Here is a 57482-nt window from a genome sequence, read left to right on the forward strand (position 1 = left end):
GCAATATGCTCGGACAGGCTCAGCAACAGCAGGAAGAACAGCGCGAGCGACAGGCCGACCAGCGTGTACTGGATCGGGTGAATGCGCAGCCGCTTCACGAGCTCGTACATGAAGAAGCTCGCGAACGTGAGCATCACGAACAGCGCGCCGTATTTCGTCGCGCGTTCAGCCTGCAGATAGACGTTCACGGGTTCGATCACCGACACCGACGCCATCTCGATCTCGCCGCCGCCGTTGCCGGACGCCACTTGCTCGCGCGCCTTCGTGTTGAACGACGTCACGTGCCAGTTGCTGGAGAAGCCGCGCGCATCGATCGTGCGTTCGGCCGGCAGGAACTCGCCGCCGAAACTCGGATGCGGCCACGTCGATTTCAGCGAGAAGTCGTTCTGGTCGCCCACCGGCGCGAACGCGACCGATTCCGCGCCGGCCAGCGGCAGGCCGATGCTGAACGGCACGACCGTCGCCCCCGCGTTTGCCTCCGCCAGCGCCGCGAGATCGACGTTCGCATGCACGCCCTGGCGCAGGCTGTCGAGCCGCGTGCCCTGCTCCACGTCGATCCGCTTGCCGCCGATGCGCAGGTCGGGCTGCGCCTTCAGCCCGCGAAGGTCGCCGATGCCGAGCACGATATACGTGCCGTCGATCTTGAAGCTCACGTGGCCGTCGGCCTGCGGCAGCTTCTTCAGGTCCGGCAGCGGCAGCGTGCCCGTCATCCGGCTGTCGAGCCCGTACACGAGCGCCTTGTGAATGCCGCGATAGCGCTCGCTGACCGACAGCGTGCCGTCGACGTTCAGCGTCTTCGGGAACACGAGCAGCCGTTTCGTCTCGCTTTTCAGGGTGGTTTTCGCCTTGCCGCCGGCGCGCACGTCATCGCTCACGCGCGTGACTTCCGTGTAATGGACGACGAGCACCGGCCCCGTCACCGTCTGCGGCCCCGCATAGCTCGCCCAGATGCTCTGCAGCGCACTTTGCCGATAGTCGGCGCGTTCCCGCACGATGCTCTGGACCATCTGTAGCGGGATCAGGATCGCCAGCGCGAGAAACGCGGTGATCATGGACTTGAACAACAGGACTCGATTCATTGCTGGCTGGTACCGGAGTGGAAGGTACGGTCAGCATGAGCGGCCCCGGTGAAGGGCGATTGAAGCCGGCGTGAAGCGAATGTGTGGCGAACGTGAAGCGTGCGGTCAGCCCGCCGACGGCAGCGTGAGCGTCGCGCACGCGCCGCCTTCCGCGCGATTCGCGAGCGCGACCTGGCCGCGGTGCAGCATCGCGACTTCGCGGACGAAGCACAGCCCGAGGCCCGTGCTGCGATCCTGCCCGTCGGGGCGCGGCAGCGAATAGAAACGCTCGAACACGCGCGACAGCGCATAGTCGGGCACGCCGGGGCCGTCGTCCACGACGCGCACGATCGCAACGTGCGCCCTGCCCGCCGGCTGCCGCTCGAGCGCGATCCGGATCGTGCTGCCCTGCGGCGCGAAATCCAGCGCGTTGTCGAGCAGGTTGCCGAGCGCCTGCCGCAGCAGGAACGGATCGCCGTCGACGATCGCCGGATCGGCCCCATCGTTCGCCTCGTTCGCGTCGATCCGCAGGCTCACGCCGCGCTGCCGCGCGCGCGGCTCGAGATCGTCGACGAGCTGTTCGAGCACCGGCCGCAGCGCGACCGGCTCGTGCACCGACAAGCGCTGCTTCTGCTCGACCTCGGCCAGCGCGAGCAGCTTGCGGATCATCTGTTCGAGGCGGCCGGCCTGACGGCGGATGTTCTCGGTGAAGCGCCGGCGGTTCGCGACCGGCATGTCTTCCTGCAACAGCTCGGCCGCGCCGCTGATCGCGGCCAGCGGGCTTTTCATCTCATGCGTGAGCGTGTGGATGTAGGTTTCAACGTACTGCCGGTCTTCCAGCCGCTGATGCATGCTTTCCACCGCACGCCCGAGCTCGGCCAGCTCGTTCGCGCCCTGCAGCGGCATCGACGCGCGTTCGCCGGCCGCGATCGCGCGCGCATAGCGCTGCAGGCGCCGCAGCCCGAGCACCAGCCACCACGTGCACGCGGCGCCGATCAGGATCGCGCCGCCCATCAGCAACGCGCCGTACAGCATGATCTTGCGCTGGCTGCGCGCGATGAACGGCGCGACCGTCTGGTTCGGCTTCGCGATCGTCAGCACGCCGATGATCTCGTTGCCGCGCCGGATCGGCGCCGCCACGTGCATCACGGTGCTGCTGTCGTCGTTCGGATCGCTGCGCGTGCTGCGCGCGCCGTATTCGCCGCGCAGCGTCCGGTACACGTCGTTCCAGCGCGAATAGTCCTGCCCGACCGCGCTGCCGGACGAGTCGTAGCGCACGATGCCGTGCGCGTCGGTGATGTAGAGGCGGTAGCCGATCGCGTTCTTCTGGATACCCCACACGTTCGCGCTGACCGGGCGCTCGTGCAGTTTCCCGAGCTGCCGCGCGAACGTGCCGTCCGCGATATGCCCGTTCGCCATGTCGTCGGCGGCCAGCGTCGCCAGCACCTGCGCGGTATCGACGAGCGTGTCCTCCATCGCTTCGCGCACGCCGGGCTTCACTTCCTGCACGAACACGCGCAGCGTGATCAGCGCGGCCAGGCCGACGATCAGGAAAAAACCGAAGAAGATGCGCAGGCCGATATGCATGGGCGGTGCCGGTCGTTACGGTTGCAGCGAATAACCCATCCCGCGATGCGTGCGGATCGGGTCGCGCTCGGGATCGATCGCGCGCAGCTTGGCGCGCAGCGTCTTGATGTGCGTGTCAACCGTGCGGTCGGCCGAATCGAGCGCCTCGTGCCATACGAGGTCCATCAATTGCTCGCGCGAGTAGATGCGCCCCGGATGCCGGACCAGCAGCGCCAGCAGCCCGAATTCGTAGCGCGTGAGGTCCAGCGCGTGACCGAGCCACGACACGCGCGCGCCGTCGGCGTCGAGCGTGAAGCCGGAGGCGACCGGCGCAGGCGCGCCGGCGGGTGCGGGCGCCTCGGCAGGTGCGAGTGCGGGCGCCGGTTCCGGCGCGGCCGTCCGGTGGAAGCGGCGCAGGATCACGCGCACCCGCGCGGCCAGTTCGCGCGGCGAAAACGGCTTGACGACGTAATCGTCGGCGCCGATCTCGAGCCCGACGATCCGGTCGATCTCGTCGTGCCGCGCGGTCAGGAAAATCACCGGAATATCGGTGAACGTGCGCAGCCGCCGACATACCTCGAAGCCGCCGAGGTCCGGCAGGCCGACGTCGAGCACCACGAGATCGACACGCGTGTCGCGCAGGCGGTCGAGCGCCGCCTGCCCGAGCGTGCAGTGGACGGTCTGCATGCCGTCGGTGCCGAGGGCATAGACGATCGTGTCCGCGATCGCCTGTTCATCTTCGACGATCAGGATGGTGGGCTGGGTCATGGTCTCGGGTTCGGGTCGCGCAATCCGGTGCGACATTGTACGCACGGCCGGCCCCGGCGAGCCCTCCCCCGGCGCACTACGCCACGCGGCCGCTCACCGGAATCGACGCACCGGTGATCGCCTGCGCGTCGGCCGACAGCAGGAATCCGATCGTCGCCGCGAGCTGTTCGGGCCGCACCCAGCGCGAGAAGTCGGCGTCGGGCATGTCCTTGCGGTTCGGCGGCGTGTCGATGATGCTCGGCAGCAGCGCGTTCACGGTCACGCCGCGATCGAGCAGTTCCGCCGCCAGCGCCTCGGTGAGCCGCGCGACCCCCGCCTTCGCGGCCGCATACGCGCCCATTCCCGCGCCGGCCTTGAACGCCGCGCCCGCGCCGATGTTGACGATGCGGCCGGCCTGGCTCGCCACCAGGTACGGCAGCGCGGCCTTCGACGCGTTCAGCGCCGTCTTCACGTTCAGTTCGTACATGCGGTCCCACGTGGCGGCATCGCCGTCGGCGATCGTCTGCCACACGAATGCGCCGGCAATGTTCAGCAGCGCGTCGACCCGGCCGAATTCGCGGTTGACCGTTTCGAGCGCCTGCGCGGCGGCCTGCGGGTCGACGAGATCGATGCCGCCGATGCGCAGCGCATCGGCCGGCACGCCGGGCAGCGCCTGCGCCGCCGGGGCCGCGCCGCGGCCGATCAGCGCGACGCGTGCGCCGCGCGCGCCGAGCCACGCGGCCGTCGCGACGCCCAGATGACCGAAGCCGCCGGTGATCGCGACTGCCTTGCCTTTCAGGTCGTGTTCCATCGATGTGTTCTCCTGGATCGAGGGGTGATTGGATGAAATGCCGACAGCGTAGCGCCGTTCACGGGTTCGTGCGCACGGCGATGAGGGTGCTGGCGCAGCCTCCCTGTCGTTTCGCTGTGGCCATCGGGCGCAAGCGCGGCTGGCACCGTCGCGAGACGCATCGCGATCCATGCGCCGCAGGATGTCACGACGTTGCGGGCGCGGCTCGACAAGCGCGCAGTCGGACGGCCGGGCATAATGCGCGATGCCCGCCACGCGTGGCGTGCGGCGCGACAGCGGGGCCGGCCTGCCCGACGGCACGCGCCAGCGCCGCCTCGCATCCCGAACCTCAACCCGTCAATCCCATGCAAGTACTCGTCATCGGAACCGGCAAGCTCGCCAACGAGTTGCTCGGCTCGCACAAGCTCGACCCGGCCACCTGTCGCGTGATGCCGTGGTCGGACAGCACGCGAACCGACGCCCAGTCGATCGCCGTCCATGCCGGTTCCGGCCGCGAACTCGCCGCGGCGATCGCGTTCTGCCAGGCCACCGCGTCGCCGCTCGTCGAATTGTCGACCGGCTCCGACCTCGAAACCGGGACGTACGGCTTTCCGGTCGTGCTGTGTCCGAACACGAACATCCTGATGCTCAAGTTCATGAGCATGCTGGAAACCAGCGGCCACCTGTTTCGCGACTGCGAGATCAGCGTGACCGAGTCGCATCAGGCCGGCAAGACGTCCGTTCCCGGCACGGCCGTCGGCATCGCCCAGTCGCTCGGCGTGCAGCCGGCAGACATCCGCTCCGTGCGCGACCCGGCCGTGCAACGCAGCGAATTCGGCATCCCCGACGATCAGCTCGGCCGCCATGCGGTTCACCGGATCCGCATCGACGACGGCGCATGCAGCCTGCAGTTCGAATCGCGCGTATCCGGCGCGACGCCCTATGCGGATGGCGTATCGCGCATCGTCGAGGCCGTCCGGCAGCACGATCTCGAGCATCGTCGCTATTCGATCGTCGAATTCATCCGCAACGGCTGGCTGTAGTCGCGGCGGCGGCGTGCGGCTCGGCCCCGCATGGCGCGGGCCGCACGCCTATGCCGGCACGGCCTCGCCGCAACCACCGCCCTCGCGGGCTCACCGCTACCCGTCCCCCAGCACCGCCCCGCTCTCCGGCAAGGTCGCCCCGCCGTCGACGACGATCGTCTGCCCGGTGATGTACGCGGCGTCGGCCGATGCGAGAAACAGCATCGCGTTCGCGATGTCCTCCGGCTCGCCCATCCGTGCCAGCGGAATGTCGCGCGCGATCTGCGCCGCGACCGACGCGTCGCCGAGATTGCCGGCCGCCGGCGTGCGGATCATCCCCGGTTCGACGCCGTTGACCGTCACGTTGCGCCGCGCCAGCTCCAGCGCCGCCGCCCGAATGAAGCCGTTCACGCCGGCCTTCGACGCCGCGTAATGCGCCAGCCCCGGATAGGCGACGCGCGGCCCCGTCACCGACGACGTGACGAGCAGCCGCCCGGCCCCCGCGCGCCCGAATGCCGGCAACGCGGCCTGCGCCAGCCAGAACAGCGCCGACAGGTTGACCGACAGCGTGCGGTCGAGCGTCGGCTCGTCGATCTGCATGAACGGCGTCAGCGGAAAATACGCGGCATTGTGGACGACGACATCGAGCCGGCCGCCGTCGCGCTCGACGGCCGCAACGAGCGCACCCAGTTCATCCCGGCTCGCGGCATCGACCTGATACGCGCGTGCTTGGCCGCCCGCGCTAACCAGCGCGTCGGCCTGCGCGGCTGCCGCGTCGCCGTTCAGGTCGGCGACCGCGACGAACGCGTCGGATTCCGCGAAACGGCGCGCGATCGCCGCGCCGATCCCTTGCGCGGCGCCCGTGACGAGCACGACCCGCCCGCTAAAATCCGCACGCAGGCGGCCGCTGCCCCGCACGGCAGTCATCGCTGCGCCTCGCCGCCGAGCGGGTGCACGGTTTCGTTCAGCACCTGCGCGTAAGCGCCGATCTGGAAATTCGATAGCGTGCCGAAATCGGCGCCCTGATAGCCGAAGATCTTGCCGTCGGTCTTGCGCTGCGCGAGGTCGATCAGCACGACGCCGAGCGTCGGCACCACCTTTTCGCGCCACACGAACAGATACAGTTCGTCTGCGATCCTGAAATAGTGACAGCGGTCGACGTCGGCCAGCCCGCCTTCGACGCCCTGCAGGCATTGCCACGCGTAGAAATTCTCGTTCAGGTAGATGTGCTCGTAGCATTCGGTCGGGCTGTAGCGGTACATCGTCCGCTTGCCGATCAGTTCGCGCGTGGGCGCATGCAGCGCCCCCGGCTGCACATGGCCGCCGAGCGTGCCGTGCCGGAATTGCGCATCGACGGCCGTCAGCGGCAGCCCGCGCGCGACGCGTGTGAATGCATCGATACGCGTGTCGGCTTCCGTCGGCAACGTACCGACGACCGACGTCCACACGCCGGTGTCGAGATCGATCACGAGGCTCACCGATGTCGCCCGAGCGGTGGCATCGATGTAGTCGACGAAGTACAGGCCGTCGCGCAGCCGCGTCACGCGGCACGGCGCGCGGCCGTGCGTATCGGCGGCCGCATCGCGCCACTGCAGCGCGCCCGGTTCGAACGTATAGACGCGCCACGCGCCCGATGCGTCGCCGAGCGCCAGCGTCCGCCCGACGAACGCGTCGACGGGTGCGAGGACGTTCGCCTCCGGCGCGAAGCCGTCCGCGAGCGCGCCCACCTGAATGAATACCGGATCCTGTCGTTCCACCTGCCGTCTCCCGCGCAGCTTCAGGCCCGGCGGGCCGTGTACGCTGCTCATGTGCACATGGTGCGGGCTGCGCGCGCCGCGCGGTATCCGCCAAAAGGATGAAGGGCGCGTGGCGCCGGAACGCGCTAAAGTGCACGTGATCCGCGCCGCAACCGGCGCGAGGAGCGCACATGCACCGTGTCACCCACTACCGACGCACCGGCGAAGGCATCGAGGCAATCAGCCTCGAATCCGATCGCGCGTTTCCGCGACACGCGCACGACGAATTCGGGGTCGGCGTGATCGTCAGCGGTGCGCACCGGTCGTGGAGCGGCCGCGGGCAGGTCGACGCGCTGGCCGGCGACGCGATCATGGTCAACCCCGGCGAGATGCACGACGGCTCGCCGCTCGAGGCCGGCACCGGCCGGCGCTGGCGGATGCTGTACCTCGCCCCCGCGCTGGTCGCGGGCGTCGCAGCGGAAGAAGGCCTCGGCGGCGTCGAGCTTGCGCATCCGGCCGTGCGCGACACGCGGCTCGCGGCCGCCGTCGGCCGGCTGCATGCACGCATCGTCGCAGGCGAAACCCAGCCGCTGGCCCGCGACGAAGCGCTCGTGATGCTCGTCGCAGGGTTGCTCGCCCGGCACGCGAACCGCACGCTGCCGGCGGCGGGCGTCACGCCGACGGTCCGCGTCGCCCGCGAGCGGCTCGACGCAGCGCCGGCCGCACCCGTGTCACTCGCCGAGCTGGCCGACCTGAGCGGCATCAGCCGCTTCCAGTTGCTGCGCGGCTTCGCGCGCGAGCTCGGCATCACGCCGCATGCCTACCTGGTTCAGTCGCGCACGCGGCTGGCGCGCGCGCTGCTGGCCAGCGGCCTGCCGATCGCCGATGCCGCGGCTGAAGCCGGCTTCGCCGATCAGAGCCATCTGACGCGCGCGTTCGCGCGCCAGTTCGGGATCACGCCGGGGCGGTTCACGCAGACGGGTTAAGTAACGCTGTCGCCCGCGCAGCGCGAGGCCGCACTGCATTCGAAATGCGGTTGCCACCTCGACGGCAGCCGCGACCTATTGCGTCCGTACATGTCGACGGCGCACCGCATTCAACGTCTCCCTCTGCTGCAATTTCGTTCAAGACGCACCCCGCCGCCGTACGCGACGATGCGGCGCATGAAGACACGACTGATTGGCTATCTCTATCTCGCCGCCGCGATGGCGGGCGTCGGCAGCACCGTCATCGCGAGCCGTCTCGCGGCCGGCGGCCTGCCGCCGTTCGCAGCCACCGCGCTGCGCTTCCTGATCGCGACCCCGCTGCTGTTCGCGCTGATGCGCGCGCAGCGCATGCGCTGGCCGCGTATTTCCGCACGCGACGCCGTGCTGCTGGTCATCCAGGCGGCGGCGGGCGGCGTCGGCTATACGGTGCTGCTGATCAGCGGCACGAAGCTGTCGTCGCCGCTCGATGCGGGCGTGATGCTCGGCACGCTGCCGGCCATGTCGACGCTGATCGCGGCCGTCGTGCTGCGCGAGCGGCAGACGCCGCGCGACTGGCTGGCCGCCGCGCTCGCCACGGCCGGCGTGCTGTTCGTCACGTTCGCGCCGGGCCACGCGCCACCGTCGCTCCAGACGCTTGCCGGCGATGCGCTGGTGCTGGCGGCCGTCGCATGCGAAGCGGTCTTCATCCTGCTCAACCGGCGGCTTGCCGCACCGTTGCCGCCGCTTGCGCTTTCCACCGCGATGTCGGGCTTGGGCTTCGTGCTCGCACTCGTGCCGGCCGCGTTCGAATGGCGTGCGGTGGCGAGCGGCTGGACCGTCGGCGCCGTGTCGGCGATCGTGTACTACGCGCTGATTCCGACCGTGCTCGGCTACCTGTGCTGGTATGCGGGTTCGGCGCGCACGAGCGGCACCGAGGCGGCCCTGTTCACGGCGGTCGCGCCGGTTTCGGCCGTGCTGTTCGCGGTCGCGCTGTTCGGCGAAACGCTGACCGGCACGCGTGTCGCCGGCATCGCGCTCGTCGTCGCCGGCATGCTTGTCGGCGCGACGCGGCGGCGCAGGCCGCCCGTCGAATCACGCACTACGCTCGCCGCGCAGACCGCCAGCGACTGACTCGCGTTCATCTCGTCCCGGCGGAAACGGTGGCGGCTCCCCTGCCGTCGCATCGCCTGCCTTCCCCGCAACGCAGCCGACGACTGTAGGAATGTGTCCGCGCACCGCAAAACCGTTGCGCACAGCTGCGCAAGATGCAATATTCGCGTGGCCGAACCCTTTGACAACCATCGAACAACAATCCGCCAGGCAATGAACAGGAAGGAAGCCAAAACAAGAATCGCGGTGCTGCTATCCACGGGAACGAGGAAGGCCGACGCACTGGCCGAACTGTCCGGACAGGGGCTGAAGGATCGCGTGCTCGCGCACCTGATCGCGTCGCGCCCGGACCCCGAACGCTGCCGCAAGAACAAGGTGCACATCCGGGTCCTGATCGCGCTCGGCATCGCGCAGTTGGTCATCAGCCTGATGCTTGCGTACTACTTCTTCGCATCCGGCGCCGGCGGCGTCCTCGTCGCCGTCTTCCTTGCGTTGACCGTGCCGCTGTCGCTGCTGTTCATCTGGGGCTTTGCGACCAATCGTGTCGGCGCGTATCACGCGTTCATCCTGCTGTCGCTGCTGCAGGTGCCGAAGACCGTCGCCGATCTCGGGCGCGACCCGGCGGCCGCGCTGCCGAGCCTCGCGATCACGGTCGTGCTGGTCGGTTACGTGTGGTTCGTCCGCAACCGGTTGTTCCCCGACTACGGCTGGTTCACGCCGCGCAAGGTCGAAGGCCGCTACGCGTTCGTGGAACGCGCCTGACGCCGCCCGCATCGACTCAGGCGCAAAAAAAGGCGCCGGGCCGCCCCGCAATTGCGAGGCGGCCCGGCGCCTTCTGCATTCCGGAACCGGTCGGCTTACTTGGCCTTTTCAGCCGAATCGCTGATCGCCTGGCCACCCTTCGAAATGTCCTGGCCCACGCCGGCGACCGTATTGCAACCGGCGAGCGCGGCGGTCACCACCAGCAACATTGCAGCAATCGTACGCGTCATTCTCATTCTCCTTCGAATCAACAAGCCCGACCGGGCGAATCGTTTGTGGCGTGGCGCCCGGCACGCTGCCGGACACGGGGCCTGACCTGATTATACGGAGACGCACGCCGCGCGCCAGTACGGCCCCGCCGAGTGTCATGCGCGCCACACCACCCGTGCGCGCAGATTTTTCTTGACTTCACTGCGCCAGGAACTAATATACGCACCGCGTATATTTTCCGCCAGGAGCCGCCGATGACCGTTCCCCAGCAAGCCTTCCTCCGCGACGCGATGCGCCGCCTCAACATGACCCGCGAGGCATTCGCGAATCGCATCGGTGTCAGCCGGCGCGCGCTGGATACCTGGCTGCTTCCGGACGATTCGCAGGAATCGCGCGGGATGCCCGAGATCGTCGAGCGCTTCGTGTCGGAAATCGTCGAACGCTCGGCACCGGACGGCGAGAACTATACGCAAAGCGTAGAAAAACAAGGGCTCTCGAAGCAGTTCCTGTTCGAAGGCAAGCCGCAATTGATCTCGGTCGACCAGTTCTCGCGGGATTCGGTCGAGGCGCTGTTCCGCGTGGCCGATGTCATGCAGCCGATCGCGCGACGCCACAAGATTTCGCGCGTGCTCGAAGGCGCCGTGCTCGGCAACCTGTTCTTCGAGGCCAGCACGCGCACGCGCGTGTCGTTCGGCGCGGCCTTCTGCCGGCTCGGCGGCTCGGTGTGCGACACGACGGGCTTCACGTTCTCGTCGATGGCCAAGGGCGAATCGATCTACGACACGAGCCGCGTGATGGCCGGCTACGTCGACGCGCTCGTGATCCGCCATCCGGAAAAAGGCTCGGTGGCCGAATTCGCGCGCGCGACCAACCTGCCGGTGATCAACGGCGGCGACGGCCCCGGCGAGCACCCAAGCCAGGCGCTGCTCGACCTCTACACGATCCAGCGCGAGTTTTCGCGGCTCGGCAAGATCGTCGACGGCGCGCACATCGCGCTGGTCGGCGACCTGAAGTACGGCCGCACCGTGCACTCGCTCGTCAAGCTGCTCGCGCTGTACCGCGGGCTGAAGTTCACGCTCGTGTCGCCGCCCACGCTCGAGATGCCGACGTACATCGTCGACCAGATCGCGACGAACGGCCATGTGGTCGAGCAGACGACCGACCTCGCGGCCGGGCTGCGCGGCGCGGATGTCGTCTACGCGACGCGGATCCAGAAGGAGCGCTTCACCGACGAGTCGTTCGAAGGCTACACGCCGGATTTCCAGATCAACCAGGCGCTCGTCGACTCGGTGTGCAAGCCCGACACGCTGATCATGCACCCGCTGCCGCGCGACAGCCGGCCCGGCGCGAACGACCTGTCGGTCGACCTGAACCGCGACCCGCGTCTCGCGATCTTCCGGCAGACCGACAACGGCATTCCGGTGCGGATGGCGATCTTCGCGGTGCTGCTCGGTGTCGAGAATCTCGTCCAGCATTCGATGCGCGACGCGACGTGGCGCCCGCCGGCATACCTCGGGCCGGAGGATGCGGTGTTTCACGGAATCGACTGACGCCGCACCGGAAGTCTCGCGCCCGCCATCGCCTCCGGGAGCGGGCACGCTTGCTCGATTCGAAACGCGCGGTGTTGCACGGCGCGTTTTTCATTTCGGCGCGGTGAAAGAACCGACGATCGCGGACTACTCACCCCATGGGTCGATGACGCGCAGGCCCAACGCCTGGAACGGCGCGACGTCGCGCGTGGCCACGATCAGGCCGTTCGCCTCGGCCGTGGCGGCGATAAAACAATCGACATCCGCGATCGTGTTACCTGCAACACGGGCCCGCGCCCGAAAGCTCGCGTATGCTTTACTCGCCGCATCGTCGAACGGCAGAATCCGGCCTCGAAACAGCGACAACACGCGCTGCTCGATGCCCTGATGCAGCCTGTCTCGCCGTCGCCCTTCCGGCAACGCCGCAATGCCGAATCGAATTTCGGCGAGACTGATCGCGGCAAGAAACAACGTCTCGACGTTCTGCGCATCGAGCCACTCGATCACCGCCGCGTTCGGCTCGCGCCGGAGCGGCTCGGTCATGACATTCGTATCAACAAGGATCATTCGAAGCTCATCGGATGGGTTGGCGTGTTGTCGCGCTCGACGTCGAAATCGACGCCTCCGGCTCCCCGCCCGACTTCTATCAGCAACGTGCCGAGCTTCGGTCGTCCGTCTGGCAGAGCGGCCTGCTCGAGGATGGCGCGCACCTCGGCTTCGGTACTGCGCCCATGCCGGGCTGCACGAATCCGAAGCGCGCGATGCACCTCATCAGGCAAATTTCGAACAGTCATGACGGGCACGTTTCAATCCTTCAAAATACTTTCGATGCATTCATCTTAGCATTTTGCAGTCACTCGGCGGCACGCGACGCAACCACTCTAATCCCACCGCCACACCCTTCATACTCGGCCAATTGGCCATCCTTCCGCGCCCGACAAGCCTTCGCCCTCCGCAACATTCGTCAACAATTCCCTTACAAACGAGAACAAGAACGCTTCTCATTCAACAGAAAATTACATAGAATGCGGCCTGAAAACAAATCGTAATAATTCCCGGCGGCATGCACATTTCCGCAGTACCCCGGGGCCACACCGCGAGGTCGAAGCGCACCATGAAGTCCCGTCCCGACGAGCTGAAGCTCGGTAAATTCACCACCCTGTGCAGCGTGCTCGCCGCGAGCCCCGCCTTCGCCGACGGCACGCCGCCCGCGGCGCCCGCCAGCACCGAAGGCCACCTCGCGCCGATCGAGATCCAGGGCAAGACCGAGCACAGCTACAAGGCCGACTTTTCCGCTTCGGCGAAATTCACCGCGCCGCTCGTCGATACGCCGAAATCCGTCACCGTGATCCCGCAGGAACTGATCCAGAGCAGCGGTGCGGCGACGCTGACCGAAGCGCTGCGCACCGTGCCCGGCATCACGTTCGGCGCCGGCGAAGGCGGCAACCCGCTCGGCGACCGTCCATTCATCCGCGGCTACGACACGCAGGGCAGCATGTTCGTCGACGGCATGCGCGACACGGGCGCCACCACGCGCGAGATCTTCAACACCGAGCGCGTCGAGATCACCAAGGGTTCCGACGGCGCGTACGGCGGCCGCGGCGGCGCCGGCGGCAGCATCAACCTGATCACGAAGGCCCCGCACCTCGGCACGACGGCCGCCGCGAGCGCGGGCCTCGGCACCGACCGCTATCGCCGCTTCACCGCCGACGGCAACTGGCAGTTCGCCGATCACGCCGCGTTCCGCCTGAACCTGATGAGCCACAACAACGACGTCGCCGGCCGCGACGCCGTCAACAACGAGCGCTGGGGCGTCGCGCCGTCGATCGCGTTCGGCCTCGGCACGCCGACGCGCGTGACCGCGAGCTACTACCACTTGCAGACGGACGACATGCCCGACGGCGGCATTCCGTACTTCTACACGACGTCGAACAAGCCCGCGAACGTCGGCACGATCTATCCGGCGCCCGTCGATCGCCACAACTTCTACGGCCTGATCGACCGCGACTTCCGCAAGACCACGTCGGACATCAGCACGATCAAGATCGAGCACGACATCACGCCGAACCTCACGGTGCGCAACACCACGCGCTACACGGAATCGACGCAGGACTACATCTGGACCCAGCCCGACGACAGCCAGGGCAACGTGGTGAACGGCAAGGTCTGGCGCCGCAACAACAACCGCGACAGCTCGATCAACAGCCTCGCGAACCTGACCGAATTGTTCGGCGAATTCCGCACCGGCCCGTTCAAGCACAGCTTCACGACCGGTATCGAGCTGTCGCGCGAATGGGGCAAGCGCGATTCGTACACGGTCGCGACCGACACCGGCAAGATCTGCCAGAAAGGCATCGGCGCGCCATCGGGCTACAACTGCACGAGCCTCTGGTCGCCGAACCCGAACGATCCGTGGGCCGGATCGGTCACGCGCAACAACGACTACGCGCATGCGCGCACCACGACGAAGTCGATCTACGGCTTCGACACGATCGAGCTCACGCCGCGCTGGCAGGTGAACGCCGGCGTGCGCGTCGACGACTACTCGACCCGCTTCACCGACACCAAGGCGAACGGCGGCAAAACCTATACGCGCGACGACACGCTGTTCAACTGGCAGGCCGGCCTCGTATTCAAGCCCGCGCAGAACGGCAGCATCTATGCGTCGTATGCGACGTCGTCGACGCCGGCCGGCATGCTGCTCGGCGAAGGCAGCGAGACGCAGTCGCTCACGCCGGGCCGCGGCGGCGTCGGCCCGAACGCCGACCAGATGGCGCCCGAGAAGAACCGCAGCATCGAGCTCGGCACGAAGTGGAACGTGCTGAACGACAAGCTGTCGCTGACGGCCGCGCTGTTCCAGATCGACACGACGAACGCACGCGTGACGCTGCCGAACAACCAGTACGCGATGGTCGGCAACAAGCGCGTGCAGGGTCTCGAGCTCGGCGTCGCCGGGCAGATCACCAAGCAGTGGCAGGTGTTCGGCGGCTATACGTACATGAAGAGCGCGCTGCGCGACAACGGCAAGGACGCCGCGAACAACGGCAACCGCTTCCCGAACACGCCGAAGCACAGCCTCACGATGTGGTCGAATTACGACGTCACGCCGAAGTTCACCGTCGGCGGCGGTGCGTTCTATATGTCGGAAGTGTTCGGCGATCCCCAGAACCTGCGTGCCGTGCCGTCGTACTGGCGCTTCGATGCGATGGCGCAGTACCGGATCAACAAGAAGCTCGACCTGCAGCTGAACGTGAACAACCTGTTCAACCGGACGTACTTCGATCAAGCGTATCCGGCGCACTACGCGTCGATCGCGCCGGGCCGCTCGGCGTTCGTCACGCTGAACGCGCGCTACTGATCGATGGAGGCCGTGTCGCTGAAGGCGCTCGCGTCGGTCTCGCCGCGCGAGTTCGCCGACATCCTGGCCGGGCCGCCCGAGCGCGCCGCCGCGTGGGTCGCGGCGGCGGCCGACCACGGCATCGTCGACGCACAGGCCGTCTACGGGCAATACCTGCTCGACGGGCACGGCGTCGCGCGGGATCCGGCCGCCGCGTTCGGCTGGTTCCGGCATGCGGCGCGGGCTGGCCATCCGATGGCGATGAACATGCTCGGCCGCTGCTACGAGTTCGGCTGGGGCACCGCCGCGTGCGCGCCGGTCGCCGTGTACTGGTACCGGCTCGCCGCGCAGGCGGGGCTCGACTGGGGCATGTACAACTACGCGACGGCGCTCGCGCTCGGCAATGGCATCGATGAAGATCGCATCGACGCGCTCGACTGGTTCCGCCGCGCGGCCGCGCTCGGCCATGCGAAATCGATCAATCTGATCGGCGGCTTCTACGAGGACGGCTGGGTCGTATCGGTCGACACCGACGCCGCGTTCGACCACTATCGCCGCGCCGCCGTTGCCGGCGACTTCCGCGGCCAGTTCAACTATGCGCGGCTGCTCGCCGAGCGCGGGCGCGTCGACGAAGCGCTCGCCTGGCTCGCGCGCGTGCCGGCCACCGCGACACCCGCGTTCATCGCGAAGATGCGCGCGTATCTCGTGTCGTCGCCGGTCGACGCTTTTCGTTCGGCGGCCATGCAACTGGCGCCGCACGCAATGGAATCCGCATCATGATGCTTCATATCCCCGGCGTACTGACCCAAGGGCAAGTCGCGCAATGCCGCGACCTGCTCGATGCGGCCGAGTGGGTCGACGGCAACGCAACGTCCGGCGCACAGTCGGCGCTCGCGAAACGCAACCGGCAATTGCCGGAAGGTTCGCCGGCCGCGCGCGCGGTGGGCGATGCGATCCAGGACGCGCTCGCGCGCCATCCGCTGTTCTTTTCGGCGGCACTGCCGCTCAAGGTGTTTCCGCCGCTGTTCAATCGCTATGCAGGCGGCGAAACGTTCGGCACGCACGTCGACAATGCGATCCGACTGCTGCGCGGCACGGATTTCCGCGTGCGCAGCGATTTGTCGGCGACGCTGTTTCTCGCGGAACCCGATGCGTACGACGGCGGCGAGCTGTGCGTCGAGGATACGTACGGCGTGCATCGCGCGAAGCTGCCGGCAGGCGATCTCGTGCTGTATCCGGCGTCGAGCCTGCATCACGTGACGCCTGTGACGCGCGGCGAGCGCGTGGCTTCGTTCTTCTGGATTCAAAGCATGGTGCGCGACGATGGCGACCGCACGCTGCTGTTTCAGCTCGATACGCAGATTCAGGCGCTTTCCGTCGAAAAAGGAGCGAAGGATCCGATGGTCATTTCACTGACCGGGATTTATCACAACCTGTTGAGGAAGTGGGCGGATACCTGAGCCATGTGGCGGGGCCCCGCAACGTCCTGAAACGCGCGCCCCCTTCCGGCCACTGCCCGTCCACCGTCCCACGCAGCCGCCTTATGCCCGCTGCAGGATATCGATCGCCTTGTCTGCATCGTCCACCGAATCGACCGCGAAATAGGCAATGAACTGGGAACCCAGCACCGCGGCCGAGACGCCACGGAGATTGATCGCGCCGTCCGCGAGCATCTGGGTCAGTTGCCCGATGATGCCCATTTGATCCAAACCCATTACGCGGACGGAGTGAACGCTCGGGGTGACGCTGAACCCCACCTGCGTGGCCGCACGAATCACCGCCTCTCCCTGCAGTGGCGCGACAAACACGACGCCCTTGCCCGGCGCCTCCGATGTGCGGCGTGCGACGATGAACTGCAAGTCTGCGCCGGCAGTCCGCAGGGCGCTTAATACTGCCGCGAGGCCGCCCGGCTTGTCCTCGATGGTCGCCGCCCAGACATCGACACGTTCTACGCTCAGTTCCATGGCAGTCCCTCCCACCTGAGAACCCGGATAGAAAAAATCTAGATCACAGCAAGCACGCAAGCAAGGCTGGCAGCGTCTTCCGGCCCCGGCATCGACGCACCCTGTCGCGCTTCGCATGCATCCGGCGACGCTTGACCTTCGAGACTTGCCTCCCTTCGCCGCACCGCCATAAAATGACTATCGTCACATGACCAGGGCCATATCATGATGCCGCACGTTCCCGTTTCGAAATCCGAATTCAAGGCTCGCGCACTCGAATATTTCCGGCTGGTCGAGGCGTCCGGCGAAAGCCTCATCGTCACCGATCACGGCAAGCCGACGCTCGAAATCCGCCCCTATCGCGCACCCGAAGCTCAGCCGTTGGACATATTGCGCGGTTCGGTCTCGCGCTACGACAATCCCATCGATCCGATTGCGGAAGATGATTGGGAGGCGTCGCGGTGATCGTGCTGGATACGCATGCATTGGTGTGGTGGGCCGCTGGCGATCCGGCGCTCAGCAAGAAGGCGCGCAGCGCGATCGACCGCGCGCGCGGCGACAGTGCACTCGTCGCGTCCGCCATCTCCGCATGGGAAATCGCGATGCTTGTGCGTCATGAACGACTCGTGCTGACGATGGACGTCGATGCGTGGCTCGCGACGGTCGCGCAGATCGACGGCATGCGCTTCGTGCCGATCGACGCCGATATCGCCGCGAAATCTGCGTCGCTCCCCGGCACGTTCCACAAGGATCCGGCCGACCGGATGATCGTCGCCACCGCGCGGCGGCTCGGCGCGCCGCTCGTCACCCGCGACGAAAAAATCCGCGCCTACGCGCACGTCAAGACGCTCTGGTAAGCGTTGCCCGCCCGTGGGTCGAACCGCTGCGCACCTTCTGCCGGACTCAGGCATATTGGCGATTCGTCTGACCAAAACGACCGCGGCCGCCGCACTCGATATCGGCTCGTGGCCCGCAACCGTCCTCGCGCCACTCTCCGATCCCGCCGTCCGGTCGATCGCCCTGCAGGAGTCGCACGAAGGGTTCGTTGATCTCGCTACCTTCCATGACCGCATTGCCGTCGACCTGAGCCGCGCTCACGTCGAAAACACGAGCCCGCATTTCCTGAAGGTGCGCCGCGGCGTCGCCGAACGGCTGGCCGCCGCCGCGCACACGCTCCCTGCCGGCCTGCGCCTGTACGTGAAGGAAGGCTATCGCCCGCTGTCGCTGCAACGCGACTATTTCACCGGCCACCTCGCGCACCTGCGCCGGACACTGAATCCGCCGCCGCCCGACGACGCGCTGTACGAACTCGCGAGCCACTATGTCGCGCCACCGGAAGTCGCGGGCCATCCGACCGGCGCTGCCGTCGACCTGACGCTGATGACCGCCGACGGCACCGAACTCGACATGGGGTGCATGCTCGACGCCACCGACCAGGAATCGTCCGGCGCGTGCTACACGCACAACGCGTTCATCAGCCGCGCGGCCGCGGGAAACCGCAAGATCCTGATCGACGCGCTGACCCGCGCCGGCTTCACGAATTACCCGTCCGAATGGTGGCACTGGTCGTTCGGCGATCGCTATTGGGCCGTCATGCAGAACGAATCGCACGCAATTTACGGTCCTGTCGAGGAAAGCATGCTCGACGAAGCATCACGATGACAGTTTTCCCGATCCGACACGCGTGACTCGGTAACATCCTCACTTGCCGATCCCCGTGTGCTCCCGCACAATCGCAGCACCTGTCTCATTCCCCCCGCGCCGATGTCCTATGCGTCACTCGCCACCGGCGTCCTGCTCGCCGGCGGCCTTGGTCAGCGCTTCGACCCAAGCGGTCTGCACAGCAAGCTGCTCGCGCTGCTTCCCGACGGCACGCCGGTGGCAGTCGCCGCCGCCCGTCATCTCGCCGCGGCCACGGCGGACGTGATCGCCGTCGTGCGTCCCGGCGCCGAAAAGCTTGCGATTCTGCTGAACGAAGCCGGCTGCCAGGTCGTCTATGCACCCGACACATTGCGCGGCATGGGCGCGAGCCTCGCGGCCGGCGTCCGCACGACGCCCGACGCGAACGGCTGGCTCGTCGCGCTCGGCGACATGCCGTGGATCGCCGCTTCCACCTACGAATTGATCACACGCGCGCTCGAAGCCGACCACGCGTCGATCGTCGCGCCCGCGCATCGCGGCGTGCGCGGCCATCCGGTCGGTTTCGCCGCGCACCACTTCGATGCGCTCGCCGCCCTCGATGGCGACACGGGCGCCCGCGCGCTGTTCGCCAGCGCGCCGGTGACACTGCTCGACGTCGACGATCCCGGCATCCTGCGCGACGTCGATACACCGGCGGATTTGCGCTGACTTCGATCGAGCGGGCCCGCAAGATCCCGCACGTAAGCCGTCAATGGACGGCTTTCTCCGACGATGGACAACCCGCCGCAAGAATCCCGCTGCAAACGCGCGCCCGATTGCCTATAACGGAGACGAGGCGCCTCCACTGCGCCACCGCCGTCATGCACTGCGCGAGTTCTCCATGAGCGATCACACGACCCCGACGCCCGAGCCACCGGCCGACCCGAACCGCGATCCGGAAGACGATCCGTTCTCGTCGCCGCCCGGTCATCACGACAACCCGCAGCAGCCGGACGGACCGCCGAGCAAGGATCCCGTCTAGCCGCGCGCCGGCCGTTCCGTGAACTCAACCCGCTACTTCGGTGACGGGGTCTAGCGCGCCGTATACCCCCCGTCGATCGGCAACGACACGCCGCTGATCATCGACGCCGCGTCGCTCAGCAAAAACAGGATCGGCTCGACGACTTCGTCCGGCTGCGCGAAACGGCCGAGCGGAATCACGGCCAGCATCGGCGCGCGCTTCTCCGGTTCGCTCCACGCGAACTGCGCCATCGGCGTGAGCGTGACGGTGGGGTTCACACTGTTCACACGAATGCCGTGCGGCCCGAGTTCGATGCACAGCACGCGCGTGATCGCGTCCATCGCCGCCTTCGACGCGCAATAGCTCAGATGCGCGGGCAGGCCGACGAGCGCCGCCTGACTCGACACGTTGACGATGCTGCCGCGCGCACGCGCAGCACCGCGTCCGTCGCGCTCGATCATCTTCCGCGCCACGGCCCGCGCGACGAGCGCCGCGCCGCGCGCATTGACGGCCATCACGCGATCGAAATCCGCGGCGCCGACATCGAGCGCCGGTTCGAGCGACGCGATCCCCGCGCAATTGACGAGGCCGTCGAACGCATCGTATGCAGCGAGTGCGGCATCGATCGCGTGTTCGTCGCCGCCGACATCCATGCGCAACGTATCGCACGCAATCTCGCCGGCGAGCGTGTCGAGCGCGGCCATGTCGCGCCCCGCCGCGACGACGCGCGCGCCCGCGTGCGCCAGCGCGACCGCGCACGCGCGCCCGATGCCGCTCGATGCGCCCGTGACGAGCACCGTTGACCCGCCGAAATCGAATCGTGTGTTCATGATGATGTGCGCAGCCCGTGCATGATCGGCTCGAGTGCCGGATACAGCGCCGTGTAGAGCGAAAAGCGCGCATCGTAGGTTTTCGCGCGATCGGCATCGGGCCGTGCTCGCTCGACGAGCGTGACCCAGCCGCCCTGCGCGTCGTCGCGCGACACGAGCCCTGCCCCGACACCCGCGAGCAGCGCAGCGCCCATCGCGGCTTCGACGTCCTGCTCGATCGTCCACACCGGAAAACCCGTCACGTCCGCGATGATCTGCATCCACAGCGCCGAATGGGCGGCACCGCCGACGACGATCAATCGATCGTCCAGCGCCACCGCGCCACGGCGGCCGGCCTCGATGTTGTGGCGCAACGCGAACGCGACGCCTTCGAGCACCGCACGATAAAGATGCGCACGCGTATGCGCGAGACTCAGCCCGACGAACGCGCCGCTCGCCTTCGCATCCCACACGGGGCTGCGCTCGCCCATCAAATACGGCAGGAACAGCACGCCGTCGGCGCCGGCCGGCACGCGCTCGGCCGCCTCCTCGAGCAGCATGTGCGGATCGCCGTGCGGCAACAGGCGCGCCGCATCGATTTCCGCGTGACAGAACTGGTCGCGAAACCACGCGACCGACGCGCCGGCCGTGATCGCGCCGCCGAACACGTATAGGTCGCGCTGCCCGTCGAACACGTGCGGCATGCTGACGAGGCCATGGCGCGCATCGACGTGCTGATTGACGTAACCCCAGCACATGCTGGTGCCGATCATCGCGACGTGCTGCCCGGTACGCGTCGCGCCGGCCGCGAAGGTCGCCACCGCCGCATCCACGCCGCCCGCGACGACGGGCGTGCCGACCGGTAGCCCGAGTTGCGCAGTCCATTGCGACAGCAGCCCGCCGACGATGTCCGTCGAATCGACCAGCCGTTCAGGCATCATCGTCGCCGGAATGCCGAGCATGTCGAGCGCGTCGTCGGACCACTCGCGGCGCGCGACGTCGTACACGCCGCCGATATTGCCGGCCGAGCTGTGATCGACCGCCACTTCGCCGGTCAGCAGGTAGATCACGTACGCGTTCGGCGGCAGGAAATAGCGCACGTTCGCCCATACGTCCGGCCGCTGGTCGCGCAGCCACAGCATCTTGGTGAACCCGTAGTAGCTGTCGACGCCGTTGCCCGTGATCACGCGCAGCCGCTCGACGTTCACGTGTTCGTTGACCCAGTCGACTTCCGCGGTCGCGCGCCGGTCCATCCAGATCAGGCACGGATGCAGCGGCCGCATGTCGATGTCGACCGGGATGCCCGAGCCGCCGTACAGGCTGCTCACGCACACCGCACGGATCGCATCGGCCGGCACGCCCTGCGCGCGCGCGTCGCTCACGCAGCCCGCGATGCAGTCGAGCACCGCGTCGAACCACACCTGCGGCCACTGCTCGGCCCACAGCGGGCGCGGCGTATCGGGCTGGTAGCCGGCCGAGCGCCGCGCGACGATCGTGCCGTGCCGGTCGACGAGCAGCGCCTTGGTGCTCTGCGTGCCGATGTCGACGCCTATGACGTATTCCATGATGTCTCCGGTGAGGCGCACGCCGGCCATCAGCAGGCCGGCTTCAGCAGCACCTTGATCGATTCGGGCGATTTCGCGACGCGGATCGCGTCGTCCCAGTCCTCGAGCGCGAAACCGTGCGTGACGATGCCCTTCGACGTGACGAGCCCGCGCGCGAGCAGGTCGATCGCGACCGGATAGCAGTATGGCCCGAGATGCGCGCCGCGTACGTCGAGCTCCTTGCGATCGCCGATGATCGACCAGTCGACGGTCGCATCCTCGCCAAACACGCTGAACTCGACGAAGCGGCCGAGCTTGCGGATCAGGTCGAGCCCCTGGTTCACGCCGACCGGCGCGCCGGTCGTCTCGATGTACACGTCGCAGCCGTAGCCGTCGGTCAGCGCGCGGACGATCTCGCGCGCGTCGTCGCGCTGCGGGTTGATCGTCACGTCGGCGCCGTACTGCCGCGCGAGTTCGAGCCGTTCGTCGATCAGGTCGATCACGACGAGTTTCTTCGGCGTCTTCAGGTGCGCGACCTGCGTCATCATCAGCCCGAGCGGGCCCGCGCCGGCGATCACGACGACGTCGTCGAGCTGGACGTCACCGCGGTTCACCGTGTGGATCGCGCACGACAGCGGCTCGATGATCGCCGCATCCTCGAGCGATACGCCGAGCGGGATCTTGTGGACGAGCGCGGTCGGCGGAATGCGCATGTACTCGGCCATCCCGCCGTCGGCGACCTCGCGCTGGAAGCCGAAGATGTTGTGCACCTCGCACATCCAGTACTGGCCCGACTTGCAATAGCGGCACTTGCCGCACGGCACGATCTGCTCGGCGATCACGCGGTCGCCCATCGCCACGCCGAAATGCTCGGCCGCGCCGTCGCCGAGCGCTTCCACGTAGCCGAAGAATTCGTGGCCGGGAATCACCGGCGCCTTCACCCACGGGCTCGGTCCGCCCCAGAACATCTTGGCGCCGGTGTAACACTTGCAGTCACTCGCGCAGATGCCGCACGCGGCGATGCGGATCACGAGCTCGTTCGTACCGGGATGCGGCTTCGCGACCTGTTCGACGCGATAGTCCTCGGGGCCGTGGCAGACGACCGCGGTCATGCGCGGCTGGGTGTCGGGTGTCGTCATGGGTTGTCTCTTTCCTGAGTGATTCGGATGACTGATGAATCTATCGTTACCGCGATCGTTCGCGGCTGATGTAGATCGCGAGCAGGATGATTCCGCCCTTGATCACGTTCTGCACATACGGGTTCACGCCGATCATGTTCAACCCGTTGTTGAGCACACCGAGCAGCAGCGCGCCGACCAGCGTGCCGAGGATCGCGCCGCGCCCGCCGGAGATCGACGTGCCGCCCATCACGACGGCCGCGATCGCGTCGAGCTCGAAGCCCACGCCCGCGTTCGGCTGGCCGCTCATCAGTCGGCCCGTCAGCACGATCGCGGCGAGCGCCGACGTGAGCCCGGCCAGCGTGTAGACGATCAGCTTCACGCGCGCGACCCGCACGCCGGTGAGCCGCGTCGCCTGCTCGTTGCCGCCGATCGCGTACACGTAGCGGCCGAACGGCATCCGGTCGAGCAGCAGCCACGCGATCGCATAGACCACCAGCATGATCAGCACCGGCGCCTGGATGCCGAGCACCTTGCCGCTGCCGAAGAACGCGACCCAGTCGGGCAGCCCGTCGATCGGATAGCCGCCCGTGTAGATCAGCGCGAGGCCGCGCGCGATGCCCATCGTCGCGAGCGTGACGATGATCGGCGGCATCCCCGCGAATGCGACGAACACGCCGTTCAGGAAACCGAAGCCGAGGCCGACCGCGATGCCGATCGCCAGCGCGGCGACCGCGTTGATGCCCGCGACCATCAGCCCGGCCGCGAGCGTGCCCGACAGCGCCATCACCGAGCCGACCGACAGGTCGATCCCGCCCGTCAGGATCACGCAGGTCATGCCGACCGCGATGATCGCGTTGATCGAAACCTGGCGCAGCACGTTTTCGAGGTTCGCGGCGGACAGGAAGCTCGGGCTCGCGATCATCATCGCGATGCACACGACGATGAGGCCGACGAGCGGATAGAACAGCGTCGAGCGGCGCAGTTGCGCCCACATCGCGCGGGCCGGCGGCGCATCGGCGGCCGTGGCCGCGAGCGTCGTGGAAGGCGTGGAAGAAGAATCAGGCAGGTTCATGGGTCGCTCCTCGCGTGCCGGCCGTGGCATAGGTCATGACCGTGTCGGGATCGATCTCGTCGCCTTCGAGCGTCGCCTCGATGCGGCCCTGCCGGAACACGGCGACGCGATCGCACATGCCGACGATTTCCGGCAATTCGGACGAGATCATGATGATGGCGTAGCCGCGCGCGGTGAGTTCGCGCATCAGCCCGTAAATTTCGGCTTTCGCGCCGACGTCGATGCCGCGCGTCGGCTCGTCGAAGATCAGCACCGACGTGTGATGGTTCAGCCAGCGCGCGATCACGACCTTCTGCTGGTTGCCGCCGGACAGCGTCGCGACCTCGGTGTGGATCGACGGCGCCTTCACGCCGACGCGCCGCATCACGTCGTGCGTCGTACGCGCCTCGCCGCGCCGATCGATCAGCCAGCGCATCGACCGGTACTTGCCGAGGTTGTTCAGCGAGATGTTGTCGCGGATCGAGAACGACGTGACGAGCCCTTCCGTCTTGCGGCTTTCCGGCAGGATGCCGATACCGGCGCGCAGCGCGTCGGCCGGATCGGCGAGCTTCGCCGCCGCGCCGCGTACGCGCAGTTCCTTGCGATGCGCGCGCGTCGCGCCGATCACCGCGAGCGCGGTTTCCGTGCGGCCCGAGCCGACCAGCCCCGCGAAGCCGAGGATCTCGCCGGCCCGGAGCGCGAAACGGTTCACCGGGCCGTCGCGCTCGATCTGCAGCGCATCGACTTCGAGCACGGCCGGCGCGTCGGCCGGCAGCGCCGGCTTCGGCGGAAAGCTGCTTTCGATCCGGCGGCCGACCATCATCCGCACCAGTTGCTCGACGTCGGTATGAGCGACGTCGGTCGTCGCGACGTACTGGCCGTCACGCAGCACCGTGATGCGGTCGCACACGGCGAAGATCTCGTCGAGATGATGCGAGATGAAGATCATCGCGACGCCCTGCCGCTTCAGCTCGCGCATGATCGCGAACAGGTGCTCGGCCTCGGCCGGCGTGAGCGTGGCGGTCGGCTCGTCGAGGATCAGGATGCGCGCGTCGAGCGACAGCGCCTTGCCGATCTCGACGAACTGCTGCTGCGCAACTGACAGCGTGCGGATCGGCGCGTCGAGGTCGATCGCCACGCCGAGCCGCGCGAAGATGGCCGCCGCGGCAGCGCGCATCCGCTTGCGGTCTCGCGCGCCCCAGCGGTTGCGCAGCTCGCGGCCGAGGAACAGGTTGTCGACGGCATCGAGATGCGGAATCAGGCTGAATTCCTGGAACACGATGCCGACGCCGGCCGCGACCGCGTCGTGATAATCCGCGAAATGGCGCGCGGTGCCGTCGATCTCGATCGTGCCGGCATCCGGCTGGTGGATGCCGCACAGGATCTTCATCAGCGTCGACTTGCCCGCGCCGTTCTCGCCGAGCAGCGCATGGATCTCGCCGCGCGCGATCTCCAGATGAATGTCGGACAGCGCCTTCACGCCGGGAAAGCTTTTCGTGATGTGGCTGAGCCTGAGTATCGTGTCCATCGGCTTCTCCGTGCGAAGGGCGTCGGCCGCGCCGCCGCCCTTCGCGTCGCGTCGCACGTCGTTCACCAGCTGAAACCCTTCGCGTTGCCGCGATCGACGACCTTCACGTCGACGGGAATCGCCTTCGGTACCGTCGCGCCCCACTTGCGCGCGATCGCGATGCCGAGCGCGATGCGCACCTGGTCGGCCGGGAACTGCGCGGTCGTCTCGATGAACTTCGAGTTCGGCTTCTGGATCGCGGCGATCGCCTCGGGCGCGCCGTCGACGCTCGTCAGCTTGATGTCCTTGCCGGACCCCTCGATCGCGGCGAGCGCGCCCATCGAGCCGCCGTCGTTCACGCTGAAGATGCCCTTCAGGTTCGGATGCGCGGAGATCATGTTTTCGGTCACCGACAGCGCGGTCGCACGCTCCTGCTTGCCGTTCTGCGTGTCGACGAGCTTCACGTTCGGGAATTTCGCGAGCCCGGCCTTGCAACCGCGCACGCGTTCGAGAATCGGCACGACCGGAATGCCGTCGAGGATCGCGACTTCGCCGCTGCCGCCGATCGCCTTCGCGAGGTATTCGCACGACATCACGCCCGCGTCGTAGTTCTTCGAGCCGACGAACGAATCGACCGGGCCGTTCGCGTTCGCATCGACGGCCACGACCACCACGCCGGCCTTCTTCGCCTGCGTGATCGCCGACTGGATGCCGGTCGAATCGGTCGGGTTCACGAGCAGGATGTCGATTTTCTTCTGCAGCATGTCCTCGACGTCGCTCACCTGCTTGCTGACGTCGTGATGTGCATCGGTAACGACGACCTGCGCGCCGATCGACGCGGCCGCGTCGTTCAGCGCCTTCTGCATCGTCACGAAGTACGGATTGTTCAGTTCCTGGAACGTCATGCCGATCCGCAGCGGCGCGGCGTGCGCGGCGGCAGCAGGCAACAGGGCCGCGACGGCGAGCGCGGCAACGGCCGCCACGCGAACGGCGCGGCGGGGGGATGAGGCGGGCGATGCGTGCGTCATGACGGTGTCTCCAGAATTGTGTGCAGCTTTTTCGTGGGTGAATGCGCCCCTCGCGACGTGAGCGACGCGATCGGCTGGGTAAAACGACGGGGAAAACTCGGGCGGGCGGCGGCCCGGCGATCATCCGGGCTGCGGCGCGAGCTCGGGTACACCGGGCGTCAGCACGCGCGGCGGCAGCGGGTTACCGGTGGGCGCCGCATGCAGCGCCAGCTCGCGGCTGCGCGCGTTCAGGCGCTGCAGCGCGCGGAATTCGGATGGCGCCATCCCCTTCACCGCGCGGAACTGGCGGTTGAAGTTCGACACGTTGTTGAAGCCGGCCTGGAAACAGATGTCGGTGATGCTCGCGTCGTCGGCGAGCAGCATCTGGCAGGCGGATTCGATCCGCAGACGATTCACGTACTGGACGAACGGCATGCCCGTGTGGCGATGGAACGCGCGAGAGAACGCGCTGACGCTCTGCCCGGTCAGTTGCGCGAGATCGGATTCGCGCAGCTCGGATGCGAGGTTCTTGCCGATATACGACAGCGCGTGGCTGAGCCGCGTCGGCGTGACGTCGGCCTGATCGTATGCGGGGCTCGCGAGCAGCGTGCGTTCGGCCGCGCCGCACAGCCGCTCGAGGATCGTCATGAACAGCGCGATGCGGCGCATGCCGCGCGCGCTCAACAGTTCGTCGAACAGCGGCGCGATCGCGGCGCTCGTCGCCGCGTCGAAGCCGACCCCGCGCCGCGCATCGTCGAGCAGCGTCTGCGCGTCGCGGCATTCGGGGAATGCGTCCATGCAGCGGCGCACGAACGACGGATCGAACTGGATCACGAGATTGCGCCGCTCGACGGTTTCGCCTTCGGCCATGTCGCTGACCCAGTTGTGCGGCAGGTTCGGGCCGAGCAGCACGAGATGGCCGGGGCCGAACGAGCCGATGTGATCGCCGACGAAATACTTGCCGTGCGTCGCGACGATCAGGTGCAGCTCGAATTCGGGATGGAAATGCCAGCGGATCGTGCGATACGGATAGCCGTGCGACCAGACCTTGAACGACTCGTCGCGTCGCACTTCGACCACTTCGAGATCGGGGTGCATCATGTTGGCGTCTCCATTCCCATGTATCGCTGGCCGGCCTGTTCGGCTCGTTCGCGCGTCCGCCGGCGGTTTCGCACGCCGATGCGGACCGGTCGCATGGGAAGCAATGTAGGTCGATCGCGCGCGCGGCTCCACCAACTTTACGCCTGATTTCCGATACTTTTTTGCCGCCCGTGCGCGGAAATGGCGCCGGACGGCAAAATTGTTGCAGCGCGGAACGGCGCGGCGGCCGCCCGCGCCGGCTTACGCCGCCGCGTGCTCGCGGGCCGTGCGCGCCTCGTATGCCTTCAGATGGTTGTACGCGATCCGCAGCAGCGACAGCGTATCGGCCGCCTGCGGGTCGCGCCGCGCGAGCAGGTCGCCGATCACGTGATCGGCTTCGACGCGCGCATGGTTCTCGACGTCGCGCAGCATCGACGCGGTCAGCGGCGACGGCGTCAGCACCATCCGCTGCATCCGCTCGCTGGCCGACGAGTCGGGCCGGTGGCCGTTGTGTTCGGCGATCGCGCTGCATTCGGCGAGCATCGTTTCGAGCAGGCGGCGGCCGTCCGGCGCGGCGAGAATGTCGCCGATCGAACCGCGAAACAGCGACGTGCTCGCGGCGAGCGTCGCGAGGAACACCCACTTCTCCCACATCCGCGCGGCGATGTCGTCGCTGAGCGTCGCGTCGAAGCCCGCGCCGCCGAGCACGTCGGCCACCGCGCGCACGCGCGGCGATTCGCCGCCGGCAAGCTCGCCGAACGACACGCCGTGCGTGTCGTTCAGATGCACGATGCGCTGCTCGCGATCGAGCGTCGCCGCGATCACGCACAACCCGCCGAGCACATTGGCGGCGCCGAAGCGCTCGCGCAGCACGTCGAGGTGGCGCATCCCGTTGAGCATCGGCAGGATCAGCGTCTGCGGCCCGACGAACGGCGCGAACGACAGAATCGCATCGTCGAGGCTGTACGCCTTGCAGCTCAGCAGCACGAGATCGAACGGCGCGACGCCGGCGCCGGCATCGCCCGCGCGCACGGTCTGCACGTTCGCGAGCGCCAGGTCGCCGCGCGGGCTGCGGATCAGCAACCCGTCGCGCGCGAGCGCGGCCGCGCGGCCGTCGCGCACCAGGAACGTCACGTCGCGCCCCGCCGCGGCCAGCCGGCCGCCGAAGTATCCGCCGACCGCGCCGGCCCCTACCACCAGAATCCGCATCGTTGCCTCCTTTCGGTTTCGTTCGGTGTCGCGCTGCCGCGCGTGCGGGCGCGACGCACACACCATCGCCCGACAGTATAGCGGTCGCTGTTATGCATATGCATAGATGCCCGCGCCCGCATCGCGGGCATCGGGAAATCACCGCGTCTAAGGGATTTCCCGCCTACGGCGATGCGCATCGCGCGCCGTCAAGACACTTACCCCGTCACGCCGTCCCGGCGAGCTTCCTCGACTGACCGACCCCATACCATGCGCAACCTTTCCCTGAATCAGAAACTCGCCTCGATGATCGTCATCCTGTGGCTCGGCCTGCTCGTGATCGCCGGGCTCGGCGCATGGCAGACCCGCGCGTCGATGATCGCGGACCGCCGCGACCAGCTTGCGTCGCTGGTCGCGCAGGCCGCGAGCGTGACCGACCATTACTACAAGCTGTCGCAGCAGAACGCGCTGCCGGAAGCCGATGCAAAGCAGAAGGCGCTCGAGGCGATCGCCGCGATGCGCCACGGCGCCGACGGCTATATCTCGGTCAACGATTCGAAGCCGGTGATCGTGATGCATCCGATCAAGGCCGATCTCAACGGCAAGGACGTGTCGAATTTCACCGATCCGAACGGCAAGCACCTGTTCGTCGAGATCGTGAAGGCCGGCAACGCGGAAGGCGGCAAGGGTTTCGTCGAATATCTGTGGCCGAAGCCGGGCGCGGACAAGCCGCAGGAGAAGACCAGCGCCGTGGAGCGCTTCGCGCCGTGGGACTGGTATCTGGTGACCGGCATGTACATGAACGACGTGCGCTCGGCGGTGCTCGCGAGCATCGGCCGCTGGCTCGCGATGACGGCCGTGCTCGGCGCGATCGCGACGGCCGTGATGGTGATGGTGCTGAAAAGCGTGCGCGCGAGCCTCGGCGGCGAGCTCGAAGCGGCGCTCGACGCCGCGCAGCGCATCGCGCAGGGCGACCTGACCGCGCGCGTGAGCGTGAAGCACGACGATCGCGGCAGCCTGCTGCATGCGCTGCACACGATGCAGGGCGGGCTGATCGACATGGTGTCGCGCGTGCGGATGGGCACCGAAAACATCAACGTCGGCGCGAGCGAGATCGCATCCGGCAACACGGACCTGTCGCAGCGCACCGAGGAACAGGCGGCCGCGCTCGTGCAGACCGCGTCGAGCATGGACGAGATGACCGCGAACGTGAAGCAGAACGCGGACAGCGCCGCGCAGGCCGCGTCGCTCGCCGGCCAGGCCGCGCAGGTGGCGACGCGCGGCAGCGCGGTGGTCGACGACGTCGTGCGCACGATGAACGAGATCACCGACCGCTCGCACAAGATCGGCGACATCATCGGCGTGATCGACGGGATCGCGTTCCAGACCAACATCCTCGCGCTGAACGCGGCCGTCGAAGCGGCACGGGCGGGCGAACAGGGCCGCGGCTTCGCGGTGGTCGCGGCCGAAGTGCGCTCGCTCGCGCAACGCTCGGCGACGGCGGCCAAGGAGATCAAGTCGCTGATCGTGTCGTCGAACGAGACGGTCCAGCACGGCGCGACGCTCGTCACGCACGCGGGCGAGACGATGGCCGAGATCGTGCAGTCGGTGCGGCGCGTCAACGAGATCCTCGACGAAATCAGCCACGCGTCGCGCGAGCAGAGCGCCGGGATCGAGCAGGTCAACCGCGCGGTGGGCGAGATGGACCAGGTCACGCAGCAGAACGCGGCACTCGTCGAACAGGCCGCGGCGGCCGCGCATTCGCTGCGCGATCAGGCCGAGGCGCTGCGCGACGCGGTGACGCGGTTCGCGTTGCCGGCCTGACAGCACGCCCGCCTCGCCCCGCCCTGCACTCACGCCGCGCTGCCCGCCCGCAGCGCGGCCTCGCCGCCACCGAGCCCCAGCCCCGCCGCGCGCTGGATCAGCTCGACGTCGTTGCTCGCGCCGAGCTTCTTCATCGCGCTGATCTTCTGCGCGCTGACCGTCTGCTTGCCCTTGCTCAGGCGCTGCGCGATCGTCTTGATCGGCACGCCCGACAGATACAGGCGAATCACCTCGATCTCGCGCGCCGACAGCTTCACGGGTGCGTCGCCGCGCGTGCCGAGCGCATCGACCGCGCGGCGGACGGACGGCGACACGTAGGCCGCGCCGCTGTAGCTCGAATGGATCGCCGTGACGATATGGCCAACCTCGTCGAGCTTGCTGACGACGCTTACGCCGCCGATCGCGAAGATCGACCGGAAGATCAGCGGGTTCTCGTTCGCGACCAGCGCGACGATCCCGACGTTCGGCCGCGTGCGGCGCAGCCAGTCGAACAGCGCGAGGCCGTCCATCTGCTCGTCGCCGCGAATCGCGTAGTCGACCAGCACGACGTCGCAATCGATGCCGCCGAGCGACGCGACCAGTTCGGCCGCGCTCCGGTAGACCGCGGCGAGCTCGATCGCGCAGGCGCCGCCGGCGATCTGCTCGATACCGACCAGCGTCAACGGCCAGTCGTACGCGAAGACGATGCGAACATTGAATTTCCTCATGCGGAGTTCCTGGTGGTTCACCGGCCGCGCCACGCGGAACGCGCGCGACCAGTTGGGCGTTGAAAGGACATTCAGGCTATTTTTAGCCTGAATGTCGATTCTATGAACGTATGCGCGAGCGCGATATCGGACGGCGTACGAATTGGCTGCCGAAGACGTAATACGGGTTTGATATTTGCACCGGTTCAACGCCCGGCGGCCGGCGGTCGACCGTCGCGGCATCGGCCCGATGGCCGGTGTTGCGCGCCGCACGGCCGGCCAGCAGGTAAAATTGCGCGTTTGCATGCCACCCCGGCCCGCCGGCGGCGAGCGACGCGCCGATGCCGGCCGCGCGCCACCGCCCGTTCGCCGGCTTGCCCGACCTCCCCGCTTTCCTCATGACCGATTCCGACCTGCAATCCGACGACACCTCCATCCATGAAGACGGCCTCTGGCGCGACAACGGCTGGACGGCCCGCATCATCAAGAACGAAGACGACGACGGCTGGGCCGTCGAGATGGTCAAGGACGGCGAGTCCGAACCCGCGCTCGTCGGGCCGTGGACCATGGGCCGCGACAAGAAGAACCCGAAGCCGATGGATGCGAACGCGTTCCGCACGCTCGTGAAGACCGCGACCGAAGTGCTGATGCGGCACGAACAGCAGCGGCGCGCGATGCTGCACAAGGAGGTGACGGTGCAGGACGAAGCCGGACAGGATGTGTCGGTGACGCTCGACATCGTGCCGGACGAGTTCGAGCCGTATGCGCAGCTCAAGGCGTTCGATCCGTATGGCGGGCTGCTGGCCGAAGCGAAGGTGTCGGCCGGGTTCAAGCTCAACAAGGCCAGCGCCGAACGCTGGGCCGCCTCGGGCTTCGACCGGCCGGCATAGGGCCTGTTCACGCGCCGAAGCGCGCGATCAGGCGCCGGCGCCCCGCTCCGCGCGCGCGAGCCGGCGGGCGGCCAGCTTGCGCCGCACGAGGGCCTCGAACTGCGGCGTCGCGACCTCCGGGTCGCGCGCGGCCAGGCCCAGCAGGTTGCGCGCGAGCTGGATCGGCGTCAGCACGATGCCCCACGGCAGCCCCCACCAGCCGAGCGTGGCCGACGCGAGCAGCGCGACCGCCTGCTTCCTGCGGCCGCAACGGCGGCAGCACACGTGGCGCCGCGTCGCCCAGCGCGTGACGAACACGAGCGACACGACGCGATGCGACGCGTGGACGTCGACCGGCTGCCCTTCGCGCAGGCAGATCGGGCATGGCCCGTAGCGCCAGTCGTCGACGTACTGCCGCACCTTCGCGTCGGGCACCCGTTCGGCCTCGACGACGACCGGATGCGCCTGTGCGCACACCGGACTGCAATAGCGGCGGCCGTCGATCGACCGACCGCCGACCAGGAACGTCCTGCCGCACTGACTGCACTCTGCCACGATGACCTCGGATAAGCGTGATGCGCCACGTGCCGGTTGCGCGCACCTCGATGCGCGCGCTCCGGCCGGGCCATTTCATGTTTTAACGGCTGCCGTCGCGAGGTCTTGAGCGGTCGCGCGCCGCGGCGTGTCAGCCATGCAGCCCGTGCGCGGTCATCAGACGGTACAGCGTCGCGCGCGAGACGCCGAGCTCCGCCGCGACGTCCGCATGCTGGTGGCGGTGACGCAGCAGCGTTTCCTCGATCGCGTGCCGCTCGGCCTGCCGGCGCGCCTGCGCGAGCGTCGGCGGCCGCAGTGCCGTGTACGGGCGCAGTTCGAGATCGGCGGCCGAGATCAGCGGGCCGTTCGTCATCACGACCGCGAAGCGGATCCGGTTGATCAGCTCGCGCACGTTGCCGGGCCACGGATAGTTGTGGATCGCCTCGATCGCGCACGGCGTGAAGCCGCGAATCCGGTACGAGCCGTCGCCGCGATAGCGCCGCAGCACGTCATCGGCGAGCAGCATGATGTCGCGGCCGCGCATGCGCAGCGGCGGTTCGTCGATACGCAGCACGCACAGGCGGTAGTACAGGTCGGCGCGGAATCGGCCGGCCTGCATCGCGGCGTCGAGATCGACGTGGGTCGCCGACACGATCCGCACGTCGACCGGAATCGACGCATGCCCGCCGAGCCGCTCGATCTTGCCCTCCTGCAGGAACCGCAGCAGGCCCGCCTGGCTCTCGAACGGCATATCGCCGATTTCGTCGAGAAACAGCGTGCCGCCGTGCGCGGCCTCGATGCGGCCGATCTTGCGCTGGTGCGCGCCGGTGAATGCGCCGCGCTCGTGCCCGAACAGTTCGGCCTGCAGCAGCGTCGGCGGGATGGCCGCGCAGTTCACGGCAACGAACGGTGCGTCGGCACGCGACGACTGCCGGTGGATCGCCGCCGCCGTCAGCTCCTTGCCGGTGCCGGATTCGCCGGCAATGAACACGGTCGCCTCGGTGTTCGCGACCTTGCGGATCGTCGCGAACAGCCGGCGCATCGCGTCGCACGCGCCGATCATCGCGCTGCCGGGCGGCGGCGCCTCCGCGGCCGGGTCGCCGTCCGCGAGCTTCAGCATTCCGTATGCATGGCCGACGAGATAACCGATCGTCGTGTAGGCCGTCGCATTGCGCACGTAGTCGAAGCAGCACCGGCGGATCAGGCGCGCGATCGTGATGTTGCGCAGCCGCTCGCCGTCGGCGAGCGCGACCCAGCCGATGCGCGAGTCACGCAGCAACGCCTCGAACGACGCGACATCCGGCGACGCGAAGCTGCCGAAATCGACGATGCCCGCATGCGGACGGTTCGCCTTGACGAGATTCAGCGCATCCGCCACGGTTTTGGCGCGCCACACGTCCCAGCCGCGCGACGCGAGCACATCGACGAGCGCGGCATCGTGTTGCTGCGACAGGTAGACGAGCGGCCGCGACGACGCGACATGGTTGCGCCGGACCGCGATGAACGGCAGCGTGCTCACCTCCCGTTCGAGATCCTGCGGGCCTGACATGCCGAGCTGACAGCAATGGTTCACGATCGTCTCGCCCCATAAGGTTGTGTATCGAAGCGGCCGTTGGCCGATCGCGCGTGGCGGGGCCCATGGCCCTGCGGCGCGGCGCCGCTCCGTCCTCGAATCGATGCCGCGTTATCGGCAGAACACGACGCGCTGCGTGTAGATCTGCGGCTCGATGACGGGCTTCGCCGGTCCGTTGAGATCGTCGCGATAGGCGCGGTAGGTCTTGCCGTTGACCGTCACGTCCGACGCGCGGGCCGTCTCGATCCTGTCGAGCCCGGTGTGCCGCCATTCGTTCACTTGGTTCGCCGCCGCGACGCTCGACTCGCCCGCCATCTTCTGCGTGATCGCGCTGCCGTCGCTCCACGGTTGCGTCTGCATGTCCTCGGTGTGCTGCATCGCGCCGACCGTCTTGCCGGTCGACTTCGGCCCGTTCTGCGCGTCGAACGGCGCACTGCGACCGTATACCGGCGATTGCCACGACGGCGCATGACCCGCTTCCGGCATCATGTAGACCATCTGCGGGTCGCCGATCATCATCATCGGCGCGCATGCGGTGTTGTCGGGACGGCCGAGCGTCGACAGCGCCTGCTGGACGCTCGCGGCGTTCGCGAGGGTCTGCTCGTTCAGGATGACGAAGACCGCAGGATTCTGGAAAACCGACTGCGCAGCGGCTTGCACGCTGGCCAGCAGCAAAGCGACCAAAAAGATCCTCATGGTTGAGGCCTCCTTGCATCCTCGTCACGCAAAAAGAGGTGTTGACCTCGGGGATGGGAGCAACACCCGTCAAACAGGAAAAGACTGTCGGGCAGCGAGCTCCGCGGCGGCCGTGTGACCGGCGCTCCGGTCGCACGGCAGACCGGCCCGCATGCCTACGACGAGGTACTCGTCGAGATGACGGTCGGTGCCGGCGCGACCGGTGCTGCCGGTGCGGCCTGCTGGTCGACCGTGGCCGGCGACAACGCTTGCGCCGGATCGGTCAACGACGGCATGCCGGCGGCTCGTGCGGCCGCTATGCCAGCCGATTCGACCGCGTCCGGCACTTTCGCGTCCGCTGCCGGCACGTCGGCGGGCGCCGCGGCGACGGCAGGCTGCGCGGCCTCCGGTGCAGGCGCTTCGGCAGTCGCCTGCGGCGCCGGCTCGGCAGCCTTCGCATCGGCTGCCGGCGCCGCGACGACGGCAGCCGCCGGCATCGGTTCCGCAACCGGCGCGCCTGCGGCCTGCACCGGGTCGGTCGCGGCCGGCATCGGGTCCGGTGCCTTGTCGGCGACGGGCTGTGCAGGCTCGGGCGTCTTGTCCGCGACGGCCGGCACCGGCTCGGGCGCCTTGTCGGCAACTGCCGGGGCAGGCTCGGACGCCTTGTCGGCGACCGGCTGCGTGGGCTCCGGCGCCTTCGTATCGGCGACCGATGCGGCAGGCGCCGGCGATGCCTTGTCCGCCACAGCCGGCGCGGCGATGACGGCTGCTGCCGGTACGACGGCCATTGCCGCGGCCGGTACGACCGACGCTGCGGGCGCGGCAGCGGCGGCGACGGCAGGCACCGCGGGTGCCGCAGGGACTGCGGCGGCAACAACCGGCGCTGCAACAACCGGTGCTGCAACTGCCGGTGCGGCTGCAGCAACAGTCGGCGTCGCAACCGCCGGTGCGGCTGCGGCAACAGCCGGCGTCGCGACGGCCGGAGCGGCGGCAACAGGCGCCATCACCGGTACCGAAACGGGCGCAGCGCGCATCGAAGCCGTCTCGATCGGGCGCGTCGGTGCGGGCGCCGGCGCGGCCGAGCCGAGCGGCGGCAGGCCCATCCGGTCGCGCACGATCGGATCGCGATACTTGATGTCGTCCGCGACGGTCGCTTCGACGCTGGGCGCCACGTTCGAACGCGCGAGCGGTGCGGTCGTGCCCGGGCACAGGTGCCCGGTTGCTTCCACCGCGCGCCGGTTCGCGTCGCTCTGGCACAGCAGCGCGAGCGCCACGTCGGTCAGGCCCATCGCACGGAATTCACGCGCATCGAGACGCCGCACGCAGGCCTGGTCGACCAGCGTCGTGCCGCCCGTCGCACCGAACCCCGGGAACGACACGCCGACGCTCACCGAGCCCATGCAGGTATCGGACAGCGTGGTCGTGAGGCCGGGCGCCTGGATCGACGGGTTCGTCTTGATCGTCTGCGTGCCGGAGTAATTGACGTTTTCCGTCGCCTGGGTGTTGTACGGGCTGGTGCCCGGTGCGCTGGTCGCGAGCGCGTTCGTGCTCTGCGGCGTCACGTTGCCGCCGGCCGTGCCGGACGGCATCGTCACGTTGACGTTCACGCTCGAATTGCCGCTGCCGCGCACCCCGCTGGAGCTGCTGGCATTGCCGCCGCGCGAACTCGTCGTATTCGTGTTCATGCTCGAGCCGCCGCCCTGGCTGATCGCAGTCGACGATGTCGACGATTGCGCGCTCGACGTCGAATCGGCGGTTTGCGCGTGGGCACCGATCGTGGTCATCGCGAACATCGCCGCACATGCCACCTTGATCCTGTTGCTGTTCATTTCATTCTCCGGACGAGGTTTGACCTCCCACCCAGGCAACCGTACTAATTCCCCTGAATGCCTTCAGTTTTTGCTGCTTCCCCGAACTGCTTCCAGCCGCTGCCCAGCTGGGACCACGAGCCGGCCGACATGCCCTGCCATTGCTGGGGGTTCGGTCCGCCGATGGCACTGCCCGACGAAAGCGTTTGCTGTTCTGACGGTTTGGTTGTCTGAGAAGGGTTGTTTGACGTCTGCATATTCGATTGCCCACCATCGGCAGCACGGTCAGCGCCATACGCCGTCAGGGACGCAAGCATCAGAGCGGCGGCAATCAGGTTCTGCTTCATGCCAACTCCTTACGTGACAACGATGCGGAAAAGAGACCAGCGTCGCTGGGAAACTGGCCCCCCCACACCTGACTAATGACTGCTCCCGGTCGCGCTCGAGTCGCCCTGGCTTCCGCCCGATGCGGACGGCGAACCGGCCGGACCGGTACTCCACACGGTCGACGAGTTGTAGTGATTCGAGCCCGTGATCGCGCCCGACCCGCCACCGCCCGTCCACCCCACGGCACCCGCGTTGGCATTGCCGTGGTCGTTCGCGCCCGTGGCCGTGTAGTGGTTCGCGCCGAGTACGATCGTGGCGGTCACCCCTCCCGAAAGCGCATTCGCGTTCTCGTTCGTGCTGCCGTTTCCGGCGAACGAGCCCGCGGCACCGATACCGCCGCCTGCCGCGAACGCGCCCCCGTTCGTGCCCGAACCGCTGGCCGTCGAAGTCGAGTTGTGAAAAGCGGACGCCGTGCCGGCGGAGCCGGCGGGTGTCACGGTACTTCCTGCATTCGCGCCGGCCGTCGAGGTCGAATTGCTGGTATAGCTGCCGGAGCCGACCAGCACCGAACCGGAAACACCCGCCGCAACGGATTGCGTCTGGTTGGTCGTGGACGATCCGGCCGCCAACGCAGCGGACGAAATGACGGTGAGCGCCGTCGCTAACATGACTTTGGCTTTCATAGCAATCCCTTGCTGTGAGGAAGTTCGACGGTGGCGGAGCCGGGCCTGCCCTTGCGGGACAAAACCCGGCATCCGTACCGCCAGCCAATGACGAACGCTACGCGTCGCGGCTTAGTGGTGATACGTCCAGCCGATCGAGCCCGCGTTCGCGCCGCTGCTGCCGCCTGCTTGTGCGCCGCCGAAGCCGAAGCCGCCGACCGTCGACGTTTGCGTGTGGTTCGTGTACGAGATCGAACCGCTGCTGCCGCCACCGGCCGTTGCACCGGCTGCGCCGAGTGCCGAGCCGGAATCGGTCGCGGTGAAGTGGCCGAACCCGGCCACCCCGGCCATCGTCTGGCCACCACTCGTCGAATTGCTGCTCGACACCGTGCCGCTGCCGGCAAACGCTGCACCCGAAACCGCCAGAACTGCTGCTGCAATCAGAAGCTTCTTCATGGTGGACTCCATAACGGCGTGGAGAGAATGAGCATGGAAGATCGCACGCCATCAATCTTCCTGCCTCGAGCAATCCTTAAAAATAAGGATTACTATCAAATCAAGAAATCATTGTTGGATCGTAAATTGGCGTTTTTATTTTGGCCAGCCGAAGTCTAGTTTTATGTTTTTAAGTTGTCCAAAATTTATGAGTAGGTGTTTTCTAGTATTTTTATGAACATTACTATTTCTTAAAAACACCATTGATTTAATCAACCGAAATGACACGCACATCTTTCCGGCCCGCGATTTTCAATACCCCGTCGAAAACCAATGCCAGTACTGGCACCCGTTTCCGGAATTGAAAATGAGCGAATCTATTAACTACCGCAAAATACAGCGCCCGCTCGACACGCACCCTTCAGCTGGGCGACGACGGGCCTGCATTGCAGCCAGACGACATGTCTGCTCCCTGAGCTAACGAAGAAAGGCCTTCCGGATAATCCGGCCGACGCGCGTTCGATCTAATCCGGCCGGCGCCGGCACTGGCCCGGCGCGATCGAAACGGCTCTGCACGGTTGAAGAGGAATCGGCGCCACGCCGTTCGGCACGAACCACCTGCCCCATCCGGGAACGCTGAATGAAGTCGAGCATCGCTGTCGCCGGGTTGTCGCGCGAAACGACGACCGCTCCAGCACGCGACGCGCGCGGAGGGCGGGAAATCGGCAAGGCGCGACCGACGACGCTGGCACTGCGTCGCAAGCGCTACCCCGATCATTCCGACTACCCCTATGGTGCGCTAGAAACGCGCGGATCAAGCCACTGCTTATAGTGTTCATCGCCGCTTCCCCGACTGGCTTGTGACGAACTGGCCGCCCCCACATCGTTGTTGCATCGTGTCGACCGCTCGCCGGTGCGTCCAATGTCGCAAACCGCATGCCATGCGATATTCCACCGAGCATTGCGTGCGGCGTATGGCCGTCAGGCCCGACCATTTCGCCAGGAACGGCATTTTTTGTTTCAGGAATGTATCGCGATAACGGGGCGCTCGCGGCAGCGATCCTTGAACAGCGTGACGCAATGCCATGATTTGACGGACGAATTCGGCGCGCCGGGCCTTGCCGGACGCCCCTGCGAACGGCTGTTTCAAACTTGAGAAGCGAACCTCGACTCACGGCTCGTGGTTCGCGCGTTTCCGCTGACAAACCGCGTGTTGCGGCATGCCGGCAGCCGTCCATTACCCCGGCGAACGGGGATCCAGTCGCTCGATGCTCCATGCCGAACAGCCACCGATACGGCAGAACACGGGTTCCCTCCGAAATACGAAACGAATTTGATTCATCCGTGAAAATACCCACACGATCATGCAGTGAAAAACCTTGCCATCCGGCACGCTGCGGCGCGCAATAATTAAAACAAATTTAAACGCGTGATCCCGACCAAAACGCGCTCGTCATTTTTTATTTCCATTCAACCAGCCTTTCAATCATGGAACTCCGACGAGCGATTCATTGAGACGTCTTCGACCAGTTGCCCGCTTGATTCTCATCACTGAAACATGTCGATTCAAAACAGATTTCACGTCGTCAATCTCGTAAAGGCCTGATTTATCGCGCGTTTCGTCGGCTCGAACCGTATCGATCCCGTGATCGCGGCGAGCGCTTCCCTGTCCCCACAATTCATGCGTGAAACACAAACGTGCATGCCGAACGGTCATCAAGCGGCCACGCCCGCATGCAGCGGGACTGCGTCATTCATGGCATGCCGATTGCCTGATGTCCGGCGCTCACCGAGCGGCACGCCACGGCACACGCAATACAGGCGGCGGCCCCTCGTCAATCTGCGTGTCGGGGAAAAGGCGATGAAGATCACCACCGATCGATCGATGCTTGCGTCGTTCAAGCATCAACGGGGTTGTCAGCGAAACCGGAGCGCCTGTCGCGGCGCTTCGTCGACATCGGCACATGCGGACCGGCGCCTGCCGAAGCGATGCCCGTGCAGCGAGATGGAACGCGTGCGCGACGCCGTCGAGCAAATCGACGTGTGGTTCCTCGAGATGCTCGACGAAGAAGAAAGCCATGAATGATGCTCGGTCGCCGCGCTGGAGTTCGGCTGACAGCCGGTGCTCGATATCGATATCGACGAAAACCTGCGTCGGACGCTCGACCCTTTCAGTCGCGAACCGTGGCACGAGCCAGCGCTGCGCAGGACCGGAACGGTCGCATGAAGGTGCTCGTGACACGGGGAGCGGGCGATATCGGCAGCGATCCGTGCAAGGCGCTCGCGAAAGCGGAACACGAGCCGTGTCGCATACGACAACCCCTCGCCCGGCCATTGCGACGCAGTCCGCAGTGGGCTTGTCGCGGCCGACATCCTCGACCGCAACGCGCCGTCATCGCGAAATAACGATCGATGACCGGCCGGCCGCCCTTCAGCCAAGCAGTTCCTTCTTCCGCAGATGGACGACGTCGCGCATCGGCGGCGCGCCGAACAGCCGGCTGTATTCGCGACTGAACTGCGACGCACTTTCGTAGCCGACGACGGCCGCCACCGACCCGACGTCACCGCCCTGCCGCAGCAACAGCCGCCGGGCCTCGTGCAGCCGCAGCTGCTTCTGGTATTGCAGCGGGCTCAGCGTCGTCACGTGCTTGAAATGATGGTGCAGCGACGACACGCTCATGTTGACCGCCTGCGCGAGCGACTCGACGCGCATCGGCTCCGCGAAGTGATCGCGGATCCATTCGATCGCTCGCGCGATCCGGTGCGTCTGGCTGCCCGCGATCGCCATGTGCCGCAGCCGCGTGCCCTGCCCGCTCGTCATCAGCCGGTACAGCACTTCCTTCTCGATCAGCGGCGCGACGACCGCGATGTCGGCCGGCGTATCGAGCAGCCGCAGCAGCCGCAACGCCGCATCGAGCAGCGGCGGCGTCAGCTCCGCGAGCGCGATGCCCTCTCCTTCCGGGCCCGCGTCGGGCTCGGGCAGCCGCATCTCGGCCGCCAGCTCGACGATGCGCTGCGGATCGAGCGTCAGCGACAGGCACAGGTACGGTTCGTCCGCCGACGCACGCGTCACGCGCGAGAGGATCGGCAAGTCGATCGACGTAATCAGGCAATTGTGGGTGTCGTATTCATAAGCGTGGCCGGCCACGATCACGCGCTTCGCGCCCTGCGCGGCGATCACCAGCGCCGCGCGCGACACGGTGCAGCCGAGATCCACCGGCCGCGTGTGCCGATGCAGCATCAGGCCCGGCACGGCCGTCGAATGCGAGCCGTCCGCCGGCGCGAAACGGCTGATCAGCGACGCCAGTTCGCGCCGCCCGGATTCGCGCGACGCCACGATATCGGTCATGTCCATGACGCATCCTCGAATGATTTCCCGTGTCGCGCGAGCATAGCGAAACGGCACGCGGCGTGCGGGGGATTTGCAGGATTGTTCAATAAATTTGCAGGATTGGGTAGACGCAAAAACCGATGCCTCGCGCACACTGCCGGCTAATCCGGCCCATGCCGGGTTTCCCCCACGGAGACAATCAAAATGCCTACCTCGTTTGTCCTGAACGGCAAGAACGTCACGCTCGACGCCGATCCGTCGATGCCCGTCCTCTGGGCGATTCGCGAACACGCGGGACTGACCGGCACGAAATTCGGCTGCGGCATGGCGCAGTGCGGCGCGTGCACGGTGCATCTCGAAGGCCAGGCCGTCCGCTCGTGCGTGCTGCCGCTCGCCGGCATCGCGGGCAAGCACATCACGACGATCGAAGGCCTGCAGAGCAAGCCCGCGCAGGCCGTGCAGGCCGCGTGGGTCAAGCTGCAGGTGCCGCAATGCGGCTACTGCCAGTCCGGCCAGGTCATGTCGGCCACCGCGTTGCTCGAACAGAACCCGAAGCCGACCGACGCGGACATCGACGCCGCGATGAACGGCAACCTCTGCCGCTGTGCGACCTACGCCCGCATCCGGGCCGCGATCCACGACGCGGCCGCGACGCTGGGAGCCTGACCATGACGATCGAACTCGACAACACCGATTCGGTGCGCCCGTCGCGCCGCACGTTCCTGAAGGCCGCGGGGGCTGCTGCCGCCGTCAGCCTGACCATCGGCTTCGACTGGGCCGGCCTCGGCCGCCGCGCGCTCGCCGCGACCGCGCCGGCCGGCGATTTCGCGCCGAACGCCTTCCTGCGCATCACGCCCGACGGCGCCGTCACGGTCATCGCTAAGCACGTCGAAATGGGCCAGGGCGCGTATACGGGCATCGCGACGATCGTCGCCGAGGAGCTCGACGCCGACTGGTCGAGCGTGCGCGTCGAAAGCGCGCCGGCCGATGCGAAGCGCTACGCGAACCTCGCGTTCGGCACGATGCAGGGCACGGGCGGCAGCTCGGCCATGGCGAACTCGTGGCAGCAACTGCGCGAAGCGGGCGGCAAGGCGCGCGCGATGCTCGTGTCGGCCGCGGCGGCCCGCTGGAAGGTGCCGGCCGCCGAGCTGACCACCGCCAACGGCGTCGTCACGCACACGAAGAGCGGCAAGACGGCCGCGTACGGCACGCTCGTCGCCGATGCGTCGAAGCTCCCCGTGCCCGACAAGGTCACGCTGAAGCAGCCGGCCGATTTCAAGCTGATCGGGCACCGGATTCCGCGCGTCGACGGGTCGTCGAAATCGAACGGCACCGCGCATTTCACGCTCGACACGACGTTCCCCGGCATGCGCGTCGCGCTGCTGCAGCGGCCGCCGCGCTTCGGCGCGACGGTGAAATCGTTCGATGCGACGGCCGCGAAGGCCGTGCCGGGCGTCGTCTCGGTCGTGCAGGTGCCGGGCGGCATCGCGGTCGTCGCGACCGGCTTCTGGGCCGCGAAACAGGGCCGCGACGCGCTGAAGATCGACTGGGACGAAACGAAGGCGGAGAAGCGCGGCTCGGATGAGCTGATGCGCGAATACCGGCAACTCGCCGAGAAGCCGGGCACGTCGGCGCGCAAGGACGGCGATGCCGATGCGGCGATCGCCGGCGCGGCGCGCAAGATCAGCGCGACGTACGAATTTCCGTATCTCGCGCATGCGCCGATGGAGCCGCTCGACGCGGTCGTCAAGCTGACGGCCAACAGCTGCGAGATCTGGGCCGGCGACCAGTTCCAGACGGTCGACCAGGGCAACGCGGCCAGGACGGCCGGACTGAAACCCGAACAGGTGCGGATCCACACGCTGTATGCGGGCGGCAGCTTCGGCCGGCGCGCGAACGCGTGGTCGGACTACGTGGTCGAGGCCGTGTCGATCGCGAAGGCGCTCGGCGCGGATGGCAAGCCCGTCAAGCTGCAGTGGACGCGCGAGGACGACATCCAGGGCGGCTTCTACCGGCCGATGTACTTCCACAAGCTCGACGCGGGCCTGACCGCGGACGGCCGGCTGGTGGGCTGGCGCCACCGGATCGTCGGCCAGTCGATCCTCGCCGGCACGCCGTTCGCGGCGTTCATGGTCAAGAACGGCATCGACGCGACGTCGGTCGAGGGCGCCGCGAACCTGCCGTACGCGGTGCCGAACGTGTCGGTCGAGCTGACCACCACCCAGGTCGGCCTGCCCGTGCTGTGGTGGCGCGTGGTCGGCAGCTCGCACACGGCCTACGCGGTCGAGGCGTTCATCGACGAAGCCGCGCACGCGGCCGGCAAGGACCCGTATGCGTTCCGCCGCGACCTGCTCGCGAAGGAGCCGCGCATGCGCGCGGTGCTGGAGCTGGCCGCGCAGAAGGCCGGCTGGGATCCGGCCAAGCCGCTGCCGAAGGGCCGCGGGCGCGGGATCGCGGTGGCCGAGGCGTTCAAGAGCTATGTCGCGCAGGTGGCCGAGGTATCGGTCGACGCGGACGGCAAGGTGAAGGTCGAGCGCGTGGTGTGCGCGGTCGACTGCGGGATCGCGATCAATCCCGACATCGTCGCCGCGCAGATGGAAGGCGGCATCGGTTTCGGGCTCGGCGCGGCGATGCACAGCGCGATCACGCTGAAGGACGGCCGGGTCGAGCAGCGCAACTTCGACGGCTACCACGTGCTGCGGATGGCCGAGATGCCGAAGGTCGAGGTGCATATCGTGCCGTCGGCCGAGGCGCCGACCGGGGTCGGCGAGCCGGGCGTCGCGCCGGTCGGGCCGGCCGTGGCGAACGCGATCTTCGCGGCGACGGGCAAGCGGCATTACGTGCTGCCGTTCGATTCGGCGGATAGCGCGAAGGCTTGATGCGCCGGGACGCCGGCTGCGGGGCGAGGTATGCGCTGTGGCCGGCGTTTTTGCTCATCCGAGCCGTAGCCGCATGACAGGACGCGGCCCGCCACGCTCGCTCACTCCTGCTCGACTTCAGGCCACAGCCTCGGAAACAGAAACCGGAGGCTATTCAACGGCAATCCAAAAGAAAGCTCGCCGCGATGCGAAGGCGAGGTTAGCAGCCCGCAGTCCAGCAGCGATCGAATGATCCTGCGCGCCAATACGTCGCTGACACCCAGCATCTGCGCGAATTCCGCACGCGTGACGGTCCGGCGCAGCGCCACGAACTCCATCGCCAGCGCCGCGGCTTCCGGTTTGATCACGGATTTTTCCGAGCGAATCGTCCACGGGTTGGCCTCCAGGAACCTCAGCAAATCCAGCAGCCGTCCCGTCACTCCATCGAACTCGGTCATATGCACCATAAAACCGACCTGGTCCTGACAGCAGTCGAGAAAAAACCGGGCGAACTTGACCAACCCTTCCTGGGATAGATTGCCACGGCCGTCCAGATCGTTGCGACGCGTCTGATCGGCCTCGCTCAGCCTCGCGTAATACTGCTCATGCTCTCGCGCCAGCCCTCGAAGCGGCGACCAGAGACCGTGGGTCAGATCGGCGGCGCGCAATCCGAGATGTGAATGCAGGCGCGCCACGCGACCATTGCCGTCCATGAACGGGTGCACCCAGGCGAGACGATGATGCGAACAGGCTATGCCGATCAGTTGATATTCCTTGGCGCGAATGCGGGCATAACGTGTCGCCCAGGCCTGAAGCAGCGGCTCGATCATTTCCGGTTCCGGCGCCAGATGGCGCCCGACCGTCACATCCGAGCGCCGAAATTCGCCCGGGACAACGACATTCCCCTCCCCGGTCAATCGCTCGTCGTCAGGCAGGCAGGAAAAGAAGCGATCGTGAATGGCCGAGATCCGCGCCGGCTCGAACAACGCAGCGACCGGAAGCGCCCGCCACTCATCCTCGAGCGCAGCTTCCGCCGCGATATGCGCGACCGCAAAACGTTGCTTCTTGCGTTCGACGATATCGGTCGAATAATCCCGATGCAGCGCCGCCTCGATCTTGGCAGGCGTCGTGTGCTGGCCTTCGATCTTGTTCGTGTAGTACGAATTCATCGCGCGCAATTGCGGCACGAGCGCTGTGGCCAGCGGGGTATCGCGTATGGCCAGTAACCGCTGCGAAGAATCGACGAGTTCGGCGGCCTGCTCGAGCAACGGATCGAGTACGCGATCCTCGGGAAACAACGGTTCGAAGGTAGCGACGGTCGTCATGCTTCCTTGTACGGTTCCATGTAGGGTTCAATGTCGGCAATTATAATCACTCATGTCACTGATTTATATTGATTTTTCATTGATCCATGTAGGGTTCCATGTAGGGTTCCATGTAGGGTTCCATGTAGGGTTCCATGTAGGGTTTCCATCGCCCGCCACCAACCCGGGTCGAGCGCGTGTTACCGGCATCCTCCCCCACGTTACGTCGGACGTAACGCCCGTAACGTCGCCACGCGATGCTACGTAACAATCCTTCAGCATTGCTCCGCCCCTTTCATCGATCGTCCGGCGTTTCCCGTTAAAAATTCTTTTAAATTCAAGGCTGCCGCGCCGTCCGCGCCGCTACCGCCAGCTATTACCACCTGACGCGCCGCCCCTGGCCCGGAAGTTGCAGCACAAGGCCCGCAAACACTCCTTTACGGACATGCGAGGGCCACCATGGATTGCAAATACCTGTACATCGACAACATAAAAATCAACTTCGTGCGCCGCACGATCGAAATCGACAACAAGGTCATCGACGTTACGCCGCGCGAATTCGACGTCGTCGAATTCCTGCTCGACAACATGAACAAGATCGTGCCGCGGCAGGCAATCCAGGAAGCCGTGTGGGGTCGCGAGCTCGGCGTGTCGTCGCGCACGCTCGACACCCATATCTCGCGGATCCGCTCGAAGCTGCAGCTCGAACACGACAAGAACCTGCGGATCATCCCGATCTATGCGGTCGGTTATCGCCTCGTGCTGTTCGGCGCGGCGATGACGCACGTCGAGCGCCACGACGCGGCGCCGATGCTGCGCACGGCGCCGCAGCCCGCGATGGCAGCCGACTACGCGTAACGCGTCACCCGCGCGCCGCCCGTTCGCGGCACGCCGGCAACGCTTCCCCCACCGCGCTGCGCGGATTCGCAGCACCTCGCGGCCTGCCAGCCGGATGCGGCCTGCACGCCGCCCGTGCCCGCCAGCCAGTCGCGCCCCAACCGCCGCCTCCGGGCGGCGCTTGCTTTTGACCGCCAGCCGTCGCACCGCCCGCTTCATCGCGCTCCGCCGCACGCCGCCGCAGTTCATCACGCTTCGTAGCGCCCCGCTCCCGCCGTCTCCGCGCGATGGGCGCGACTACGGATTCCGGCGCGGCACGCGGCCATCGCCGTCCCTACAATCGACCCAGCAGCCGCGCGCCCCTCGGCGCCGCCGGCCCCAGAACAACCCGTCGAACCAACGCCGAATCCGCCCCGATCCCGCCGTGCCTGCGCTGTTCCTGACGAATGCCGACGCCGGCGACGCCGCGAACCGGGCCATGCCCGCCGCTTCCCCGCCGCCCGCCGCCGCGCCGGCCGCGGTCGCGCTCGACGCGTCGCCCTACCTGCCGCGCCTGTCCGCCGCCGCCGCGCGCGGGCTGTCGCATGCGTACGGCGCGACCGGCGCCGTCCCTGTCACGCTCGGCGAGCATGCGTACGAGGTGCGCTGGCGCGTCGACGCCGAGCCGGCCGCCGATGCGCACGCGTACCGCTTCGTCGTCGGCCCGGCGGCCGGCACGCTGTGGATCGACCCGCTCGCGGAAACCGAATGGCTCGGCGACGCGGCCGACCCGGCGGTCCCGGCCGTGATCCGCGCGGCGCTGCTTGCCGACCTGTGCGCGCCGCTCGCGGCCGTGCTGCAGGCCGCGACGCGGCAGCGCGTGGAACTGCTGCCGCCGCCCGACGGCCTGCCGGCCTGGCACGCGTCGCCGGCTGCGCTGCGGTTCGAGCTGCGGCGCGCCGACGGCGCATGGCGCTGCCACGGCGCGCTGCTGTTCGACGCGCCGGATGCGCTGGCCGTGTTCTTCGCGGCCGCGCCGCCCGCGCTCGCCGACGCGCGCGCGGCCTACGCGAGCCTGCCCGTGCCGCTCGTGTTCGAGATCGGCCGCACCGAGCTGACGACGGCCGAGCTGGCCGACGTCGTCGGCGGCGACATCATCGCGATCGAGCGCTGGCAGGCGCACGAGCAGAACCTGCTGTGCGTCGCACGGCTGCCGGCCGCGCCGGCGTGGGAGATCACCGGACGGCCGTCGGGCAACCGGCTGACCGTCGAACGAATCAGGGAGATGCCTTTGGAACCGACCCGCACCGACTCCGCGCCGCCGACGACGCACGACGCGCCGCCCGCCGATGCACCGCGCTCGCTCGACGGCCTCGCCGTCGACCTGCGCTTCGAGCTGCCGCCGACGTCGATGCCGCTCGGCGAGCTGAGCGCGCTGCAGCCCGGCGCCGTGATCGAGCTGCAGCAAGGCATCAACCAGAGCGTGATCCATCTCGTCGCGAACGGGATGCTGATCGGCACCGGCCACCTGATCGCGGTCGGTCAGAAGCTCGGCGTGCGCGTCGTCACGCTGACGCAACCCGCGCCGCGCGAGCGCTGAACGATGGGCAACCTGCCGAATCCGGTCGCGCTGATCGCGGTGATCGCCGCGCTCGGCATCGCGCCGTTCGCGGCGCTGATGGTGACGAGCTACACGAAGCTGGTGGTCGTGCTCGGCCTGCTGCGCTCCGCGCTCGGGATCCAGCAGGTGCCGCCGAACCTCGTGCTGAACGGCATCGCGCTGATCCTGTCGCTGTTCATCATGGCGCCCGTCGGGATGTCGATCCGCGACGCGCTGCAGGCGCATCACTTCGATGCGTCGGGGCAATTGTCGACTTCGGACATCGGCGTGCTCGCCGATGCCGCGCTGCCGCCGATCAAGGATTTCCTCGTGTCGCATACGCGGCAGCGCGACCGCGAATTCTTCGTGCGCACCGCGACGTCGGTGTGGCCGAAGAACCGCGCGGACGGCATCAAGGACGACGACCTGCTCGTGCTGGTGCCGAGTTTCACGCTCGCCGAACTGACGAAGGCGTTCCAGATCGGCTTCGTGATCTATATCGTGTTCATCGTCGTCGACCTGCTGGTCGCGAACATCCTGCTCGCGCTCGGAATGCAGATGATCTCGCCGACCACGATCTCGGTGCCGTTCAAGCTGCTGCTGTTCGTCGCACTCGACGGCTGGTCGCTGCTCGTGCACGGGCTCGTGCTGTCGTACCGCGTGGCGGGTGCGGGATGAACGCGCGCCGCCTGCGAACCGCCGCCGCGTGCCTGTGCGCGCTGGCCATGCTCGCGCTCGCGTGCCTGCCGCCGCGCATCGCGCAGGCGGCCGACGGCGGCACCGGTTTCGCGCGACTCGCGCGCGCCTGCGCGCCGAACGTCGATCCCGCGACGCTCGCCGCGCTCGTGCGTACCGAGTCGGGCTTCAATCCGTATGCGATCGGCGTGGTCGGCGGGCATCTGACGCGCCAGCCCGCATCGCTCGACGAAGCGCGTGCGACCGCGCGCGAACTGTCGTCGCGCGGCTTCAGCTACAGCGTCGGCCTCGCGCAGGTGAACGAACGCAATTTCGCGAAATACGGGCTCGATGAAGCGACGATGTTCGAGCCGTGCCGCAACCTGCAGGCCGGCGGCGCGATCCTGACCGAATGCTTCGCGCGCTCGTCGGGCACCGGCCGCGCGACGCAGGCCGCGTTGCGCGCGGCGCTGTCGTGCTACTACAGCGGCAACTTCACGACCGGCTTCTCGAGCGGCTACGTGAGCCGCGTCGTCGCGAGCGCGCAGCGCAATGCGCGCGAAGGCGGCGTCGAACCGATTCCCGTCGTGACCGACACGCCGCCGCCCGAGCGCCAGCGGCGCATGGCCGCGGCCGCCACGACGCCGCCCGAACGCGCGCGCCGCCTGCCGTCGGCCGCCGCGTCCGCCGATGCGCCGTCGTGCCATGCGCGCCCGGTGGTAATGATGTGCCGCGGGCTGCCGGCGAACCAGGCGAAGCGGCTGTGCGTGCGGTGTCTCGATCAGTAAGCAGGCTCGCACCCTATCGCGCCTCCCCCGCCTCACCGCCGTTCGTAGCGACGCCCCGACGGCGCGCGCGCATCGGCGGCGCGCTACGAAACGCGCTGCGTCACCGCGGTGCCTGCCTTTCTACACTCCAAGCTTGACCGTAATGGCATCGTAATGCGCGCCCCGTCGAGCGCGGCGCGACCGGGAGGAGTTTGATGCTGGATATCGACGGCGTCGGCATGGGCGCCAACTGGATGGCATTCCTCGAGCGCACGCTCGAAGCCGAACGCGCGCAAGCGGCGAGCGAAGCCGCGCGGCAATCGGGCGATCCGTCGAAACAGCAGACCGCCACGCCCCCGCCGCCGCCGATCACGGTGCAGGTCACGCCCGATACGGACCCGTCGAAGCCGACCAATGCCGAAATCGCGTCCGCGACCTCGCTGATCCAGAGCCTCGCCGAACAATACCGGCCCAAGCCGCCCGACATCACGGTCGACGATCCGCTGACCCAAGCCGCGCAGACCGCGATCCAGGGCGCGCAGACGCAATACGACAACGCACTGCAGGACGAGCAGGACAAGCAGACCGCGCTGACGAACGCGAAGAACGATCCGTCCACGACGAAGGACGCGCTGGCCGGCGCGCAAACCGCCTACGACAACGCGCACCGGGCCACCGCGAAGGCGGAAAAGGAGCTCGACGTCACGACCGACGCCGGCTACATGATCGCGTATGCGCAGCAGGCCGATCACGACAACGAAGCGCTCGATCCGAAACGCGCCGGCTCCGCGCAATCCGACGCGAACGCGGCGCTCGACCGGCTGAAGGCTGCGGTTCCCCGCATCGGCGACGATCCGACCAAGGCGTCGCAGGACAACTGGACGCCGCAGCAGAAGCAGGCCTACGACGCGTGGCAGAAGGCGGACGCGAAGCTGTCCGAAGCGAAGGCGCTGCACAACGCCGACATCGCGAACTCGAACCTCGCGCTCGCCCAGTTGCAGTCGTATGCGTCGAACGGCGACTACGCCGATGCGATGGACGCCGGCATCGCGCGTATCAACAAGCAGCTTGCGCCGCTCGATCGCGTGATCGACGTGCCGCCGGCGCTGAAGCCCGACGAGGCCCAGGCGCAACTGACGCAGAGCGCCGACGACGCGAACTATGCGAACGCGTGCCTGAATGCGGCGACCGACGCGGCGAAGGTCGCCGACATCCAGGGCACGTACGACGCGGTATCCGGCAAGTACGGGCCGACCGTGATGAGCACGACGGTCGCCGCGCAGAAAGACCTGCTGAACCATGCGCAGGCAAGCGCGCGCGTGAGCGGCGGTTATCTGCAGATGCTGTATGCGAATCGCCAGGTCGCCGACCAGCAGAAGAACTACGACGCCACGCAAAAGAGCGCGACGCAATGGCGCCGCGATCATCCCGGCGTCAAGCTGATGGATCCGCGCGCCGATCTCGGCGTCGAAGATGCCGCCACGCAGCTATGGAAGGCGAAGGATGCCGCGAGCCTCGCGCACGACGGCTATGTCGCCGCGTACGGCAACGCACTCGCGATCCACTACGACGATATCGCCGCCGGCGTACAGAATCAGTATGACCACCGGACGATGTGCATTGCGAACGATCCGACGCCGCTCGAGATCAAGGGCCTGAAAACGATCGCGTCCGCGCTGCATCAGGCCGACGACCGGATGACCGTGTCCGTCAACGAGCGGGCGACGAAGCAGACGCTCGCCGATGCGCAGGCGAAGCAGCAGGACCTGAAGGTCAAGGTGGACGGGTTGCAGGCCCAGTACGACCAGTGGAACCGCGATCACGGCATCGGCCCGACGCCGAGCGTGTTCTCCATCGCGAAACCGCAGGGCACCCCGAAGAACATCCCGTTGACGGCGCCGGTGCCGTTCGTCGTCAATCAATACGCGAAGCCGCTTTCCGATGCGCTCGCGGAGCTCGATCGGGCGAACCAGGATGCCCAGCGCGCGCAACTGCTCGGCGAAACGCTGCATCAGCAGGTGCTGTTCAACGAATTCGACGCGCATCTCGACGAGCGGCTGCGCAATCCGAAGACCGAATCCGATCAGAAGGACTACGCGAAGGCGCTGTCCGACTTCTTCGGCGCGCACCGCAGCGAGCTGTCGCAGTCGCTGCTCGACAAGGCCGGCGAAGCGACGCAGCACGGCACGACGATCGACTTCGGCAAGCTCGACGACACGCAGCAGCGCAACCTCGTCGGCGTCGCGATCGGGCTGTCGCCGGACCACGCGACCGACGACCCGCACGCCGCGCAGTTCAGCGACGGCAAGAAGCTCGAATCGATCGACAAGGTGCGCGACGAACTGCTGAAGGTGGGCGGCGGCACCGGCACGCGCGTCAACGTGATGCCGATCGTCTATGCGTCGAAGGACGCGGGCCTGGTCACGAGCGCGATCTTCAAGGTCACGAATGCCAGCGGCGACACGCATTACGTCGACGATCAGGGCGCGAAATATTCGAGCATCGACAACTTCATCGACGACAACTCGCTGTCGTCGGACGGCACGCTCGACATCGCGACCGGCTACGACGCGAACGGCACCGCGCGAATCGACCCGCACAACACCGCGCACGACGACAGCTGGTGGGAAAGCGTGATGCATACGTTCGGCGCAGGCGACGTGAACCTCGGCATGCTGCTCGGCGGAATCGCGCTCGAGGTCGGCGGCGGCCTGCTCGACGCGACGGTGTTCGGCGCGCCGCTCGGCGTCGCGCTCAATGTGGCCGGCACCGGGCTGATCTACACGTCGGCGGCGGCAGCCGTCGCGAACTCCGGCTACGACCTCGCCAATCGCATCCAGCACGATCGCACCATCAGTCCGCTCGATGCGGAAGCGCGCGCCGATTACCTGAACCTGGTGCCGGCCGGCGTCGGCGGCGTCGGCAAGATCGCCACGCTGCTGAACGACTCGAAGGGGCTCGCCACCTTCGTGCGGCGCGCGACGACGGTCACCGGTCTCGGCGGCGCGGCGGAAGCCGGCGTGCAGTTCGTGCACGATGCGGTGACGGGGCATACGGACCGGCTCGCCAGCGATGCGTCGTCGTTCATCCTGAATCTCGGCCTCGCGCAAGGCCACCAGAAGCTCAAGGCCGTGACGACCGGCATCGTGCGGCGCACCGGCGGCTTCGGCGGGCGCGACCTGAACAACCAGGCCGTGCAGATCGGCGACCAGACCGTGCGCATCGGCCAGAGCCGCTACACGGCGACCAACACGCTGCGGCTCGGCCGTACGCGCGCGACGATCGACGGCCGCAGCGTGACCGTGGCCGGCGACGGCACGCTGATGGTCGGCAAGCGCGTGCTGACCTACGAAGGCGTGCCGATCCGCGTGTTGAGCCGCGCGAATGCGGTGAATACCGGCGCACGCGGCAAGACCGATACCACCGCGTTCGTCGACCACGAAGGCCGCATCACGATCGCGGAGCGCGTCGACGGCTCGTGGCGCACCCTCGAGCGCACGCGCTTCAACCGCTACGACACCGATGGCCGCATCACGGCCGGCCGGGACGGCAGCCTGACGCTGTCCGACGGCATCGAGCTGCGCGCGCCGAGCCAGGTCGGCACGCCGCGCGGCGCGACCCCGGCGCCCGCCGCGCCGACGCCGGCCGCGCCGCCGCACGACGACGGCGCGCGCACGAATGCGGCCCGCGCAACCCCGTCCGCGCTGCGCGCGGCAGCGGACCCGACGGCGACCGTCGCCGAGCCGGCCGCCGCGACGTCGCGCGCGACCGCGCAGGCGGGCCGTTCGTCCGCGCAGGTGCGCGAGCGCGCCGCCGAGAACGACCAGGATGCGCGCACCGCATCGCGCGCGGATCGCCGCAGCGGCGATGCGCGGACGATCCAGTACCGGCGGGTCGCCAATCCGGCCGAAGCCGGCGCGGGCGGCCCGCTCGAACCGCTGACGTTTCGCCAGCGCGTCGCCTGGACCGTCCTCCATGCGATCGAATCCTCCCCGCTCGCGCCGGGCTTCGCCGCACGCGATGCGGACGTCGTGGTCGCGAGCGGCGAGCCGCGCGTCGAGCAGCACAGCTACGGCGGGCGCACGCTGTTCGTGGTGCGCAACGGCCGCGCGGATGCACCGCTGACGCGCCCGGACGGCACGCCGCTGTCCGGCCACGCACTCGCGCTCGACACGCGTCACGGCCTGCCGGCGCCGTCCCGGCTCGACGAACCGATCGTGCTCGTCGCGGAAGGCGCGGAGGCCGGGCTGGCGCCCGAACTCGCGAACGTCTGGAACCGCCCGGTATTCGTCGCGCCGCGCGGCGCGCTCGCGGCGGACGGCACGATCCGTGCGACCAGCGGCTTCCTGCGCTTCAATCCCGCGCCGCATCCGGACGTCCCGCTCGGACCGCTGCGGGCGGACGGCCGGCAGGTCTTCCACGCGGACAGCGGCAAGCCCGTGGACCTGAACGAGCATCTCGGCGCGCTGCTCGGCTTCGGCGCGCACAAGGGCGGCTTCGCGCTCGGCCGGGACGCGGTCGTCGCCCTCTACGAGGATTTCAGCACGCGCGCCGAACAGCGGGCCAGCGCCGGCGCCGAACGCGCGGCGCTCGCGTTGCTGCGGCGCCGCTACGATCTGCCGACCGTCGCGATGGACGGCCCGTTTTCGCACGCCGATCGCGTCGCGGTGCTGTACCAGCCGCGCGGCGGGCTGCATACCGGCGATGCCGGGCGCGGGCTGCTGCCGACGACGCTCGACCCCGAATCGCTGCAGACCTTGCGCACGCTGCGCGACGCGATTCAGCAGGACCGGCTCTATTTCGATCCGCAAGGCGTGTATCGCGACGGCCGGCTGCTGCTCGCGGATCCCGGCCCGATCGAGACCAACAGCGACGCGTATCGTCAGACCCTGGCGGACGTCGACGATCAGATCACGTTGCTCGAACGCGGGATCGAGCGCGGCGACGTGAAGCTCAAGCGCCCGGACGTGCAGATGCGCGCCGGCGGCGCACCGCTGCCGAACCAGGTCAGCGCGCTCGCCGAACAGTCGGGCACGCTCGCGCAGCAGATGCGCCTGCTCGGCAGCGACCGTTCGCGCGTGAACGCCGCCGGCAAGCGCCCCAGCGGCGGCCGCTATACGCGCAAGGCGCTCGAAGCCGAGGCAAGCAGGCAGCTCAATTCGTTCGAGGCGCGCTACGACGTCGACCTCGGCAGTCGCGCCGATGCGCAGCCGCGCGATGCGGGCGATCCGCCGCACGACAACCACGGCCGCGACAAGCCGCGCGACGATGCGCCGCGCTCGATGCGCGAGATCCAGGCACAGCGCGTCGCGTGGTCGCGCGCGCATGTCGAGCGCAACGCGTCGCCGTTCGGCGCCGCGACGCCTGCGCTCGATGCGCTGGGGCTGCGGCGGCGCGGCCTCGTGTCGATGGACGAAGCCGACCGTCTCGCGATCGTCCACGCCGACACGCAGCCCGACGGCACGCTACTCGGCCCCGACGGCCGGCCGATCGATCCGCACGGCTTCTCGCTGCTGTCGGACGCGCCGTACGCGGGCCAGCGCGTGGTGATCCTGGCCGCGCGGCACGCGAACGAAGGCGCGGCCGCGCAACTGGCGAACCTGTGGCAACGCCCCGTCTACGCGGTGCATCCGGACGCCGTCGGCGCCGCCGGCAACCTGACCGACCTGTCGGGCATGAACCGCTACGTGCCGGCCGCTTACGCGCAACCGGCGCTCGGCGAGCTGTCGGTCACCGGCGGCCAGCTGCACGTCGCAGGCGACCCCGCGCGCGCCGTCGATCCCGCCGACCATCTCGGCCCGCTCGTCGGCTCCGGGCTCTACAAGACGGTATTCGACGGCGGCACGGGCCAGGCCATCGGCTTCTTCCGCGACACGTCGCCGGACGGCGTGGAAGTCGCGCACGAGGAGATCGGCGCCGAACAGGGCGGCCTGCGCGAACTGAAACGGCTCAACCTGCCCGTCAGCACGGTCGACGGGCCGTTCTCGCACCTGGGCCGGGTCGGTGTCGTGTACAAGCCGGCTGCACTGCTGAGCAGCGCCGCGATGGAGAAAGGGCTCGGCCTGCCCGGCGTGGTCCGGCGCAGCGGCCTCGGCGATCTGGTGAACATTCGCAACGTCACGCAACAGCACGGGCTGCTGTACGACTTCCAGGTGCTGTTCGGCCGCGATGGCGAAGTGCTGCTGCACGATCCCGGCCAGGTCATGCACAAGGCGGACCCCGAAGGCGAGGTCGTCGAGCGGATCGACGGGGTCATCGACACGATCCAGCGCGGCATCGCGACGGGCCGCATTCGCCTCGCCCATCCCGCATACGCCGAAAGCGGCGCGTACGCGCAACGCCCGGGCATGCTCGGGCGCGTCGTGCAGCGGTTCCGCGGCCGCGTGCTGCTGATGCGCGCGCACGCGATCGCGCGGCAGTCGCCGACCTTCCGCGCGCAGATGCGGCTGGCCCGCAGCGACGGCTGGACCATCCGCGTCGGCACGCCGGGCGGCGGCCATTACGCGGACGCGGAAACACGCACGATCGTGCTCGACGGCAATACGCGCCGCGCCGGCACGCTCGTGTTCGTGTGGGGCCACGAACTGCAGCACAGCGTCGATCTCGCGACCGGCGCGCTGGCCGCCGAACACGCCAGCCCCGAAGCCGCCGTGGCCGCGCTGCTGAAGTCGGATGCGCGCGCGGAAGTCAACGCGTACACGATACGCAATGAAATCCTCGCCGCCGGCGGGCCCGACATCGCGACCCACGCGACGCTGCCCGACGCGCTCGCCCGGGCGACCGAGCATGCGCTGACGAGCCGCGACCCGGCCGCGCTCGACGCCCTCGCAGACACGTTCGGCGCCATGCGCACGTCGACGCCCGGCAATCCGACCTATCGCGAGTACTACGGCGAGCAGGTTCGCGCGGCCGCCGGACGCCCCGTCGCGGCACGGCTCGCCGCGCCGGCACGCGGCCGCCATGCGGTCGACGGCGGCGCGATGAAGCACGCGCGCGCGTGGCTCGACGAGCGCGACATGCGCACGCTGACGCGCGCCGAAGGCCAGCACGCGCCCACGCTCGGGCACCTGGTGCAGCAGACCGGTACCGACACGCCGCTGCTGATCTCGCGCGCCGGCAAGCCGACGCCCGACGCGCCGCCGACGTTCGTCGCGACGGCGCACGTCGATGCGAATGGCGCGGTCCTTCGCGTCCGCTTTCTCGGCAACGCGCTGAACGCCGAAGAACGGCAGGCGCTGAAGCAGGCGCTGTCGAGCGCGATGGAACGCAGCGATCCGGCCGGCACCGCCGCCGCGCGACGCGCGTTCGATTTCCATGCGTCGCCCGTCACGCACCGCGAACTGGCCGCGCTCGGCGGCCCGGCGAAGATCAAGCCCGCGCGTGAAGGCGACACGGTCGAATTCACGCGGAACGGCCGCGTGCGCGACGCGTACGTCGATGCGATCGACGCGTTGTCGACTGCGCCGCATTTCGCGCGTGCGAAACAGGCCGTCGCGGCGGCCGGCCACGCCGACACGATCTACGTCGTCGACAAGGCGACCGGCAAGATCGCCGGTCATGCGCGCTACGACTCGGCCACCGGTGTCTGGCAATACCAGGAAAACGCGCCGCACGCGCAGACCCACGTGAAGGAGCGCCCGCTCGCCGCCGCGTATCCGCAGCGCGGGCGCATCCGGTTGCGGCCGAACGGCAAACTGCACAGCGTGCCGCTCACGAGGGCCCGCACGCGCGGTATGACGTTCTTCGTCAGCGGCGTCGAACCGGCCGTGCTGGCGCGGGTCGGCGACCGCTTCGACGCGCCGCAACCGCCGAAGAAGGACAAGACGGAAGTCCTGCCGCGCCGCGGCCTTCAATACGGCGGCCATGTCGCGATCAGCGGCATGCACGGCCTGCAGCGCCGCTTCGCGTCGCTGACCGGTGCGGGCGCCGCGATCGCGCTGCGCCGTGCCCGCGCAATCGCGACGCTCGGCCGTGCGTCGCCCACGACGCGGCCGCTGCCGGCCGGCGGCACGCGC

Annotated in this window: 51 protein-coding genes (2 of these 51 cut by a window edge); 23 read left to right on the forward strand and 28 right to left on the reverse strand. The window is 67.9% G+C overall.

Going from position 1 to position 57482, the window contains the following annotated elements; translation table 11 throughout:
- The 4 genes from creD to HWW87_RS20105 form a co-directional block, all read right to left on the reverse strand.
- Window positions 1-1079, reverse strand: the 5' portion of a protein-coding gene (gene creD / locus HWW87_RS20090) for a cell envelope integrity protein CreD (protein WP_175821809.1). The gene continues 310 nt to the left of window position 1, outside the view; only the first 1079 of its 1389 coding nucleotides appear in the window; the start codon lies at window positions 1077-1079; its stop codon lies beyond the left edge, outside the window.
- A gap of 105 nt (window positions 1080-1184) precedes the next feature.
- Window positions 1185-2645 (reverse strand): two-component system sensor histidine kinase CreC, encoded by a 1461-nt coding sequence (gene creC, locus HWW87_RS20095; RefSeq protein ID WP_175821810.1) that lies wholly within the window; start codon window positions 2643-2645, stop codon window positions 1185-1187.
- A gap of 15 nt (window positions 2646-2660) precedes the next feature.
- On the reverse strand, window positions 2661-3392 hold the full coding sequence (gene creB / locus HWW87_RS20100) for a two-component system response regulator CreB (protein ID WP_175821811.1): 732 nt from the start codon (window positions 3390-3392) through the stop codon (window positions 2661-2663).
- Window positions 3393-3468: 76 nt separating this feature from the next.
- Window positions 3469-4182 carry an SDR family NAD(P)-dependent oxidoreductase gene (locus HWW87_RS20105; protein WP_175821812.1) on the reverse strand — a complete coding sequence of 238 codons (714 nt, stop codon included), beginning with the start codon at window positions 4180-4182 and terminating at the stop codon, window positions 3469-3471.
- 344 nt (window positions 4183-4526) lie between these two features.
- Here HWW87_RS20105 and HWW87_RS20110 point away from each other — a divergent pair, with 344 nt between their 5' ends.
- Window positions 4527-5204 carry a dihydrodipicolinate reductase C-terminal domain-containing protein gene (locus tag HWW87_RS20110; protein WP_175821813.1) on the forward strand — a complete coding sequence of 226 codons (678 nt, stop codon included), beginning with the start codon at window positions 4527-4529 and terminating at the stop codon, window positions 5202-5204.
- 96 nt (window positions 5205-5300) lie between these two features.
- Here HWW87_RS20110 and HWW87_RS20115 read toward each other — a convergent pair whose 3' ends face one another.
- Both HWW87_RS20115 and HWW87_RS20120 read right to left on the reverse strand, forming a co-directional pair.
- Window positions 5301-6110 carry an SDR family oxidoreductase gene (locus HWW87_RS20115; protein WP_175821814.1) on the reverse strand — a complete coding sequence of 270 codons (810 nt, stop codon included), beginning with the start codon at window positions 6108-6110 and terminating at the stop codon, window positions 5301-5303.
- Window positions 6107-6940: a molybdenum cofactor biosynthesis F family protein gene (locus HWW87_RS20120; protein WP_175822118.1), complete on the reverse strand. Its 834-nt coding sequence runs from the start codon at window positions 6938-6940 to the stop codon at window positions 6107-6109. The genes HWW87_RS20115 and HWW87_RS20120 overlap by 4 nt, the downstream gene beginning before the upstream one ends.
- 170 nt (window positions 6941-7110) lie before the next feature.
- Here HWW87_RS20120 and HWW87_RS20125 point away from each other — a divergent pair, with 170 nt between their 5' ends.
- The 3 genes from HWW87_RS20125 (at window position 7111) to HWW87_RS20135 (ending at window position 9756) form a co-directional block, all read left to right on the forward strand.
- A complete protein-coding gene (locus tag HWW87_RS20125; RefSeq protein WP_175821815.1) occupies window positions 7111-7905 on the forward strand; it encodes an AraC family transcriptional regulator in 795 nt (264 codons plus the stop codon).
- A 177-nt stretch (window positions 7906-8082) separates the two neighbouring features.
- Window positions 8083-9015 carry a DMT family transporter gene (locus HWW87_RS20130; RefSeq protein ID WP_175821816.1) on the forward strand — a complete coding sequence of 311 codons (933 nt, stop codon included), beginning with the start codon at window positions 8083-8085 and terminating at the stop codon, window positions 9013-9015.
- Between the two features lie 192 nt (window positions 9016-9207).
- On the forward strand, window positions 9208-9756 hold the full coding sequence (locus HWW87_RS20135) for a permease (RefSeq protein WP_175821817.1): 549 nt from the start codon (window positions 9208-9210) through the stop codon (window positions 9754-9756).
- A 95-nt stretch (window positions 9757-9851) separates the two neighbouring features.
- Here HWW87_RS20135 and HWW87_RS20140 read toward each other — a convergent pair whose 3' ends face one another.
- Window positions 9852-9986, reverse strand: a complete 135-nt coding sequence (locus tag HWW87_RS20140; RefSeq protein ID WP_006485835.1) for an entericidin A/B family lipoprotein — start codon at window positions 9984-9986, stop codon at window positions 9852-9854.
- A gap of 234 nt (window positions 9987-10220) precedes the next feature.
- Between HWW87_RS20140 and HWW87_RS20145 the strand changes: the two genes are divergently transcribed.
- Window positions 10221-11516 (forward strand): aspartate carbamoyltransferase, encoded by a 1296-nt coding sequence (locus HWW87_RS20145; RefSeq protein WP_175821818.1) that lies wholly within the window; start codon window positions 10221-10223, stop codon window positions 11514-11516.
- 126 nt (window positions 11517-11642) lie between these two features.
- On the opposite strand, the gene HWW87_RS20150 is transcribed toward HWW87_RS20145, so the two are convergent.
- On the reverse strand, window positions 11643-12062 hold the full coding sequence (locus HWW87_RS20150; protein ID WP_174431071.1) for a type II toxin-antitoxin system VapC family toxin: 420 nt from the start codon (window positions 12060-12062) through the stop codon (window positions 11643-11645).
- A complete protein-coding gene (locus HWW87_RS20155; protein WP_175821819.1) occupies window positions 12059-12298 on the reverse strand; it encodes an Arc family DNA-binding protein in 240 nt (79 codons plus the stop codon). The genes HWW87_RS20150 and HWW87_RS20155 overlap by 4 nt, the downstream gene beginning before the upstream one ends.
- Before the next feature lie 311 nt (window positions 12299-12609).
- Between HWW87_RS20155 and HWW87_RS20160 the strand changes: the two genes are divergently transcribed.
- From HWW87_RS20160 to HWW87_RS20170, 3 genes are read left to right on the forward strand one after another with little or no spacing between them, the layout of a single operon-like run.
- Complete coding sequence (locus HWW87_RS20160) at window positions 12610-14853, forward strand: TonB-dependent siderophore receptor (RefSeq protein ID WP_175821820.1); 2244 nt, start codon at window positions 12610-12612, stop codon at window positions 14851-14853.
- A gap of 3 nt (window positions 14854-14856) precedes the next feature.
- Window positions 14857-15612, forward strand: coding sequence for a tetratricopeptide repeat protein (locus tag HWW87_RS20165; RefSeq protein ID WP_175821821.1), 756 nt, complete (start codon window positions 14857-14859; stop codon window positions 15610-15612).
- Entirely contained in the window at window positions 15609-16292 is a 684-nt protein-coding gene (locus HWW87_RS20170) for a Fe2+-dependent dioxygenase (protein WP_175821822.1), read from the forward strand. Before HWW87_RS20165 ends, HWW87_RS20170 begins: the two co-directional genes overlap by 4 nt.
- Before the next feature lie 81 nt (window positions 16293-16373).
- Here the strand turns inward: HWW87_RS20170 and HWW87_RS20175 are convergent, their stop codons facing one another.
- A complete protein-coding gene (locus tag HWW87_RS20175) occupies window positions 16374-16796 on the reverse strand; it encodes an amino acid-binding protein (RefSeq protein WP_175821823.1) in 423 nt (140 codons plus the stop codon).
- A gap of 204 nt (window positions 16797-17000) precedes the next feature.
- Here HWW87_RS20175 and HWW87_RS20180 point away from each other — a divergent pair, with 204 nt between their 5' ends.
- The 5 genes from HWW87_RS20180 to HWW87_RS20200 all read left to right on the forward strand — a co-directional run bounded on the left by HWW87_RS20180 (window position 17001) and on the right by HWW87_RS20200 (window position 19437).
- The gene (locus HWW87_RS20180; protein ID WP_174431077.1) at window positions 17001-17240 is read left to right on the forward strand and encodes a type II toxin-antitoxin system Phd/YefM family antitoxin; all 240 of its coding nucleotides are present in this window, start codon (window positions 17001-17003) and stop codon (window positions 17238-17240) included.
- Entirely contained in the window at window positions 17237-17632 is a 396-nt protein-coding gene (locus HWW87_RS20185) for a type II toxin-antitoxin system VapC family toxin (protein ID WP_175821824.1), read from the forward strand. Before HWW87_RS20180 ends, HWW87_RS20185 begins: the two co-directional genes overlap by 4 nt.
- A gap of 55 nt (window positions 17633-17687) precedes the next feature.
- On the forward strand, window positions 17688-18437 hold the full coding sequence (locus HWW87_RS20190) for a M15 family metallopeptidase (RefSeq protein WP_244107311.1): 750 nt from the start codon (window positions 17688-17690) through the stop codon (window positions 18435-18437).
- 102 nt (window positions 18438-18539) lie between these two features.
- Window positions 18540-19124, forward strand: coding sequence for a nucleotidyltransferase family protein (locus tag HWW87_RS20195; protein WP_175821825.1), 585 nt, complete (start codon window positions 18540-18542; stop codon window positions 19122-19124).
- A 172-nt stretch (window positions 19125-19296) separates the two neighbouring features.
- Window positions 19297-19437: a hypothetical protein gene (locus tag HWW87_RS20200; RefSeq protein WP_012339712.1), complete on the forward strand. Its 141-nt coding sequence runs from the start codon at window positions 19297-19299 to the stop codon at window positions 19435-19437.
- Between the two features lie 50 nt (window positions 19438-19487).
- Here the strand turns inward: HWW87_RS20200 and HWW87_RS20205 are convergent, their stop codons facing one another.
- The 8 genes from HWW87_RS20205 to panE all read right to left on the reverse strand — a co-directional run bounded on the left by HWW87_RS20205 (window position 19488) and on the right by panE (window position 28744).
- A complete protein-coding gene (locus tag HWW87_RS20205; RefSeq protein WP_175821826.1) occupies window positions 19488-20246 on the reverse strand; it encodes an SDR family oxidoreductase in 759 nt (252 codons plus the stop codon).
- A complete protein-coding gene (locus HWW87_RS20210) occupies window positions 20243-21790 on the reverse strand; it encodes an FGGY-family carbohydrate kinase (RefSeq protein ID WP_175821827.1) in 1548 nt (515 codons plus the stop codon). Before HWW87_RS20210 ends, HWW87_RS20205 begins: the two co-directional genes overlap by 4 nt.
- 29 nt (window positions 21791-21819) lie before the next feature.
- A complete protein-coding gene (locus tag HWW87_RS20215; protein ID WP_175821828.1) occupies window positions 21820-22908 on the reverse strand; it encodes an alcohol dehydrogenase catalytic domain-containing protein in 1089 nt (362 codons plus the stop codon).
- Window positions 22909-22954: 46 nt separating this feature from the next.
- Window positions 22955-23962, reverse strand: coding sequence for an ABC transporter permease (locus HWW87_RS20220; protein WP_175821829.1), 1008 nt, complete (start codon window positions 23960-23962; stop codon window positions 22955-22957).
- Window positions 23949-25469: a sugar ABC transporter ATP-binding protein gene (locus HWW87_RS20225; RefSeq protein WP_175821830.1), complete on the reverse strand. Its 1521-nt coding sequence runs from the start codon at window positions 25467-25469 to the stop codon at window positions 23949-23951. The genes HWW87_RS20220 and HWW87_RS20225 overlap by 14 nt, the downstream gene beginning before the upstream one ends.
- A gap of 62 nt (window positions 25470-25531) precedes the next feature.
- Window positions 25532-26476: a substrate-binding domain-containing protein gene (locus tag HWW87_RS20230; RefSeq protein WP_175821831.1), complete on the reverse strand. Its 945-nt coding sequence runs from the start codon at window positions 26474-26476 to the stop codon at window positions 25532-25534.
- A 120-nt stretch (window positions 26477-26596) separates the two neighbouring features.
- Entirely contained in the window at window positions 26597-27556 is a 960-nt protein-coding gene (locus tag HWW87_RS20235; RefSeq protein ID WP_175821832.1) for an AraC family transcriptional regulator, read from the reverse strand.
- A gap of 240 nt (window positions 27557-27796) precedes the next feature.
- The gene (panE, locus tag HWW87_RS20240; RefSeq protein ID WP_175821833.1) at window positions 27797-28744 is read right to left on the reverse strand and encodes a 2-dehydropantoate 2-reductase; all 948 of its coding nucleotides are present in this window, start codon (window positions 28742-28744) and stop codon (window positions 27797-27799) included.
- Window positions 28745-28993: 249 nt separating this feature from the next.
- Here panE and HWW87_RS20245 point away from each other — a divergent pair, with 249 nt between their 5' ends.
- The gene (locus HWW87_RS20245) at window positions 28994-30547 is read left to right on the forward strand and encodes a methyl-accepting chemotaxis protein (protein WP_175821834.1); all 1554 of its coding nucleotides are present in this window, start codon (window positions 28994-28996) and stop codon (window positions 30545-30547) included.
- A 29-nt stretch (window positions 30548-30576) separates the two neighbouring features.
- Here HWW87_RS20245 and HWW87_RS20250 read toward each other — a convergent pair whose 3' ends face one another.
- Window positions 30577-31254: a LuxR C-terminal-related transcriptional regulator gene (locus tag HWW87_RS20250; protein ID WP_175821835.1), complete on the reverse strand. Its 678-nt coding sequence runs from the start codon at window positions 31252-31254 to the stop codon at window positions 30577-30579.
- A gap of 377 nt (window positions 31255-31631) precedes the next feature.
- Here HWW87_RS20250 and HWW87_RS20255 point away from each other — a divergent pair, with 377 nt between their 5' ends.
- Window positions 31632-32123 (forward strand): hypothetical protein, encoded by a 492-nt coding sequence (locus tag HWW87_RS20255; RefSeq protein WP_175821836.1) that lies wholly within the window; start codon window positions 31632-31634, stop codon window positions 32121-32123.
- Between the two features lie 27 nt (window positions 32124-32150).
- On the opposite strand, the gene HWW87_RS20260 is transcribed toward HWW87_RS20255, so the two are convergent.
- From HWW87_RS20260 to HWW87_RS20290, 7 genes are all read right to left on the reverse strand, one after another.
- Entirely contained in the window at window positions 32151-32657 is a 507-nt protein-coding gene (locus HWW87_RS20260) for a hypothetical protein (protein ID WP_174386821.1), read from the reverse strand.
- 130 nt (window positions 32658-32787) lie between these two features.
- On the reverse strand, window positions 32788-34185 hold the full coding sequence (locus HWW87_RS20265) for a sigma-54 dependent transcriptional regulator (RefSeq protein ID WP_244107318.1): 1398 nt from the start codon (window positions 34183-34185) through the stop codon (window positions 32788-32790).
- 135 nt (window positions 34186-34320) lie between these two features.
- Window positions 34321-34905 carry a hypothetical protein gene (locus HWW87_RS20270; protein ID WP_175821838.1) on the reverse strand — a complete coding sequence of 195 codons (585 nt, stop codon included), beginning with the start codon at window positions 34903-34905 and terminating at the stop codon, window positions 34321-34323.
- Window positions 34906-35060: 155 nt separating this feature from the next.
- Entirely contained in the window at window positions 35061-36713 is a 1653-nt protein-coding gene (locus HWW87_RS20275; protein ID WP_175821839.1) for a chemotaxis protein CheA, read from the reverse strand.
- Window positions 36714-36757: 44 nt separating this feature from the next.
- On the reverse strand, window positions 36758-37039 hold the full coding sequence (locus tag HWW87_RS20280; protein WP_174431093.1) for a hypothetical protein: 282 nt from the start codon (window positions 37037-37039) through the stop codon (window positions 36758-36760).
- Window positions 37040-37111: 72 nt separating this feature from the next.
- Window positions 37112-37702 carry a hypothetical protein gene (locus tag HWW87_RS20285; protein ID WP_175821840.1) on the reverse strand — a complete coding sequence of 197 codons (591 nt, stop codon included), beginning with the start codon at window positions 37700-37702 and terminating at the stop codon, window positions 37112-37114.
- A 111-nt stretch (window positions 37703-37813) separates the two neighbouring features.
- A complete protein-coding gene (locus tag HWW87_RS20290) occupies window positions 37814-38137 on the reverse strand; it encodes a hypothetical protein (protein ID WP_174431095.1) in 324 nt (107 codons plus the stop codon).
- Window positions 38138-39977: 1840 nt separating this feature from the next.
- Between HWW87_RS20290 and HWW87_RS37210 the strand changes: the two genes are divergently transcribed.
- A complete protein-coding gene (locus HWW87_RS37210; protein ID WP_244107312.1) occupies window positions 39978-40202 on the forward strand; it encodes a hypothetical protein in 225 nt (74 codons plus the stop codon).
- A gap of 345 nt (window positions 40203-40547) precedes the next feature.
- On the opposite strand, the gene HWW87_RS20300 is transcribed toward HWW87_RS37210, so the two are convergent.
- A complete protein-coding gene (locus HWW87_RS20300) occupies window positions 40548-41471 on the reverse strand; it encodes an AraC family transcriptional regulator (RefSeq protein WP_175821842.1) in 924 nt (307 codons plus the stop codon).
- 180 nt (window positions 41472-41651) lie between these two features.
- Between HWW87_RS20300 and HWW87_RS20305 the strand changes: the two genes are divergently transcribed.
- Both HWW87_RS20305 and HWW87_RS20310 read left to right on the forward strand, forming a co-directional pair.
- Window positions 41652-42113, forward strand: a complete 462-nt coding sequence (locus HWW87_RS20305; RefSeq protein ID WP_174386814.1) for a (2Fe-2S)-binding protein — start codon at window positions 41652-41654, stop codon at window positions 42111-42113.
- A gap of 2 nt (window positions 42114-42115) precedes the next feature.
- Window positions 42116-44326, forward strand: coding sequence for a xanthine dehydrogenase family protein molybdopterin-binding subunit (locus HWW87_RS20310; RefSeq protein ID WP_175821843.1), 2211 nt, complete (start codon window positions 42116-42118; stop codon window positions 44324-44326).
- 101 nt (window positions 44327-44427) lie between these two features.
- Here HWW87_RS20310 and HWW87_RS20315 read toward each other — a convergent pair whose 3' ends face one another.
- Window positions 44428-45630 carry a Fic family protein gene (locus tag HWW87_RS20315; RefSeq protein WP_175821844.1) on the reverse strand — a complete coding sequence of 401 codons (1203 nt, stop codon included), beginning with the start codon at window positions 45628-45630 and terminating at the stop codon, window positions 44428-44430.
- Between the two features lie 438 nt (window positions 45631-46068).
- On the opposite strand from HWW87_RS20315, the gene HWW87_RS20320 reads away from it, so the two are divergent.
- The 5 genes from HWW87_RS20320 to HWW87_RS20340 all read left to right on the forward strand — a co-directional run.
- Complete coding sequence (locus HWW87_RS20320) at window positions 46069-46467, forward strand: winged helix-turn-helix domain-containing protein (RefSeq protein WP_175821845.1); 399 nt, start codon at window positions 46069-46071, stop codon at window positions 46465-46467.
- 403 nt (window positions 46468-46870) lie between these two features.
- The gene (gene sctQ, locus HWW87_RS20325) at window positions 46871-48025 is read left to right on the forward strand and encodes a type III secretion system cytoplasmic ring protein SctQ (RefSeq protein WP_175821846.1); all 1155 of its coding nucleotides are present in this window, start codon (window positions 46871-46873) and stop codon (window positions 48023-48025) included.
- A gap of 3 nt (window positions 48026-48028) precedes the next feature.
- Complete coding sequence (sctR, locus tag HWW87_RS20330; protein WP_174391221.1) at window positions 48029-48703, forward strand: type III secretion system export apparatus subunit SctR; 675 nt, start codon at window positions 48029-48031, stop codon at window positions 48701-48703.
- Window positions 48700-49488: a lytic transglycosylase domain-containing protein gene (locus HWW87_RS20335; RefSeq protein ID WP_175821847.1), complete on the forward strand. Its 789-nt coding sequence runs from the start codon at window positions 48700-48702 to the stop codon at window positions 49486-49488. Before sctR ends, HWW87_RS20335 begins: the two co-directional genes overlap by 4 nt.
- A 194-nt stretch (window positions 49489-49682) precedes the next feature.
- Window positions 49683-57482, forward strand: the 5' portion of a protein-coding gene (locus HWW87_RS20340) for an LWXIA domain-containing protein (RefSeq protein ID WP_175821848.1). It continues 3600 nt past the right edge of the window; 7800 of the gene's 11400 nt are visible here — the first part of the coding sequence; its start codon is at window positions 49683-49685; its stop codon lies off the right edge, out of view.

This window comes from Burkholderia sp. BCC0419 (assembly GCF_902830285.1).
Lineage (GTDB): Bacteria > Pseudomonadota > Gammaproteobacteria > Burkholderiales > Burkholderiaceae > Burkholderia.

Coding starts and splice junctions, on each gene's coding strand:
- creC (WP_175821810.1), bottom strand. CDS start 2,645: ATGCATATCGGCCTGCGCATCTTCTTCGGTTTTTTCCTGATCGTCGGC.
- creB (WP_175821811.1), bottom strand. CDS start 3,392: ATGACCCAGCCCACCATCCTGATCGTCGAAGATGAACAGGCGATCGCG.
- HWW87_RS20105 (WP_175821812.1), bottom strand. CDS start 4,182: ATGGAACACGACCTGAAAGGCAAGGCAGTCGCGATCACCGGCGGCTTC.
- HWW87_RS20110 (WP_175821813.1), top strand. CDS start 4,527: ATGCAAGTACTCGTCATCGGAACCGGCAAGCTCGCCAACGAGTTGCTC.
- HWW87_RS20115 (WP_175821814.1), bottom strand. CDS start 6,110: ATGACTGCCGTGCGGGGCAGCGGCCGCCTGCGTGCGGATTTTAGCGGG.
- HWW87_RS20125 (WP_175821815.1), top strand. CDS start 7,111: ATGCACCGTGTCACCCACTACCGACGCACCGGCGAAGGCATCGAGGCA.
- HWW87_RS20130 (WP_175821816.1), top strand. CDS start 8,083: ATGAAGACACGACTGATTGGCTATCTCTATCTCGCCGCCGCGATGGCG.
- HWW87_RS20135 (WP_175821817.1), top strand. CDS start 9,208: ATGAACAGGAAGGAAGCCAAAACAAGAATCGCGGTGCTGCTATCCACG.
- HWW87_RS20140 (WP_006485835.1), bottom strand. CDS start 9,986: ATGACGCGTACGATTGCTGCAATGTTGCTGGTGGTGACCGCCGCGCTC.
- HWW87_RS20145 (WP_175821818.1), top strand. CDS start 10,221: ATGACCGTTCCCCAGCAAGCCTTCCTCCGCGACGCGATGCGCCGCCTC.
- HWW87_RS20150 (WP_174431071.1), bottom strand. CDS start 12,062: ATGATCCTTGTTGATACGAATGTCATGACCGAGCCGCTCCGGCGCGAG.
- HWW87_RS20160 (WP_175821820.1), top strand. CDS start 12,610: ATGAAGTCCCGTCCCGACGAGCTGAAGCTCGGTAAATTCACCACCCTG.
- HWW87_RS20165 (WP_175821821.1), top strand. CDS start 14,857: ATGGAGGCCGTGTCGCTGAAGGCGCTCGCGTCGGTCTCGCCGCGCGAG.
- HWW87_RS20170 (WP_175821822.1), top strand. CDS start 15,609: ATGATGCTTCATATCCCCGGCGTACTGACCCAAGGGCAAGTCGCGCAA.
- HWW87_RS20175 (WP_175821823.1), bottom strand. CDS start 16,796: ATGGAACTGAGCGTAGAACGTGTCGATGTCTGGGCGGCGACCATCGAG.
- HWW87_RS20180 (WP_174431077.1), top strand. CDS start 17,001: ATGATGCCGCACGTTCCCGTTTCGAAATCCGAATTCAAGGCTCGCGCA.
- HWW87_RS20195 (WP_175821825.1), top strand. CDS start 18,540: ATGTCCTATGCGTCACTCGCCACCGGCGTCCTGCTCGCCGGCGGCCTT.
- HWW87_RS20200 (WP_012339712.1), top strand. CDS start 19,297: ATGAGCGATCACACGACCCCGACGCCCGAGCCACCGGCCGACCCGAAC.
- HWW87_RS20205 (WP_175821826.1), bottom strand. CDS start 20,246: ATGAACACACGATTCGATTTCGGCGGGTCAACGGTGCTCGTCACGGGC.
- HWW87_RS20210 (WP_175821827.1), bottom strand. CDS start 21,790: ATGGAATACGTCATAGGCGTCGACATCGGCACGCAGAGCACCAAGGCG.
- HWW87_RS20215 (WP_175821828.1), bottom strand. CDS start 22,908: ATGACGACACCCGACACCCAGCCGCGCATGACCGCGGTCGTCTGCCAC.
- HWW87_RS20220 (WP_175821829.1), bottom strand. CDS start 23,962: ATGAACCTGCCTGATTCTTCTTCCACGCCTTCCACGACGCTCGCGGCC.
- HWW87_RS20225 (WP_175821830.1), bottom strand. CDS start 25,469: ATGGACACGATACTCAGGCTCAGCCACATCACGAAAAGCTTTCCCGGC.
- HWW87_RS20230 (WP_175821831.1), bottom strand. CDS start 26,476: ATGACGCACGCATCGCCCGCCTCATCCCCCCGCCGCGCCGTTCGCGTG.
- HWW87_RS20235 (WP_175821832.1), bottom strand. CDS start 27,556: ATGATGCACCCCGATCTCGAAGTGGTCGAAGTGCGACGCGACGAGTCG.
- panE (WP_175821833.1), bottom strand. CDS start 28,744: ATGCGGATTCTGGTGGTAGGGGCCGGCGCGGTCGGCGGATACTTCGGC.
- HWW87_RS20245 (WP_175821834.1), top strand. CDS start 28,994: ATGCGCAACCTTTCCCTGAATCAGAAACTCGCCTCGATGATCGTCATC.
- HWW87_RS20250 (WP_175821835.1), bottom strand. CDS start 31,254: ATGAGGAAATTCAATGTTCGCATCGTCTTCGCGTACGACTGGCCGTTG.
- HWW87_RS20255 (WP_175821836.1), top strand. CDS start 31,632: ATGACCGATTCCGACCTGCAATCCGACGACACCTCCATCCATGAAGAC.
- HWW87_RS20265 (WP_244107318.1), bottom strand. CDS start 34,185: ATGTCAGGCCCGCAGGATCTCGAACGGGAGGTGAGCACGCTGCCGTTC.
- HWW87_RS20270 (WP_175821838.1), bottom strand. CDS start 34,905: ATGAGGATCTTTTTGGTCGCTTTGCTGCTGGCCAGCGTGCAAGCCGCT.
- HWW87_RS20275 (WP_175821839.1), bottom strand. CDS start 36,713: ATGAACAGCAACAGGATCAAGGTGGCATGTGCGGCGATGTTCGCGATG.
- HWW87_RS20280 (WP_174431093.1), bottom strand. CDS start 37,039: ATGAAGCAGAACCTGATTGCCGCCGCTCTGATGCTTGCGTCCCTGACG.
- HWW87_RS20285 (WP_175821840.1), bottom strand. CDS start 37,702: ATGAAAGCCAAAGTCATGTTAGCGACGGCGCTCACCGTCATTTCGTCC.
- HWW87_RS20290 (WP_174431095.1), bottom strand. CDS start 38,137: ATGAAGAAGCTTCTGATTGCAGCAGCAGTTCTGGCGGTTTCGGGTGCA.
- HWW87_RS37210 (WP_244107312.1), top strand. CDS start 39,978: ATGAAGATCACCACCGATCGATCGATGCTTGCGTCGTTCAAGCATCAA.
- HWW87_RS20300 (WP_175821842.1), bottom strand. CDS start 41,471: ATGGACATGACCGATATCGTGGCGTCGCGCGAATCCGGGCGGCGCGAA.
- HWW87_RS20305 (WP_174386814.1), top strand. CDS start 41,652: ATGCCTACCTCGTTTGTCCTGAACGGCAAGAACGTCACGCTCGACGCC.
- HWW87_RS20310 (WP_175821843.1), top strand. CDS start 42,116: ATGACGATCGAACTCGACAACACCGATTCGGTGCGCCCGTCGCGCCGC.
- HWW87_RS20315 (WP_175821844.1), bottom strand. CDS start 45,630: ATGACGACCGTCGCTACCTTCGAACCGTTGTTTCCCGAGGATCGCGTA.
- HWW87_RS20320 (WP_175821845.1), top strand. CDS start 46,069: ATGGATTGCAAATACCTGTACATCGACAACATAAAAATCAACTTCGTG.
- sctR (WP_174391221.1), top strand. CDS start 48,029: ATGGGCAACCTGCCGAATCCGGTCGCGCTGATCGCGGTGATCGCCGCG.
- HWW87_RS20335 (WP_175821847.1), top strand. CDS start 48,700: ATGAACGCGCGCCGCCTGCGAACCGCCGCCGCGTGCCTGTGCGCGCTG.